At 52.2% G+C, this 57,671-nt stretch carries 51 protein-coding genes and 4 tRNA genes (2 of these 55 only partly in view); 8 read left to right on the plus strand and 47 right to left on the minus strand.

Annotation, left to right across the window (positions count from 1 at the left end):
• From JFC11_RS01560 to guaB, 5 genes are all read right to left on the minus strand, one after another.
• Nucleotides 1-38 carry the start of a Fic family protein gene (locus JFC11_RS01560; RefSeq protein WP_198348571.1) on the minus strand. Its footprint begins 1,096 nt before the window's first position, so the window shows 38 of its 1,134 coding nt (coding positions 1-38); it begins with the start codon at nt 36-38; the stop codon falls past the left edge of the window.
• 199 nt (nt 39-237) lie between these two features.
• The gene (locus JFC11_RS01565) at nt 238-1,962 is read right to left on the minus strand and encodes a synaptonemal complex protein 1 (RefSeq protein WP_198348572.1); all 1,725 of its coding nucleotides are present in this window, start codon (nt 1,960-1,962) and stop codon (nt 238-240) included.
• Between the two features lie 48 nt (nt 1,963-2,010).
• Nucleotides 2,011-3,087 carry a DUF4297 domain-containing protein gene (locus tag JFC11_RS01570; RefSeq protein WP_198348573.1) on the minus strand — a complete coding sequence of 359 codons (1,077 nt, stop codon included), beginning with the start codon at nt 3,085-3,087 and terminating at the stop codon, nt 2,011-2,013.
• Between the two features lie 623 nt (nt 3,088-3,710).
• On the minus strand, nt 3,711-5,288 hold the full coding sequence (guaA, locus tag JFC11_RS01575; protein WP_120387289.1) for a glutamine-hydrolyzing GMP synthase: 1,578 nt from the start codon (nt 5,286-5,288) through the stop codon (nt 3,711-3,713).
• Nucleotides 5,289-5,384: 96 nt separating this feature from the next.
• The gene (guaB, locus tag JFC11_RS01580) at nt 5,385-6,854 is read right to left on the minus strand and encodes an IMP dehydrogenase (protein ID WP_198348574.1); all 1,470 of its coding nucleotides are present in this window, start codon (nt 6,852-6,854) and stop codon (nt 5,385-5,387) included.
• 175 nt (nt 6,855-7,029) lie between these two features.
• On the opposite strand from guaB, the gene xseA reads away from it, so the two are divergent.
• Nucleotides 7,030-8,370 carry an exodeoxyribonuclease VII large subunit gene (gene xseA / locus JFC11_RS01585; protein ID WP_198348575.1) on the plus strand — a complete coding sequence of 447 codons (1,341 nt, stop codon included), beginning with the start codon at nt 7,030-7,032 and terminating at the stop codon, nt 8,368-8,370.
• Nucleotides 8,371-8,402: 32 nt separating this feature from the next.
• On the opposite strand, the gene JFC11_RS01590 is transcribed toward xseA, so the two are convergent.
• The 9 genes from JFC11_RS01590 to JFC11_RS01630 all read right to left on the minus strand — a co-directional run bounded on the left by JFC11_RS01590 (nt 8,403) and on the right by JFC11_RS01630 (nt 16,546).
• Complete coding sequence (locus tag JFC11_RS01590; protein WP_167457092.1) at nt 8,403-8,561, minus strand: hypothetical protein; 159 nt, start codon at nt 8,559-8,561, stop codon at nt 8,403-8,405.
• 179 nt (nt 8,562-8,740) lie between these two features.
• The gene (locus JFC11_RS01595; protein WP_198348576.1) at nt 8,741-9,694 is read right to left on the minus strand and encodes a MurR/RpiR family transcriptional regulator; all 954 of its coding nucleotides are present in this window, start codon (nt 9,692-9,694) and stop codon (nt 8,741-8,743) included.
• Entirely contained in the window at nt 9,666-10,697 is a 1,032-nt protein-coding gene (locus tag JFC11_RS01600; RefSeq protein WP_198348577.1) for a C45 family autoproteolytic acyltransferase/hydrolase, read from the minus strand. The genes JFC11_RS01595 and JFC11_RS01600 overlap by 29 nt, the downstream gene beginning before the upstream one ends.
• A complete protein-coding gene (glnQ, locus tag JFC11_RS01605; RefSeq protein WP_038481777.1) occupies nt 10,690-11,418 on the minus strand; it encodes a glutamine ABC transporter ATP-binding protein GlnQ in 729 nt (242 codons plus the stop codon). The genes JFC11_RS01600 and glnQ overlap by 8 nt, the downstream gene beginning before the upstream one ends.
• Entirely contained in the window at nt 11,415-12,071 is a 657-nt protein-coding gene (gene glnP, locus JFC11_RS01610; RefSeq protein ID WP_095602626.1) for a glutamine ABC transporter permease GlnP, read from the minus strand. Before glnP ends, glnQ begins: the two co-directional genes overlap by 4 nt.
• 67 nt (nt 12,072-12,138) lie before the next feature.
• Nucleotides 12,139-12,876 (minus strand): glutamine ABC transporter substrate-binding protein GlnH, encoded by a 738-nt coding sequence (gene glnH / locus JFC11_RS01615; protein WP_095602627.1) that lies wholly within the window; start codon nt 12,874-12,876, stop codon nt 12,139-12,141.
• Nucleotides 12,877-13,130: 254 nt separating this feature from the next.
• Nucleotides 13,131-14,444, minus strand: a complete 1,314-nt coding sequence (gene argA / locus JFC11_RS01620) for an amino-acid N-acetyltransferase (RefSeq protein ID WP_038481768.1) — start codon at nt 14,442-14,444, stop codon at nt 13,131-13,133.
• A gap of 146 nt (nt 14,445-14,590) precedes the next feature.
• Nucleotides 14,591-15,856, minus strand: a complete 1,266-nt coding sequence (locus JFC11_RS01625; RefSeq protein WP_038481765.1) for an inorganic phosphate transporter — start codon at nt 15,854-15,856, stop codon at nt 14,591-14,593.
• Nucleotides 15,857-15,865: 9 nt separating this feature from the next.
• Nucleotides 15,866-16,546: a TIGR00153 family protein gene (locus tag JFC11_RS01630; protein WP_038481762.1), complete on the minus strand. Its 681-nt coding sequence runs from the start codon at nt 16,544-16,546 to the stop codon at nt 15,866-15,868.
• Nucleotides 16,547-16,681: 135 nt separating this feature from the next.
• On the opposite strand from JFC11_RS01630, the gene JFC11_RS01635 reads away from it, so the two are divergent.
• Nucleotides 16,682-17,590 (plus strand): CYTH domain-containing protein, encoded by a 909-nt coding sequence (locus JFC11_RS01635; RefSeq protein ID WP_198348578.1) that lies wholly within the window; start codon nt 16,682-16,684, stop codon nt 17,588-17,590.
• A gap of 29 nt (nt 17,591-17,619) precedes the next feature.
• Complete coding sequence (locus tag JFC11_RS01640; protein WP_038481757.1) at nt 17,620-18,537, plus strand: ion transporter; 918 nt, start codon at nt 17,620-17,622, stop codon at nt 18,535-18,537.
• Nucleotides 18,538-18,612: 75 nt separating this feature from the next.
• On the opposite strand, the gene JFC11_RS01645 is transcribed toward JFC11_RS01640, so the two are convergent.
• The 4 genes from JFC11_RS01645 to JFC11_RS01660 all read right to left on the minus strand — a co-directional run bounded on the left by JFC11_RS01645 (nt 18,613) and on the right by JFC11_RS01660 (nt 23,087).
• Nucleotides 18,613-20,037: an esterase-like activity of phytase family protein gene (locus JFC11_RS01645; RefSeq protein WP_198348579.1), complete on the minus strand. Its 1,425-nt coding sequence runs from the start codon at nt 20,035-20,037 to the stop codon at nt 18,613-18,615.
• Nucleotides 20,038-20,403: 366 nt separating this feature from the next.
• Entirely contained in the window at nt 20,404-21,180 is a 777-nt protein-coding gene (locus tag JFC11_RS01650) for a 5'-nucleotidase, lipoprotein e(P4) family (protein ID WP_198348580.1), read from the minus strand.
• 272 nt (nt 21,181-21,452) lie between these two features.
• A complete protein-coding gene (locus JFC11_RS01655) occupies nt 21,453-22,076 on the minus strand; it encodes an L-threonylcarbamoyladenylate synthase (protein ID WP_038481748.1) in 624 nt (207 codons plus the stop codon).
• A 63-nt stretch (nt 22,077-22,139) separates the two neighbouring features.
• The gene (locus JFC11_RS01660; RefSeq protein WP_198348581.1) at nt 22,140-23,087 is read right to left on the minus strand and encodes a PHP domain-containing protein; all 948 of its coding nucleotides are present in this window, start codon (nt 23,085-23,087) and stop codon (nt 22,140-22,142) included.
• A 164-nt stretch (nt 23,088-23,251) separates the two neighbouring features.
• On the opposite strand from JFC11_RS01660, the gene JFC11_RS01665 reads away from it, so the two are divergent.
• A complete protein-coding gene (locus JFC11_RS01665) occupies nt 23,252-23,551 on the plus strand; it encodes a YciI family protein (RefSeq protein WP_038481742.1) in 300 nt (99 codons plus the stop codon).
• Between the two features lie 171 nt (nt 23,552-23,722).
• Entirely contained in the window at nt 23,723-25,735 is a 2,013-nt protein-coding gene (gene mnmC, locus JFC11_RS01670) for a bifunctional tRNA (5-methylaminomethyl-2-thiouridine)(34)-methyltransferase MnmC2/FAD-dependent 5-carboxymethylaminomethyl-2-thiouridine(34) oxidoreductase MnmC1 (RefSeq protein WP_198348582.1), read from the plus strand.
• Here mnmC and JFC11_RS01675 read toward each other — a convergent pair.
• The 13 genes from JFC11_RS01675 to ccmA all read right to left on the minus strand — a co-directional run bounded on the left by JFC11_RS01675 (nt 25,729) and on the right by ccmA (nt 41,666).
• On the minus strand, nt 25,729-26,001 hold the full coding sequence (locus JFC11_RS01675) for a YheU family protein (protein ID WP_038481736.1): 273 nt from the start codon (nt 25,999-26,001) through the stop codon (nt 25,729-25,731). The two genes, mnmC and JFC11_RS01675, sit on opposite strands and share 7 nt — an antisense overlap.
• Entirely contained in the window at nt 25,998-28,061 is a 2,064-nt protein-coding gene (gene ligA / locus JFC11_RS01680; RefSeq protein ID WP_038481733.1) for an NAD-dependent DNA ligase LigA, read from the minus strand. Before ligA ends, JFC11_RS01675 begins: the two co-directional genes overlap by 4 nt.
• A gap of 89 nt (nt 28,062-28,150) precedes the next feature.
• Entirely contained in the window at nt 28,151-30,070 is a 1,920-nt protein-coding gene (gene zipA / locus JFC11_RS01685; RefSeq protein ID WP_198348583.1) for a cell division protein ZipA, read from the minus strand.
• A gap of 916 nt (nt 30,071-30,986) precedes the next feature.
• The gene (gene smc, locus JFC11_RS01690) at nt 30,987-34,478 is read right to left on the minus strand and encodes a chromosome segregation protein SMC (RefSeq protein WP_038481727.1); all 3,492 of its coding nucleotides are present in this window, start codon (nt 34,476-34,478) and stop codon (nt 30,987-30,989) included.
• Between the two features lie 33 nt (nt 34,479-34,511).
• Nucleotides 34,512-35,759 (minus strand): c-type cytochrome biogenesis protein CcmI, encoded by a 1,248-nt coding sequence (gene ccmI / locus JFC11_RS01695; RefSeq protein ID WP_198348584.1) that lies wholly within the window; start codon nt 35,757-35,759, stop codon nt 34,512-34,514.
• On the minus strand, nt 35,756-36,226 hold the full coding sequence (locus JFC11_RS01700) for a cytochrome c-type biogenesis protein (RefSeq protein WP_038481721.1): 471 nt from the start codon (nt 36,224-36,226) through the stop codon (nt 35,756-35,758). Before JFC11_RS01700 ends, ccmI begins: the two co-directional genes overlap by 4 nt.
• Nucleotides 36,217-36,744, minus strand: coding sequence for a DsbE family thiol:disulfide interchange protein (locus tag JFC11_RS01705; protein WP_038481718.1), 528 nt, complete (start codon nt 36,742-36,744; stop codon nt 36,217-36,219). Before JFC11_RS01705 ends, JFC11_RS01700 begins: the two co-directional genes overlap by 10 nt.
• Entirely contained in the window at nt 36,741-38,759 is a 2,019-nt protein-coding gene (locus tag JFC11_RS01710; protein ID WP_038481715.1) for a heme lyase CcmF/NrfE family subunit, read from the minus strand. The genes JFC11_RS01705 and JFC11_RS01710 overlap by 4 nt, the downstream gene beginning before the upstream one ends.
• Before the next feature lie 52 nt (nt 38,760-38,811).
• Entirely contained in the window at nt 38,812-39,321 is a 510-nt protein-coding gene (gene ccmE, locus JFC11_RS01715; protein WP_038481712.1) for a cytochrome c maturation protein CcmE, read from the minus strand.
• Entirely contained in the window at nt 39,311-39,544 is a 234-nt protein-coding gene (gene ccmD, locus JFC11_RS01720; RefSeq protein ID WP_198348585.1) for a heme exporter protein CcmD, read from the minus strand. Before ccmD ends, ccmE begins: the two co-directional genes overlap by 11 nt.
• Nucleotides 39,544-40,284 (minus strand): heme ABC transporter permease, encoded by a 741-nt coding sequence (locus tag JFC11_RS01725; RefSeq protein WP_038481706.1) that lies wholly within the window; start codon nt 40,282-40,284, stop codon nt 39,544-39,546. Before JFC11_RS01725 ends, ccmD begins: the two co-directional genes overlap by 1 nt.
• A 14-nt stretch (nt 40,285-40,298) precedes the next feature.
• A complete protein-coding gene (gene ccmB / locus JFC11_RS01730) occupies nt 40,299-40,997 on the minus strand; it encodes a heme exporter protein CcmB (protein ID WP_172422509.1) in 699 nt (232 codons plus the stop codon).
• Between the two features lie 48 nt (nt 40,998-41,045).
• The gene (gene ccmA, locus JFC11_RS01735) at nt 41,046-41,666 is read right to left on the minus strand and encodes a cytochrome c biogenesis heme-transporting ATPase CcmA (protein ID WP_038481699.1); all 621 of its coding nucleotides are present in this window, start codon (nt 41,664-41,666) and stop codon (nt 41,046-41,048) included.
• 260 nt (nt 41,667-41,926) lie between these two features.
• Here ccmA and JFC11_RS01740 point away from each other — a divergent pair, with 260 nt between their 5' ends.
• Nucleotides 41,927-42,325 (plus strand): LexA family protein, encoded by a 399-nt coding sequence (locus tag JFC11_RS01740; protein WP_038481696.1) that lies wholly within the window; start codon nt 41,927-41,929, stop codon nt 42,323-42,325.
• A gap of 27 nt (nt 42,326-42,352) precedes the next feature.
• Entirely contained in the window at nt 42,353-42,979 is a 627-nt protein-coding gene (locus JFC11_RS01745; RefSeq protein ID WP_038481693.1) for an IMPACT family protein, read from the plus strand.
• A 117-nt stretch (nt 42,980-43,096) separates the two neighbouring features.
• Here JFC11_RS01745 and JFC11_RS01750 read toward each other — a convergent pair whose 3' ends face one another.
• From JFC11_RS01750 to JFC11_RS01760, 3 genes are all read right to left on the minus strand, one after another.
• The gene (locus JFC11_RS01750; protein ID WP_038481690.1) at nt 43,097-44,419 is read right to left on the minus strand and encodes a sodium ion-translocating decarboxylase subunit beta; all 1,323 of its coding nucleotides are present in this window, start codon (nt 44,417-44,419) and stop codon (nt 43,097-43,099) included.
• A 12-nt stretch (nt 44,420-44,431) separates the two neighbouring features.
• Nucleotides 44,432-46,246, minus strand: coding sequence for a sodium-extruding oxaloacetate decarboxylase subunit alpha (gene oadA / locus JFC11_RS01755; RefSeq protein WP_038481687.1), 1,815 nt, complete (start codon nt 46,244-46,246; stop codon nt 44,432-44,434).
• Between the two features lie 93 nt (nt 46,247-46,339).
• Nucleotides 46,340-46,597 carry an OadG family protein gene (locus tag JFC11_RS01760; RefSeq protein ID WP_038481684.1) on the minus strand — a complete coding sequence of 86 codons (258 nt, stop codon included), beginning with the start codon at nt 46,595-46,597 and terminating at the stop codon, nt 46,340-46,342.
• A gap of 127 nt (nt 46,598-46,724) precedes the next feature.
• Here JFC11_RS01760 and JFC11_RS01765 point away from each other — a divergent pair, with 127 nt between their 5' ends.
• Nucleotides 46,725-47,723: a tRNA dihydrouridine synthase gene (locus JFC11_RS01765; RefSeq protein WP_231657289.1), complete on the plus strand. Its 999-nt coding sequence runs from the start codon at nt 46,725-46,727 to the stop codon at nt 47,721-47,723.
• Between the two features lie 153 nt (nt 47,724-47,876).
• On the opposite strand, the gene JFC11_RS01770 is transcribed toward JFC11_RS01765, so the two are convergent.
• The 13 genes from JFC11_RS01770 to JFC11_RS01830 form a co-directional block, all read right to left on the minus strand.
• A tRNA-Arg gene (locus JFC11_RS01770) sits at nt 47,877-47,953 on the minus strand.
• Between the two features lie 67 nt (nt 47,954-48,020).
• Nucleotides 48,021-48,097 (minus strand) — tRNA-Arg (locus JFC11_RS01775).
• A 67-nt stretch (nt 48,098-48,164) separates the two neighbouring features.
• Nucleotides 48,165-48,241: transfer RNA gene (locus tag JFC11_RS01780), tRNA-Arg, on the minus strand.
• Between the two features lie 29 nt (nt 48,242-48,270).
• Nucleotides 48,271-48,363: transfer RNA gene (locus JFC11_RS01785), tRNA-Ser, on the minus strand.
• A 124-nt stretch (nt 48,364-48,487) separates the two neighbouring features.
• Nucleotides 48,488-48,676 carry a carbon storage regulator CsrA gene (csrA, locus tag JFC11_RS01790; RefSeq protein ID WP_009722197.1) on the minus strand — a complete coding sequence of 63 codons (189 nt, stop codon included), beginning with the start codon at nt 48,674-48,676 and terminating at the stop codon, nt 48,488-48,490.
• Nucleotides 48,677-48,868: 192 nt separating this feature from the next.
• Nucleotides 48,869-50,119 (minus strand): aspartate kinase, encoded by a 1,251-nt coding sequence (locus JFC11_RS01795; RefSeq protein ID WP_083001390.1) that lies wholly within the window; start codon nt 50,117-50,119, stop codon nt 48,869-48,871.
• 97 nt (nt 50,120-50,216) lie between these two features.
• Nucleotides 50,217-52,826, minus strand: coding sequence for an alanine--tRNA ligase (alaS, locus tag JFC11_RS01800; RefSeq protein ID WP_038481675.1), 2,610 nt, complete (start codon nt 52,824-52,826; stop codon nt 50,217-50,219).
• A 169-nt stretch (nt 52,827-52,995) separates the two neighbouring features.
• Nucleotides 52,996-53,457, minus strand: a complete 462-nt coding sequence (locus tag JFC11_RS01805; RefSeq protein WP_038481672.1) for a regulatory protein RecX — start codon at nt 53,455-53,457, stop codon at nt 52,996-52,998.
• A 16-nt stretch (nt 53,458-53,473) separates the two neighbouring features.
• Nucleotides 53,474-54,022 carry a dTDP-4-dehydrorhamnose 3,5-epimerase gene (rfbC, locus tag JFC11_RS01810; RefSeq protein WP_038481670.1) on the minus strand — a complete coding sequence of 183 codons (549 nt, stop codon included), beginning with the start codon at nt 54,020-54,022 and terminating at the stop codon, nt 53,474-53,476.
• Between the two features lie 3 nt (nt 54,023-54,025).
• Nucleotides 54,026-55,372 (minus strand): NAD(P)H-dependent oxidoreductase, encoded by a 1,347-nt coding sequence (locus JFC11_RS01815; protein WP_198348586.1) that lies wholly within the window; start codon nt 55,370-55,372, stop codon nt 54,026-54,028.
• Between the two features lie 7 nt (nt 55,373-55,379).
• Nucleotides 55,380-56,156 (minus strand): glucose-1-phosphate cytidylyltransferase, encoded by a 777-nt coding sequence (gene rfbF, locus JFC11_RS01820; protein WP_198348587.1) that lies wholly within the window; start codon nt 56,154-56,156, stop codon nt 55,380-55,382.
• Entirely contained in the window at nt 56,153-57,271 is a 1,119-nt protein-coding gene (locus JFC11_RS01825) for an NAD-dependent epimerase/dehydratase family protein (protein ID WP_231657287.1), read from the minus strand. Before JFC11_RS01825 ends, rfbF begins: the two co-directional genes overlap by 4 nt.
• A 48-nt stretch (nt 57,272-57,319) precedes the next feature.
• Nucleotides 57,320-57,671, minus strand: partial view of a glycosyltransferase family 2 protein gene (locus JFC11_RS01830; protein WP_084183659.1) — the 3' end only. It continues 683 nt past the right edge of the window; the window shows 352 of its 1,035 coding nt (coding positions 684-1,035); its start codon lies beyond the right edge, outside the window; its stop codon occupies nt 57,320-57,322.

Here is a 57,671-nt window from a genome sequence, read left to right on the forward strand (position 1 = left end):
TCAAAGTGCGGCCAGTTGCGCTGTTCCCAGATATACATGAGCCGATTGCCCCACCTATTCAGATCATATTATGAGCCGATTATGATTTATATTCGGCTCATGGGCTAGTGATGGCTAACTGCGAGCGAGGAGACATTAAAGGATGGCTGGTCAACTGGATCACAAATTCCAACCGAAGCTGACCACATAGCACTTTCTATCAACGAAGAAAGGATGCCAAAGAGTAAATAATAGATATTACCTGCTAGTGGCTAAGACTATTTCTTCGTATTCATAGCGAAGGGTTTCGTAATACTTGCTTTGCAATAAGCGCTTACCATCCAACTCAATAACATGAGCATCTTTTTTGTACGAGGACAAAACATCACTATCCATAGCACACAGTATCACTTGGTATCCATTTGGAACATTTTCTTTAATTACCTCAAGGACTTTCTTATATCTGTGCTCTGCTTGCTCCTGTTGATTAGGAGTATCTATTACAAAAGGTGCTAATTCACAATGTCCGGCATATTCAATTTGGCGCAATATCGCGAGTTGGTATGCTAATGTACCACGAGTTCCTTCAGCCGCTCCTCCTCCAAGGATTTTTTTGTAGTCTACGGGAGACTTTACACCGTGGAGGTTCACACCTTTAGCAGATATTTTTTCGATATTTTCTATTAAATTACCCATAAAAAGTTCGTTCAAATCATCTTTATCTTTCTTTTTTAGAAGCTTCCGCTGATCTGCTTTGAGTCCCTTCTGTTGCTCTTGGGCTAGCTTAGATTTTAATTGATAGCTTTCTTTATTTTTAGCGACGTTTTGACTCACTTTCTTTTGAGATACAGCGTAAAAAGCTTGCTCAAAATCTACTTTATCACCATTTTCTACATCATCATATTGAGATAAGTATTTAGCATTTATTCTCTCAATCTCATACGATACGGAATTAAGCTTTTCAACCAACAACTCTCTACATTCATACTTATCTTTTAAAATATCTTTAATATCATTTGCTTGTTGCTCAAGAGCTTCTTTATCAGCTAGAAGCCCTGCTCGACTTATAAGAGAGTTGTCATGTTGGACTCCACACAGAGGACACTCTAAAAAATCAGAAGCAACATTTTCTACAGCAAATATATAGTCTTTATTTAGCTCTTGTGATGACGTAACCGTGATAAGATGTTGCTGCTCTAAGTCGTGTATTTCATTAGCCAATAAAGACTGCTGCTCGTATAGGTTAAATTGTTGGATTGTGAACTCTTTAAGCTCACTTTCAATCTCTAACTGAATTATTTCAAATTCCGACTGAGTGATCGCAATCGTTTTTGTGGGTGCAACCTCCGCAAGAATTTCTATTGCAGCGCCGATACGGCTAACCTTCTGATTGGCAGCATCCTCTTGAGCCTTTTGCTCATAGACTTCCTCTTCAATTTCAAAATATTTAGGAGATAAGTAACCACAAAAGTATTTGATAAGATTTCTTCGAAAACCACTGTATTGAGAAAGATTTTCAAATCCATTCCAGGGTTCATTCCAGCTTTTTTTCTGATCAATATAGAAAGCTAGAAAGTAAAAAGCAGGAGGGGGACAATCTAGACCAGCTTGTTTGTTTGCCAGAAGCAGGTCAAAGCCTGTAACTTTTGCAAAATCTTGAGAAAATTCTCCAGTAATTTTAGAATATTTTTTTAATGGCTCGCCTAGCTCTCCAAAAAATATGGTATTTTGATAGCGGCTAACGATATAATTGAAATTATTAATTTTAAAATAAAGAATGGCCTTTACATCATTTGATTTCCACTCTTGATCAAAGTGTGGATCACAGCCAATTGCCCAAAATAAGCTCTTAACAAGCGTAGATTTACCAATGCTATTATCGTTTCCGGTAACGAGATTGAATCTCTTCGGAAATTCGAACTGATTCGCAAGTCTTTTCGAATCTGACAATAGAACTAGTCGTTGAAATTGCAAGCCTTTCATTTTTTTGACCCCTAAGATTTCTAATCAAGAGCTTATAATTATTTTTCATTACTCAGCCTTTAATAAGCAGTAGATAACCTCAATTAGAAGTTCATCTTGATCTTTAACGTTTTTCAGCAGACCATCTTTAATGGCCTGCTGCACTAAAGCATCAACGAACTCCGCATCACTACAAAAGTCATCTTCATTGACTTTGCCATGAGAAACTAAAAATGAATTAGCAACATCAATATCTAATGCACTCATGAAACCTGCTCTTCGAAGAGCTAATAGTGACAATCTTCGTTTAATATTACGTTTCCTATTAGACCTCCAACCCAGATCATTAACCAAGTCATCGAAGTCATTTTTAATATCATCAACACACGGATGATTCGAATGCAGCGTAATAACTTGATGTATACTTGTCGAAGTTAAAGATTTTTTTTCGATGAGCCTAGCCCAGTCTTTGTAGTCATACTCCAAACGGCCAATTCGGCCCATTTCGTCAACTACTGCCCGATAGATTGAAACTGCATTACACAATGCTCCCGGAAAAAGCTTATCTACGAGTCGTGCAAAATTTGATAGCACATAGTCTTCTTGATTTTTTAGTTGTATTTCGGGAATAATAAACTGCAAATGCTCTGGCAGTACAACTATACCCAACTCATTATGAATATTCTGAGTCAGCACTGCTAATTCATCTTCAGCAATATCCCCCATCTTGATAACATCTAGCTTTAATTCTTTTTCCAAATTAAAACTAAATCCGCCAGATGAAACCAAGCCAATTGTTGTGATACGATCTTCATATTGTTTATTAAGACAAGAACCAAGCAGTTTCCCTAGAACCGAGCTCTTTAGTGCTTTTTTAGCGCCTTTTTTGCGTTTAGTTAATGAATCCGCTGTAAACGTTGCTGATTGGTTTTTCACCTGATAAAACTCAAATGTCGCTTTATCAGCTTCTAGGGTATTCGCAATCACTACATCCTCATGATACTCGATGAGAATAGCGTACTCTTTCTGCTGCTCATGCTTTTTGATTACTTCGCATAAAGCCCAATGGAATTGAAAATTGTATTTTCCGAAGGTGCTAGCGCCTGCGGACTCACGCTGCGCATCTGCAAGAGGATTATCTACCATGTGCCTTATTCCAACTAAAGATGAGTTTACTTATCAACATATGTCGAGTACGTAGATTATTTTTATAGATTGACTCATAAATGCGCATTTGCACTGGCCTCTGCACTTTTCCAAGGAGTCTGCAATATAAGCCAATTTCTCATTCTTTAGCTAACAACGTGTTGTGCTCTTGAGTAGTTAATATAAATATTTTATTCTATGGAAAAGTGAACTAAAACTTCATCATCAAGCTTGTTTATAGCGCATATTGGGCCTTTACTGTTCCATATGAGAGACCTATTTTTATCCTCTATAATTTGGTTATTCTCGTAGTCAAGCCTTATACTTTAGGATGACCATCCTAAAAATAACTAGTTATTGACGATAGCACATAGAACTCTTGCCTGCTAGCTTCAGCCTCTTAAACATAAAAAATATGTGACAGATTCAGCGACTCATAAATCTAACATGCGGCTATTCCCTGAGCTACTCTTGCTACTAAACATGAATTGAAAGTGAATTTTGAATAAACAATTGAATCAACAAATTAATCTGCCAAAGTAGCCATATATCAACCAAACAGTTTGATGATAAAAAAAACCCGTCTTTCGACGGGTTTTGCAAACAAAGCTCTCAAGAAAGCCTCACTCCCACTCAATAGTAGCAGGCGGCTTGCTGCTAACATCATAAGTCACCCGAGAAACCCCTTCCAACTCATTGATAATCCGGTTGGAGACCTTCTCCAGCAGCTCGTAGGGCAGGTGCGCCCAGCGGGCGGTCATGAAGTCGATGGTTTCGACCGCGCGTAGCGCGATGACCCATTCGTAGCGGCGGCCGTCGCCAACGACACCTACCGATTTCACCGGTAGGAACACGGCGAAGGCTTGGCTGGTTTTTTCGTACCAACCGGCGGCGCGCAGTTCTTCGATGTAGATGGCATCGGCATCACGCAGGATGTCGGCGTACTCTTTCTTCACTTCACCCAGAATGCGCACGCCTAGGCCGGGGCCAGGGAACGGGTGGCGGTAGACCATATCGTAAGGCAGGCCGAGTTCGAGGCCGAGTTTGCGCACTTCGTCTTTAAACAGTTCGCGCAGCGGCTCGACCAGCTTGAGCTTCATGGTTTCCGGCAGGCCACCAACGTTGTGGTGGGATTTGATCACGTGCGCTTTGCCGGTTTTAGAGGCGGCGGATTCGATCACGTCCGGGTAGATGGTGCCCTGGGCCAGGAAGTCGACGCCGTCGATTTTGCTGGCTTCTTCATCGAACACGTCGATAAAGGTGTTGCCGATAATCTTGCGCTTGGCTTCCGGGTCATTTTCGCCCTTCAGCTTGCCCAGGAACAGCTCTTCGGCGTCGACACGGATCACCTTCACGCCCATGTGCTTGGCGAAGGTTTCCATCACTTGGTCGCCTTCGTTTTTGCGCAGCAGGCCGTTATCGACGAATACGCAGGTCAACTGGTCGCCAATGGCTTTGTGCAGCAGCGCTGCTACAACTGAGGAGTCGACACCACCGGAAAGACCGAGTAGTACATGGCGGTCGCCCACTTGCTCGCGTACGCGCTGTACTTGGTCTTCGATGATTTGTGCAGGCGTCCAGAGTTTTTCAGCGCCGCAAATATCCAGTACGAAGTGCTCAAGAATGCGCTGGCCTTGCAGAGTGTGGGTCACTTCCGGGTGGAACTGTACGCCGTAGAACTGCTTCTCTTCCCAGGCCATGGCGGCAATCGGGCAGCTCGGTGTGGAAGCGGTCACGGTGAAGGTGTCAGGTACCTGGGAGACCTTGTCGCCGTGGCTCATCCATACGTCTAGCAGGCCTTTGCCGCTATCGGTATCGATGTGGTCCTTGATGTCTTTGAACAGCGGGGTGTCGCCGTCGATTTGAATCTGGGCGTAGCCAAATTCGCGCTGGTTAGAGCCTTCAACTTTGCCGCCAAGCTGCTCGGCCATGGTCTGCATGCCGTAGCAGATACCAAACACCGGCAGGCCCATTTCGAACACGCACGCCGGTGCTCGCGGGGAATCCAACTCGGTCACCGATTCCGGGCCACCAGCCAGGATGATGCCATTAGGGTTGTATTCGCGAATTTCTTCTTCGGTGATGTCGAAGGCGCGGATTTCGGAGAATACACCGATCTCACGCACACGGCGGGCGATCAGCTGGGTGTACTGGGAGCCGAAGTCGAGAATCAGGATCTTATGGGCGTGAATGTCACTCATGGCGGGGTCTCGGTTAAGCGGTGTGGGTGCCGCTGTTAAGGCCAAAAAGCAAGCGGCGGGGCAATGCCCGCCGCGCCATTTAACTAAACGTGCTGGTTAGCTCACCCGGTAGTTGGGAGCTTCTTTGGTGATCTGCACGTTGTGAACGTGGGATTCGTTAAAGCCAGCGCTGGTAATTTGTACAAATTCCGGCTTGGTACGCATTTCTTCAATACTGCGGCAGCCGGTGTAACCCATGGAGGCGCGCAGGCCGCCCATCAGCTGGTGAACGATAGCGCCCATCATGCCTTTATAGGGTACGCGGCCTTCAATGCCTTCCGGCACCAGCTTCTCGGCACCTTCGCTCTTGTCTTGGAAGTAGCGGTCGGCGCTGCCCTGGCTCTGAGACATGGCACCCATGGAGCCCATGCCGCGGTAGGCTTTGTAGGTACGGCCTTGGTAAAGCTCAACTTCACCCGGCGCTTCTTCGGTACCGGCCAGCAGGCCACCGACCATTACGGCGCTTGCGCCAGCGGCGATGGCTTTGGCTAAGTCACCCGAGAAGCGAATGCCGCCGTCGGCGATCAGCGGAATATCGAACTCTTTCAGCGCTTCCGCCACGTTAGACACCGCGGTGATTTGCGGAACGCCAACGCCTGCCACAATACGCGTGGTGCAGATAGAACCGGGGCCAATGCCCACTTTAACGGCGTCTGCGCCCGCTTCAGCCAGCGCTTTGGCGGCAGCGCCGGTGGCAATGTTGCCGCCAATCACTTGAATGTTGGGGAAGTTCTCTTTGATCCAGCGTACGCGGTCGATAACACCTTTAGAGTGACCGTGGGCAGTATCAACAATGATCACATCGACACCGGCTTCGGCCAGCGCAGCAACGCGATCAGGCGTTTCCGGGCCAGTGCCCACGGCAGCACCTACCAGCAAGCGGCCGTCGCTGTCTTTGGCAGCCATCGGGTAAGTGCGGGCTTTTTCGATGTCTTGGAAAGTTACCAAACCGCGCAGATGAAACTCGTCATCCACAATCAGCATTTTCTCGATGCGGTGTTCGCGCATTTTGGCTTTGCTGGTTTCAAGGTCGGTGCCTTCCTTGACGGTAACCAACCGCTCGCGGGGGGTCATGATGTCCGCTACGCTGTCGCCGTGGTTGGGCTGGAAGCGCATATCACGCTCGGTCACAATACCCACCAGGGTTTCGCCTTCTACGACGGGAAAGCCTGAGAAGCCGTTCTCACGCGCCATCGCCAGCAGGTCATCCAGCTTCGCCTTAGGGCTAACGGTGACCGGATCTTTTACAATCACGCTTTCGTGCTTTTTAACCTTACGCACTTCAGCAGCTTGCTGACTCATGGTCATGCTCTTATGGATAATGCCGATGCCGCCTTCCTGAGCCATCGCAATTGCTAGACGCGCTTCGGTAACGGTATCCATTGCAGCGGAAAGCAGCGGGATATTGAGTGAAATATTGCGGGTCAGGCGGGTTTTGAGGCTGACATCCTTGGGCAGAATATCGGAGAAGCCGGGAACGAGGAGTACGTCATCGAACGTAAGTGCTTCTTGGGCCATACGTAGCATAGCGGCAACACCCTGATAGAAGAGGAAGTGGGGCGTGGAAAGTTAATCCCCTATTATAGCGTTTTGAGGGCCTTTCCAGCAATGTGAAGAAGGTTTTCAATCCAGACCAATGGCTAATAAGCTAGGATTCTTGCGAAAGCTACCCGCTCGCTCATTCTCTTTTTAAGGTTGCTCTATGCCCGATACACCACAAGCGCTTTCTGTTAGTCAGTTGAATCAGCGCGCCAAACAGACCCTTGAGCGCGATGTGGGCGAAGTGTGGGTAGAAGGCGAGCTTTCCAATGTTTCCCGCCCGGCGTCTGGGCATATTTACTTCACCTTGAAAGATGACCGTGCACAAATTCGCTGTGCGCTGTTTCGCCAGCGGGCGCGTTTTGTGGCGGCACCAATGCGTGATGGCGATCAGGTAAAACTGCGCGGTAGGGTCTCGCTGTTCGAACCGCGCGGCGACTATCAGTTGATTGCCGACGCCGTACAGGCGGCGGGCTTGGGGGAACTGCTGGCGGCATTTGAGCGCCTCAAAGCGCAGTTGGAAGGCGAAGGCGTGTTTGCCAATACGCGCCCCCTGCCCTTTCCTCCCCGCAAAATTCTGATTTTAAGCTCCGCCAGCGGCGCAGCCATTCGCGATGTGCTGGCGGTACTGGCGGCGCGCTGGCCACTGGCAGATGTCACGCTGATCCCAGTGCCTGTACAAGGCGCCGAGGCCGCCCCTGCGATGATTTCGGCGCTGGGGTTACTGAACCGACAGGCGCGCTTAGACCCTGACCAGGATGTGGTACTGATCACCCGTGGCGGCGGTAGCTTAGAAGACCTTTGGGCGTTTAATAACGAGCATCTGGCACGGGCGATTTTTCACTCCCGCTTGCCAGTGATGTCGGCGGTGGGTCATGAAGTGGATGTCACCCTGGCGGATTTCGCCGCCGATATGCGCGCCCCTACCCCATCAGCAGCGGCCGAGCGTTTAGTGCCTGACCAACATGCACTTAAGCAGCAATTAAAACAGCTAGAAAACCGCTTACAGCGTGCCATGCAGGCACGCTTAGAGCGGGATAGCCAACGGTTGGATACTTTGCGCGCCCGCCTTCGCCACCCAGGCGAGCAGCTTGAGCGTCAACGCCAGCACGTTACCGCCCTTTGCCAACGGCTGCAGCGCGCCATGCAGCAAACCGTTCAGCAGCAGCAAGTGCGGGTCACCCAGTTAAGCAAACGCTTAGCCAGCCAAGACATGGTGCGCCTGCACCGCGCAGAGCAAGAGCGTGTTAGTCAGCTCCAGCGCCGTTTAGCCAACGCTATGCAGCGAGCGATGGAAGTGCGTCAGGCGCGCTTGAGTAGCGCCGCCCGTGAACTAAATGCCATCAGCCCGCTTGCGGTGTTGGGGCGCGGCTATGCCATTGCCCAGGATGAAAAAGGCCATGTCATCCGCCGGGCAGAGGACACCGCGCCAGGCCAGAAGCTCTCGCTAAGGCTAGGCGAAGGCAGGCTAAACGTGGAAGTAAAACGGCGCTACAAACAGTAGCGCCGCAGGAATAACGCATTGTTGAAGGGCGGTTACTCTTTCTTAGAAGGCGAGCTTTTGGAAGACGAGTCGCCGTCGCTATCGGGATTGACATGATGCGTGTCGGGCATCGGATTGGCGTCGTCTTGGTCGTCGTCGCGTTGATCTTTCTTCTGCTCTTTCTTTGCGTCGTCTTTATCGGGCTGCTGCATAGTGCCTCCTAATCCTTGGTGGTCGCCGTAGGAATCACGTCAGCTGCTAACGTGAACAGGCCTCACTCACTATAGTCGCTAGCCGATGACTTACCATGGTGTAAAACTGCTAACACCAGCGCTATCTCACCACTTTGATGCAGATAAAAAACAAAACAATCACTTGGAGGCTTTAGCTCTTAACGCATTTCAATATCTAGCTCGGTGATAAAGCGGTCCCGTCGCGAAATTGCCTTACCTGCTTCATCTCCTGACAGCGTGGCACAGGCATTAATCAGGCACTCCATGGCGGCAAAATAAGCCACCATGCTGTTGGAAATAAAGCTGCTTTCATGGGGCACCAGGATAGATACCTGGGCATACTCGACCAATGCGGAGCTGGCGTAGTCGGTTACGGCCAAGGTTTGAATGCCATGAGCCTGCGCCATCCGGCACACATCCACCACTTGGCGCGTATAGGGCTGGCAACTGGCGGCAATCAGCACGTCACCTTCCGATAACGACGCCAGCCCTTCCGCAACCCCATTGGTGGCGTCGCTAAGCAGCGCTACATCAGGGCGCAGCATGCCTAACCCGTAGGCTGAGAAACTGCATAGCGCATGAAACTGACGTACTCCGTACAACCGAACCCTGGGCGCACTGATCACTGTTTGGGCGAAAGTTTCAATATCATCATGCTTCACCCCTTGCAGAAAGCGGTCGATATTGTGCTTATTTTCAGCGCATAACTGCTCCGCCTGGACATGCAAACTGTGCTTGTCTGCTGCCAACGCGCTGGCAGCATGGTCGCGGTAAAAAGAGGCAGAAGAGGTAAAGTTCGCGCTCAACAGAACTCTTTGTAGATCGCTGAAACGGGCATAACCGAGAGAGCGTGCCAAACGAGAAATACTCGATGGGTTGACCTCTAGCCGACGAGCTGCCGAAGAAATAGACAGCAGCACCTGATCCCCTTGAAGATCGATCAGGCGTGCCAGCACTTCCCGCGACTTGGGGCCAAGCCGTAGCTCGCTCTCGCCCCGGGCAATGCTAAGCGCCAGTTCACGCAGACCATCAACGGTTTCCGGGGGCTGGCACTCAGCTATCGAGTGTTTAGAGGGCGAAGATTCAACTTGCGAAGAAGAGTTTTCCGTCATAAGCCGGTGGCGCTCCAGGGCGATCATAAAGTTGCCATGCTACACCATCCACTTCAAGACGCATGACCGCCGTGACCAGAGTATTCTCGTGATCAGGGTCGTCAGCGCTCAGTCGCAGAATGGGCAGACCGCTGGCTTGTTGATCATGCAAGATGGCCAACGGCGCAGTCTCTCCTTCCGCTAGCAGCTGATCTCCACGCTGCTGTCGGTCTCGTGAGGAGTCAGTAATCCATTGAGATGCCAGACCACTGGGGTGATACAGCGCATGATTAGCATGCACGCTGGGGGCATTGAGTACTAGCTGGGCAGCTTCCCCACCACCAAACTCAATACTCATCACCTCTCGCTGCCCGCATTCGGCCAGCGAAAAATGAAAGCCACCGCACTCATTGTAACGCTGCAACAGTGCCACGACGCCGGCCACATTGGGTTGGCTTAATGCCGCCCGTCCTAACACCATTCTTGGCACCCTGGGCGTAACATTAAGCAAACGCAAATTATTGACCGCCTGCACCCAGCCCTGGCGGGTAAACGCCAGTGTGTGGCCCGGTATCGAGCCGGGGTAGCAGAAAGCGGTAAACCCCTCTCCCATTGCTGATGTCACTTCAGCCATAAAACAGTGGCCACGGAAGAATGGCAGGCCATCCTCATTATGCGCCACCAGCGGTGTTTCTCCGGGGAGAACCAAGGTCGTGCAGCCGTCCGGTGCATGGGCCAACAGGTCACCCCGGCAGTTCCAGGCAAATACCGCTTCAATGGGCAGGTTAAGTCCTTCCGCAAGTCCCTCTAGCTCTTCCCACACTTGAGGGAAATCACGCTGCGTATTGGCGGCCATGGTAGCAACAGCGTTCTGGTGAATTGGGTCGTTAATTTCAGCCCAGATAGCGCTTGGCAGCAAAAAGCGATGCACCGCATCGCGGCCTGCACGCCCAAGGGCAACGCCGATGTCGCGTGGCTGCCCATTGATAATCTGCCAGCCAATAGAGCTCGTTTGTTTAGACATGGCGCAGAAAATCCTTCATCCGGTCATTAGGCGGGTTATCAATGACATCAACAGGGTTGGCATCAACCGCAATTTTACCGTGCTCCATAAAAATCAAGCGCGTGCCAACCTGCTTGGCGAAGGACATCTCATGGGTCACCACCACCATGGTCATCTGCTCTTCTGCCAGTTTCTGCATAACATTCAGTACTTCCTGCTTAAGCTCAGGGTCAAGCGCTGAGGTAGGCTCATCAAACAGCATTACTTTGGGTTTGATCGCCAACGCCCGAGCAATAGCGACCCGCTGCTGCTGCCCACCAGAAAGCTCATGAGGATAGTGTTTCGATTTATCCCCCAGGCCGACTTTTTCCAATAGTTCCTGGGCACTATTATCAGCCGCCTTACGTCCCATTTTGCGCACATGGCGTTGGCCAAAGGCCACATTTTCCAGCGCTGTCATTTGTGGAAATAGGTTGAACTGCTGGAAGACCATGCCCGCTTCCTGGCGAATTTCGCGTAGCGTTTTGTTGCCACCCTTAACGCTCATGCCGTCAACGAGAAGGTCACCCGAAGTGATCATTTCCAGCCCGTTAATACAGCGCAGCAAGGTGGATTTTCCAGAACCGGACGGTCCTATTAGCACGACCACTTCGCCACGATTGATATCCAGGTCAACCTTATCAAGTACCTTAAGCTGGCCAAAGTGCTTGGACACATTCTTGAACTCTATGATGGCGCTCATAAGATCCTCATCCGCTTCTCAATGATACGCAGCAGCAGCGACAACGTGCCGGTCATAATCAGGTAGAACACGGCAACTGCCGTCCATATTTCGACCGCGCGGAAGTTAGCCGCCATGATTTCCTGGCCGGTGCGCGTCAGTTCGCCAACACCGATCACAATAAACAAGGAGGTATCTTTCAGGCTGACAATGCACTGGTTACCCAGCGGCGGAATTAAGCGGCGAAAGGCGAGTGGACCAACGATATAGACCACCACTTTCCAGCGTGGCAAACCAATGGCGCGTCCTGCCTCGGTTAATCCTTTTGAAATTGATAGCACTGCGCCACGTACAATCTCAGCAACGTACGCCCCAGCATTAATGACAATCGCAAGGATTGCTGTCGTCATCGGGTCAATGCGGATATCCACCAGCACCGGCAAGGCGAAGTACAGAAACATCACCTGTACAACAATCGGCGTGCCTCGAATGATTTCGACGTAGATAAACGCCAGTGTATTGAGAATATATCCACCGTAGGCGCGCATCAGGCCAATAACAGCCCCCAGTGCAATACCACCGATCAACCCCGTTACGGTGATATACAGCGTGATTTTTGCGCCATTGAGCAACGCGGGCAAAAATCCTATAACAATCGACCAATCGATATTCATCTAGACTCTCCTGGCAATGCAACGTCAGCGGAGGAAGCCCTCCGCTAGTAAATAAAACTTCAGGAGATTATTTGCTGGGCGCTTCGCCGAACCACTTCGCATAAATTTCGTCGTAGCGGCCATCTTCCCGCATAGCCGCTAATGCTTGGTTAACTGGCTCGACCAGCTCGCTTCCCTTGGGGAACGCAATGCCATACTCGTGCGCCATCATCTGTTCACCCACGGCTTTTACCTGGCCGTCACCAGCGGTGGCAATGTAGTAGAGAACATTGGGCGTATCATGCATCGCGGCATCAACGCGGCCGGTGCGTAACTCCAGGTAGGCATTGTCGATATTGGGGAACTGGCGTAGCTCGGTGTCGGTGAAGTTTTCCCGTGCATAGTCAGCAGCAGAGGTGCCGGTGCGAACGGCCAGCATTTTACCTGCTAAGTCTTCTGCACTTTCGATATCACTATCAATTGGCACCATGATGCGGAAGCCGCTTTCGTAGTAGCCATCCGAAAAATCAATCACCTCAGCACGGTCTTCACGGATAGTAATCCCCGCCAGGGCAACATCTAACTGGCCAGTCTGCAGGCCGGGAATAATGCCATTGAAATCCATTGGCCTTAGTTCGAAATCCAGCTCAAGCTCTTCGGCAATCATTGTCCACATATCGATATCAAAACCGACATATTCACCGTCTTGAGCAAACTCAAAGGGCACAAAGGCAGTATCAGTGGCAACCACTAGCTTGTCTGCGGCGGCAGTCGCTGCAGTGAGAGAAAATGCAGTAGCAGCCATTAACGTGGTTAGTGTTTTCATGGAGAAATCCTCGTGACGTCGATGTTATTGGTTATGTGTGAGTGACGTAGCGTGTAGATAACGGTGTTGTTATTGGTTTGGTTTAGATGGGCTTGGATTGGCTTTGCCGAGTTTATCTACAAGCGCATCTGCAAATATAATTGCACAAATTAATAAAATGACCAAATATTTGCATTTATTTTTTACACGCATGCGAAACCGGGTGTCGCAAAGACACCCGGCTCATCTAGATATTTCTCTTTAAGTAAGCGTTTTTAGGCTAGATTTTTCACCAACACCTTGGATTTTCGGGCGTGGTTGTAGGCTTCGCGTTTTAACGGCGGCAGGTCATCTAGGCTAGCGGGACGGAAGCCGTGTTCGACAAACCAATGGGCCGTGTGGGTAGTTAACACAAACATTTCGGAAAGCCCACGCTGCCGGGCGCGGCGTTCTAATGCTTCCACTAAGCGCTCGCCGCGCTCACCGCCGCGATAGTTACCGTGCACCGCGACACAGGCCATTTCCCCCACCGTGGTGTCTGGAAAAACATGCAATGCTGCACAGCCAATCACCATGCCGTCACGTTCGATGACCATGTAGTCGTCGATTTCGTGCTCTAGTCGTTCCCGCGAACGAGCCACCAACATGCCACGTCGCTCCAGCGGCTCCAGCAGCTCTAGTAGGCCAGCGACGTCATTCAACGTGGCTGGGCGCAGTTGCTCGTAGCGGTGCTGGGTGATCATGGTGCCAACGCCGTCACGGGTGAATAACTCCCCTAGCAGTGCATCATGGTTACGCCAGGAAAGCAGGTGGGTGCGCGCTACCCCTTCCCTGGCGGCGGTGCAGGCGGCGTTCAAGTGGCGTGCCAACTCACTGCCCGGTAACGCCTGTTGCAGGCGCGGCTCGGCCTCTGCCGGGGAAAGCTGGCGCAATAGCGCGCCCTGCTCGTCTTCAAGCCCTTCCGATTCGCCTAATAGAATCAGCTTATCCGCTTTCAGCGCGACGGCAGCATGTTGTGCGACTTCCGAGGCATCTAAATCAAACACTTCACCTGTGCTGGAGAAACCCAGCGGCGGCAGCAGCACTAGCGAGCCTTTTTCCAACAGCCCTTCAATGGCGCTCGAGCGCACTCGGCGTACTTCACCACTGTGATCAAAATCGACGCCTTCGCGCACTCCTAATGGCTTAGCGGTCACCAAGTTGCCGGAAATCACGCTAAGCTCTACACCGTGTAGTGGCGTGCTAGGCAGCCCCAAGGAAAGACGAGCTTCTAGCCATAAGCGCTGGTGCGCGGCCACCTGTTCCACGTGGGTCATCACCGCTCGGTCAGCTACCCAACGGCCATCCACCCGTGTTGGCTCGACACCGGCAGCCGTCAATGCGTCATGCACTTGTGGGCGAATACCAAACACCACAACTAGCCGCACCCCCAGAGTGTGTAGCAGCGCTAAATCTTGAATCAGCTGCTCTCCTCGGCCAGACGCCATGGCTTCGCCCTCAATTAAGATGACAAAGGTTCGTCCCCGGTGCGCGTTAATGTAAGGGGAAGCATTACGAAACCAATCAACAAAAGGGAAGCGTGTGTCCAAGGGCCGCTCTCCGGCAGCAGGTGAATGAAAGTATCAGCGTTTACTTTAACAGAGCATAAAAAACAGCGGCACCTTCTTGTGAAAAAGAAGATGCCGCTGTGCGTTTGGCCAAGCAGTAACGTATTGGGCGGGGTTACCCCTTGCTGTTAACCAAACATGCCTTTGAACATAAAGAAGAACAGAATAGCCAAACCAGCCCCGGCAGGTAGCGTAATCAGCCATGACATGGCGATGGTGCCAATGACACGCAGGTTAAGTGCCGCCATACCCCGAGCAAGCCCTACACCTAATACCGCCCCTACCAGTGTATGGGTGGTTGAAATCGGCAGACCCGTACCGGAAGCTAATACCACCGTGGTCGCTGCTGCCAGTGTGGCAGCAAAGCCACGGCTGGGAGTGAGTTCAGTAATACCGGTTCCCACGGTGGCAATGACTTTGTGGCCGTAAGTTACTAAGCCCACCACGATGCCACCACCGCCCAGTACCAATACCCACCAGGGCACTAGCGCAGAGCCTTCAATTTGGCCGCCAGTTTGTACCACGCTAATGACCGCCGCAAGCGGACCAACCGCGTTCGCAACGTCGTTAGAGCCGTGAGCAAACGCCATGGCACATGCAGTAAAGATCATTAATACGCCGAAGACGCGCTCAACGTTGGCGTATCCAAAGTGGTCGTTGGCATTTTTCTCGAACTTGATACGACGCTGCATCAACAGGCCAATACCCATGATCACAAGCCCTAACAAGATCGATAGCAGCAGGCTTTGACTAAAGGTCAGGTCCAGCCCAACGTGAGATAGGCCTTTGGTTAGCGTGACCATCGCCACAATAAAACCAACCAAAAATACGTAGCCCGGTACATAGCGTTTGGCAGCAGCAAATGGATTATCATTTTCAAAAATCAGGTGATGCACTGATTTAAACAGCACAAAACCGATAGTACCTGCCAACAGAGGAGAAACGACCCAGCTTGCCGCAATGGTGCCAACAGCGCCCCAATCCACCGTAGAAGCACCCAATCCCGCTACGGCAAAGCCCACAATGGCACCTACAATGGAATGCGTCGTGGAAACCGGCCAACCTTTCATCGATGCTGCCAGTAGCCAAGTACCCGCTGCCAGCAACGCTGCCAGCATACCGTACACCAGTAACTGCGGGTCTTCCTGGAGCAACTCTGGGTCGATAATGCCTTTACGAATGGTGTTGGTCACTTCACCACCCGCCAGCCAAGCACCTAAAAACTCAAAGACAACCGCAATTATAATGGCTTGTTTGATGGTGATCGCTTTTGACCCCACCGAGGTTCCCATCGCATTGGCAACATCATTCGCACCAACGCCCCAAGCCATAAAAAAGCCAAACAAACAGGCCAGAATGATAAAAATTTCACCGTGCTGGGCAATAATCTGCATAGGTATCCCTTAGCGTGCGGTCAAAATCTGTAGGCGGCTGCCCACGCGTTCAGCGCGATCAGAAACTTCACCGACCCACTCAATGATTTTGTAAAGGAAAATCACATCAACAGGAGGAAGTTGGCTTTCAAGCTCAAACAGCTGGCGACGTATCGCGATCTGCTGGCTGTCAGCTTGGTGCTCAAGTGTGTGCAGCTCACGGATCATATTCTGCATAACATCGGAAACATTGCGTCCAAAACCGGACTCAAGCAGCTCTTTCAGCTCTTCAAGCGCTTGGCGAGCCTGGGCCACACACGCCACGCTGGTACGCATATAATCGCGCATGGGATCGGCCAGCTCATCGGGTACGCGCATTTTACGCCCCAGCATAATGCCGGTAATGTCGCGCACCTTGTTGGCGATCTTATCCTGCACGCTGATAAGGTCGAGCAAGTCGGACCGCGAGACGGGAAGAAACATCGTATTGGGCAGGTTAAGCCGAAGCTCTGTTTTCAACGTGTCGGCGTCATGCTCTAAGCGGGTAACGTTTTCACGCAGTACAGCTGCGGTATCCCAATCACCGGCAAGCGATGCCTCGAAGAACGGCAACAGTTGGTCGGCACATTCATTGGCCTTGACGATGTGGGCCAGCAGCGGCTGGAATGGCGAGCGGCCAAACATCGCGGAAAAAGGGTTGGAGGTAACCATATAGCCTTTAGCCTGTTTTCGGGGAGCCTGGAAATGGCGGCGCCAGTATAAAGAGTGCGCTCGCCGCCGTCATGAAAAGTTCACAATGTCATGCAAAATTAATTGAAATGTCACAATATAAAGGTGGCTAATGTCATGAAAAATTCAACATCTACTTCTGATTCTGTTTCAGCGCCTACCGAAATAGAGCTTAAACTCGCCCTTGCGCCAGCTCAACTAAACACGCTGCTGTGCCACGCGGCACTAGCCGAAACACCCCAACGGCAACATTTGTCGAACACCTATTTCGATACCCCTGCGGGCGATATGGCGAATGCACGGATTGCCGTGCGCTTACGCCAAGTTGATGATCGCGTGCTACAAACGGTGAAAACCGCCGGCCATGGTGGTGGCGGCCTTTCTACCCGACAAGAGTGGGAGTGGCAAGTTCCTAGCCCACAGCTTGACCAGCATGGCTTGGCTACCCTACCGCCGTTCAAAGGTTCACTAGGCACCGTCATTTCCGCGCTACGCCCTGCGCTGCGCACCGACTTTACCCGGCGCAGCTGGCAAATCGACTGGCAGGGCAGCCATATCGAACTAGTGTTGGACGAAGGAGAGATTGTCAGCTGTGGTGCTCAAGCGGCTATTTGCGAGGTCGAGCTGGAACTCAAAGCGGGTGAACCAGAGGCGCTTTGGGCGCTAGCATTAACGCTCGCGGAAAGCGTACCGCTGCGCCCTTCTGATACCAGCAAAGCCGCTCGCGGAAATGCGTTAGGCGTGCAGCAGTGGGTACTACCTGGAGCTGACGCACCGGCTGAGTGGCTACACAGAGCCACAGTGGCGCTGGACGCCTACCACGACAGTGGCCTTGCGGAACACTTAACCATCGCACAGCAGGCGTTAGCCACACTGGCGACCCACCCACAGTTGGATGAAAGCTCCCGCCGCGATGCTCAAACACTGACCACAGCACTGACTGGAAATGGCCATCCAACGTCCGCTTATGGCGCTGCTGCGTTAACTCTGGCGCATCGCTTCGCCTATCAAACCACGTTACGCTAGAAACATTCAGCCCACTTCAGGATGTCGCGATGAGTTTTCAATTAACTCCCGGTGCGGAAGGACTGCGCACACGGCTTTTCCATATTATCTTCGAGTCTGATACGCCGGGAGCCAAAGGGTTTGATATTGCGCTGATTATCGCCATTCTAATCAGCGTGGCGGTCATTTTGCTGGACAGCGTAGATAGTTATTCCGAACGCTACGGGCACATTTTCTACTATGCAGAATGGCTATTTACGCTACTTTTCAGCATTGAACTGGCGGTGCGGATTTACTGTTTAGAGCGCCCAACGATTTACCTCAAAAGCTTCTACGGCATTGTCGATGTGATTGCGATTATCCCTGCTTGGTTAGTACTGCTGGTACCCGGTGCGCACGGACTCGTCATCGTTAGGATACTGCGGGTACTACGCATCTTTCGGATTCTGAGATTGATGGCGTTTATCGGCGAGGGGCGTTTACTGCTCGATGCGCTTAAACGCAGTCTTCGTCAAATCCTGCTGTTTTTTAGCAGCATCATGATGGTCGTCATGCTGTTTGCGGCGCTGATGTACACCATCGAGTCGCCTGAAGCCGGCTTTACCAGCATTCCTATGTCGATGTATTGGGCGATCGTTAGTATGACCACAGTGGGCTACGGCGATATTGTCCCAGCCACGTCGTTAGGCAAAGCGATCACGATGATCCTGATGCTGTTGGGGTATTCGATTATCGCTGTGCCTACCGGGGTATTTTCCGCCCAGGTTATCCGCTCTATTCGCGAAGACCGTTATTCAGAAGAAGCCTGCCCCGGCTGTGGCCATGACCGCCACGAAAAGCGCGCTCGTTACTGCCTGCGCTGTGGCACCTGGCTGGATGAAGACAGCGAAGACCCGCGTAAGAAAGAAGCAAACAAAAAAGATAGCCACGAGGGAGACGAAGACACAAACACGCCCCAGGACAGCTAAACAAAATAGCCAAACCTAGGGCGCGCAGCATTCATTTAGAAGGGAGTTGCGTGGTTAGCTAGGCCGCTACGTTGATCAATCGGTGCTCAGGTCGGCCTCGATAATAAACAGGCGGCCGCCATCCACAGTGTTGGCGTCCAGCATTTTCTGCTCGAGTTGACCCTCAGTAGACCAGGTGGCGAAGTCATCGTCGTTTAGTACCCCCAAGCGTTGGTCATCAATCACCCATAGACCTTCCATTTTATCGTGGGGATAGTTGACTTCCGCCACCATATCCACCACCAGAGACTTGCTCACTGGCTCAATTCCAGCGCTGGCCAGAGCGCTCCAGCCCTGCTCTAGAACCACCTCTTCCAAGGTTTTGCCAGCCAACGTTAGCCCCAACTCGGCGTCCTGTTTCAGGTCACCGTTGGTTGAGACCGTTTCAAGATTGGTGCCCGAGGTAAGGTCAATGCGATAAACCTGCTTCTGAGCATCGGGTGTCGCTGCCTCAGTGCCATCAGGACCACCGTTCAGAAAACGGCCATCTCGTTCAAGCACCAAAAACTCAGTGGCGCTCAGGGCAACAAGCTCTGAGTTGGAATTCTGGTTTTGCTCTTGGCGGTAGAGATACTGTCCAGTCTCGCCCGAGTCCATGTCCACTGTGACGATGCGGGTGATATCCAGGTCTTTCACCGTGCTGCCCGGGTTGTACAGAGTGGACTGCATAATACCTACCAGCGTTTCCTCATTCGGCGTGATAGCCAGCCCTTCCATACCTCGGTTAGCACGCCGGTTGGCAAACTCTGCTGGCAGGTTCATCTCGACCCGGTCGTCGTCGGCAAAGGGGTTGATACGGCCGATTTCACGACCTTCAGCATCGAAGTGGACCATGTGCGGGCCATACTCATCGCTAACCCAGAAGGTGCCGTCCGAGAGTGCCACCAGCCCCTCGCCATCCAGACCATAATCATCCAAGCGGATCGGATTAGTAACTTCATTATAGGGCTGGCTATCGTCCACCAAGATCGGTTGACCATTGGCATGGTAAGGAGTTTCACCCGTTCCGCCGAGTGCCAAACTGTTAGGCAGGCCACTGATCTCGGTTCCATCGGGGCGCTTGAGCAGAATGGTAGTAACCTGTTCGATCACACCGTTCGCTTGAACCTCAAACAAGCCGATACGGGGCGTATAGTCCGGTGTCGGAAATATTTTTCCCTTGCCATAGTCACCAACAAAATTGGCATTGGGGCCGCGGTCAGTCAATACATAGAAGCGCGTTGAATCCGTGGGATGAGCCGTCATTGCCGACCCAAAGCCACCATTACGGATCTCAAAAGCCTGCTGAGATTTGCCATCTAGTAGATCATCCCGTAATACGCTGTGGGGAAGAAACACACCAGCGGCGGGGAAGTTGTCGAACACGGAGGCATTGGTATCATCAGCGTTAGCGTTATCACCGCAGCCCACCAGCAGAGAGGACGTCAGTAAGGATGCCATAAAAAGCTTATGACGGTTCATTGGTTGGTTTCCTTATTGAATACAGGTTGACGCCCGTTGGCGTCTCAGCCGCCTCCACAGGCACAATTTCCACCGTGACCCAGGGCAAGGCAAGTTAAGAAAAGTCTAGTGGCAGGAATATCCAATGGGGGTGGAGCCGTCACGGTTGTCTTAATGAAACGCGCTCACACCGACAAGGTTCGATTTGTTATGGCATATCGCTATGTTCACGGCCACCAAGATAATTTAGTGACAACCAATGACAGGTGAATGACATGTTAGTGACTAGCGGCACGGGGACAACTTGCGGGGCTAATAAGGAAAACGCCCTGGCTATTAACCAGGGCGTCTCCTATATAGTAACGGCACGATGGAAGTGGTTACATTTTATTCGCTTTCAAACGGAGCTTCCCACGCGTTAAGCTCCGCGTCGCTCCAGCTTCCGTAACTGGCATTGGGGAAAACAATCCAGTCTTGACCAAAACGCTCAGCGTGGTCGTTAACCAGGTCGCGCTGCTCTTCAAGGCTTGCGCCGACAAAATCACCCGAGAAGTCATGCAGCGTATCGCCCAACTGCATCACTAATGTATGACTGTCTTCGACGATAGCGCGGCGCTCGGTCTTCGGTGGGCCAAGTAGCATGACGCGTTCGTCAGATACCTGGGGAAGCTCTAATGCTTCCATAGTGGCCAGCGTGTCCGCTTTATTTTCTTGGTAGCGATCCGACACATAGTAGATCGACACACCTTGCTCATCGGCAAATTCGAGAAAGTCTTTTGCCCCTGGGATCAAACGTGGCTCGCCCTCGCGCTCCCAATGCAACCAAGTATCCCAAGTAGTGAAGTCGTGGCAGGCCTGCATATCGCGCACTAGCAAAGCGCTGTTATCGATGAGCGTCTCATCCACATCGGTAATGATGGCCAAATCGGCACCCTCACCATGCGCCTCAATCTGTTTTTCCAAGCGATAGGTCGCCAGTTCAAAGCCTTGGCGCTGTAAAGCAGTTATTTCTGCGGATTGCTGTTGGTAACGAAGCCCCATGGCGTACTCAACTTGATCACAAGCGCTAGCGTCGTCGGCTACTGCGTTCCCTGATAAAGGAAGTAGCGCCAAGCTTGCAAATGCGGTTGCAGTAGCAGCGTTGCGGTATCGAGATATCATCATTAAGCAATCTCCTGTCAGTGATGGTTATTAGGTTAAGAGGGGAATCCCACACCATCCATCATTATTAATTATCAATAGTAAGCATAATCATCATAATTTATTTTTATTGATCATTCAAATAAGAAAGATAGCGCGCTAAATGAATAAGTTGATACGCATATCATGTTTAATGTTTTTTGTGGATTTTGGGTGATGGAGAGACAGGCGGGACGACAGCAACCCCCTCGAGACTTTTCACCAAGGGGGTTACCAATACCAACTAGAGAATGGTGTTAACTCGTAAACGGCGTAATATCGCCGCGGCCTTCCCGCACAATTTTGGGCGGCAGCTCGCGTAGGTCAATCACACTCGTGGGGTCAAGATGGCAGGCACCGCCGTCGATAATGGCATCAAGGTGTGCCCCGAAGCGGTCGCGAATCTCCTCAGGATCGCTCATTGGCAGGGTCTCTCCTACCGGAATTAACGTGACGCTCATCAACGGCTCACCTAACGCATCAAGCAGCGCGTGGGTAATGTGGTGATCAGGCACACGCACGCCAATGGAGCGGCGCTTCGGATGCAGCAACAGGCGCGGCACCTCTGTGGTAGCATCCAAAATAAAGGTGTATGGGCCAGGGGTATGAGCCTTCAGCAGCCGAAACACTGCGTTATCCACTTTCGCGTAAGTGCCAATCTCGGAAAGATCCGAACACATCAGCGTGAAATTGTGTTTATCGTCTAACGAGCGCAGCCATTTGATCTTCTCAATGGCTTTCTTTTCACCTAAGTGACAACCCAGTGCATAGCCCGAGTCCGTCGGATACGCGACCACACCACCTTTGCGGATAATATCTATCGCTTGATCAATCAAGCGTTTCTGCGGGTTTTCGGGGTGAATCTGAAAATATTGACTCATCGCTTGCTCCTGCCCTTGGGCATATCGTTGTCCATTTAGTTTCTAGGTTAGCCGATATGCGGTTTAAGACCCAGGACCTAACATACCACTGGGCGCATCGCGCAAATGAACTAAGCGCGGATGCTGCCAAATCGGCGGCGCAGCAGTGCGCGGTATTAAGCTCATACTGCCGGGGGCGGCGTGGCTGCCAGGAAAATGAAAATCGCTGCCCATGGAGGCGTATAAGTCACGCTCCACTAATTGCCGAGCGAGATCGCGAGTGCTGTCTGGATTCTGCTGACCACTCACCAGCTCAACGCTCTGCCCACCGGCGGCTTGAAAGGTATCCATCAGCAAACCTCGCTTGCGCCGGGTAAGCCCATAGCGCAGCGGGTGCGCCAGCACTGCCACACCACCTGAGGCCACCACCCAGGCTACTGCATCACTGATTTCCGGCCAATGAGCTTTTACATCGCCTTTTTTACCACTGCCTAAATAGCGCTTAAACGCGCCTGCCCAGTCATCAACCACTCCTTCAGCGACCAGCGCGCGGGCAAAGTCAGGCCTGCCTAAGGGGCGGTCGCTGCCTGCCTGGGCGCGTGCCTTTTCGAGCGCATCAGGTAAGCCCATTTTTTCCAACCGCTCGGCGATCACTTCAGCACGTTTGATCCGTGCTTCGCGCTGCAGTGCAAGCCCTTCGACCAGAGGCCCTTGCAAGCCGCCGGGCATAAGCGCCACTACATGGATATTAATTCCCTGCCAGCGCGTGGATAACTCACAGCCAGGCACCAGGCAAAGCCCAGCTTGCTGAGCCGCGATGCCCGCTTCTTCAATACCTTCCATGGTGTCGTGGTCTGTCAGCGACATGTGGGTAAGACCACGTGCAGCGCACAGTTTTACCAACTCGGTAGGGGTCAGCGCGCCATCTGACGCGGTAGAGTGCATGTGTAAATCCACCGTATAACGCTGGTCGGCATCAAACACGCGGGGCAGATGGTTTACAGGAAGATAGTTCGCAGGAAGTAGGGGCATAAGCATGACGCCGTGTGGCGAGTTTGTCAGAATAGGGTGGTGTGAATAAAACAGGCACCCTGTTTTCCCTTAACGGTATACAGGCGCTCACCATGGTGCGCGCTTACAGGGGCGCGGTCAATTCAGTACGGAACAACCGCCCTAGCATTCAAGGAGTTATCCCCATGCTTTACGCTATTATCAGTGAAGATGTATCCAACAGCTTGGAGCGCCGTCTAGCGGCACGCCCGGATCACCTTGGTCGCCTGGAAAAGCTGCGTGATGAAGGCCGTTTGGTTCTGGCTGGCCCCCACCCCGCTATTGATACCGATAACCCAGGCGATGCAGGCTTTAGCGGCAGCTTAGTCGTTGCCGAATTTGACAGCCTTGAGGACGCGCAAGCCTGGGCTGACGCCGACCCATACATCATTGCTGGGGTCTATGCCAAGGTAATTGTTAAGCCATTTAAAAAAGTAATGCCTTGACCGATAGAGGCGAGTGTGAAGAGTCCGCCTTCTTTTTCACAGAGCCTGTGGAAAACTCTGTGAAAACTCGGCGGACGCTTTCCCCAAAGCTAGAGCTGATGCCCTTATCAACAAGTTGATCAATTTTTAACCTATCTTTAACACAAACTTCATCAGTACGGGGATACCCGCGTGACTCAACGCTCTACTGCCCTGCCCCCGCTCGCGGCGTTAACGGCTCCTTTACTCACTTGGAACGAGGCATCCCCCCATTCAGAGGCCTTCGACGATGTGTATTTTTCCAGGGAAGATGGCCGGGCTGAAACCGAGCACGTTTTTCTGGGGGCGAATCACCTTCCTAAGCGCTTTGCGGACTGGCGACACAGCCGCGCTTTTGTGATTGGCGAAACAGGCTTTGGCACCGGGCTTAATATGCTGTGCGCGTGGGACTGTTTTGAACAACACGCACCGAGTACTGCACGTCTTCATCTGTTATCCACCGAGAAATTTCCGCTTGACCGAGTATCTCTTGAGCGCGCGCTAAGCGCCTGGCCTTCATTAGCACACTATGCACAAGTGCTATGCGCCCAATGGCCTGAAGCCGTCAGCGGCATTCACCGCCTTCATCTCAACGAGCGAGTGACTCTCGATCTGCACTTTGGCGACACCACCGAACGACTGAACCTACTCGACGGTCAAGTCGATGCATGGTTCCTAGATGGCTTTGCTCCTGCTAAAAACCCCGAAATGTGGCAGCCTGAGCTGTTCGAAGCCATGGCAGCACGCTCTCGCCCTGGGGCAACATTTGCCACGTTTACCTGTGCCGGCGTCGTTAAACGAGGGTTAAAAGCAGCAGGGTTTAACTGGCAGAAGGTGCCTGGGTTTGGGCGCAAGCGGGAAATGTTAGCAGGCTATATCGACGCACCGCCCAAAGACAATCGCCGCCAGTCAACACCATGGTTCACGCCGCCTGCGGCAAGGCCAGCTAACCATGTGGCCGTCATTGGAGCAGGCATGGCCGGTTGCAGCGTGGCCGCAGCGTTAGCCAAGCGTGGGGTTCAGGTAACGGTCATTGAACGCGATACCCCTGGTGCCGGTGGCTCCGGTAATCGTCAGGGAGCGCTGTATGTAAAATTAGCTGCGGAAACGAACAACCAGAGCCGGTTCTATTTATCAGGCCTTCTCTACAGCCAGCGCTGGCTTAGCCAGCGGGCTTCAGCAACACCACGGGAAGCGCCGCTGTGGCAACCATGTGGCGTGGTACAACTGGCGTTAAGCGACAAGGAGGCTGTTCGCCAACAGCGCTTTATGGCACGCCACCCGCTGCCAGAAGCGGTGGTGTCCGCTCAAACCGAGACGCTTGGCGAGCTGGTGGGTGTTCCGATCACAGCGAGTCACGGACTGTTTTATCCCCAGGCAGGCTGGGTGCACCCCAAATTACTCTGCGAACAGCTACTACAGCACGCGAATATCACCTTGCACCAGGGGGAAGTAACAACCCTTCAGCCCGACGGTAAAGCTTGGCAGATCGTGTTGGCCAACGGAGAAACGCTGACCGCTGATCACGTTGTGGTAGCCAATGCGTCTCTGGCTAACCGCTTTGAACAAACTGCAGCGCTACCGCTACAGCAGGTTCGCGGCCAGGTGAGTGAAGTGAAGCTGCCCGAGGGAGTTCAAGGCCCGCAACGTGTGGTATGCGCTGGTGGCTATGTGTCGCCGCCAGTGGAGGGCGTACTGACGTTTGGAGCCAGCTTTGTGCCTAATAACGCCACGAACGACGTTACGACAGCAGACCATCAGCGCAATATTGATGAACTACGCCAAACACTGCCTGAATGGGTCGCCACCCTTGAAACGGCGGGCGTAACGCTAAGCCCCGACACGCTAGCAGGTCGTGCTGCGGTAAGGGCAGCCAGCCCTGACAAAAGCCCCTACGCGGGGCCTGTGCCCAATGCCGACGCATGGCAGCAGGATTACGCGGTGCTGCAAAAAGATGCTTCGAACGTGCCAGATACCCTAGGAGAGCACCATGCAGGGCTGTGGATATCTAGCGCGCACGGCTCTAGGGGCCTTTCCAGCGCTCCGCTCTGCGCCGAAATCATTGCCTCGCGAATGTGTGATGAGCCGATGCCGCTAGAGCTATCGTTAGTGGATCATTTACACCCTGGGCGACGGATTATTAGTGCGCTAGTACGCGCTCAGTAATCGCCCTCTTCCTCATCATCGGCAAGATCTCGCCCAAAGGAACGCCATTGGGCGAGCGTCATCACCTCGGTCATTTCTAACTCAAGATCGTGGGCAATAATCAGCTCGTGACGCTCAAGCTGCTGTTTAAGCTCGACTACCCAGCCGCTCATACCTGCGCCGGTATCGGTTGTATCGTATCCTTGGCGTGTCACAAATGCTTCAAGCAAAGCATCCAGCGTTTCCGGCGGCAGCATGCGTGCTGGCACTTCAATAAAACGGCTCATTCACTCTGCTCCCAGGCAGCTAGACGCTCAATAAAGGTGGCTTCATCGATCACTTCAACGCCCAGTTGCTCTGCTTTGGTTAATTTACTGCCTGCGGCCTCGCCCGCTACCAAGCAGGTGGTTTTCTTGGAAACACTACCCGCCACTTTAGCGCCTAGCGCTTGCAGCCGCGCCTTACCTTCATCGCGGGTCATGGTGTCCATCGTGCCGGTAAGCACCCAGGTCTGTCCCTCTAAGGGCGTCGGGCCTTGCGTCACTTCACTCTCTTGCCACGTGATGCCAGCATCAAGCAGTGCTTTCAGCGTTGCCAGATTATGGGGTTGACGGAAAAAAGTGTGAACATGGGCGGCGACAATCGGACCAACATCATTCACCGCTTCCAGCGCCGCTTGATCAGCTTCTTGCAAGGCCTGAAGTGTACCGAAGTAGCTGGCTAAATTTGCCGCTGTGGCTTCGCCTACTTCGCGAATACCCAAGGCGTAAATAAAACGAGCCAACGTGGTGTGCTTAGCCTTATCCAGGGCATTTACCAAGTTGGTCGAGGACTTTTCCCCCATGCGTGGCAGCGTCTGAAGCTGCTCAGCTGTGAGATGAAATAAGTCTGCTGGCGTTTTCACCCAGTCCAGGTCCACCAACTGCTCAATCAGCTTCTCACCCAGCCCATCGACATCTAGCGCTTTACGGCTGGCGAAATGCTTCAGCGCCTCTTTACGCTGCGCGGCACAATAAAGCCCGCCTGAGCAACGAGCGACCGCCTCGCCTTCCAGCCGTTCAATATCCGAACCACACACCGGGCAGTGCTCGGGAAAGGTAATCACGCGCGCCTGGGCAGGACGCTTGTCGATATCCACTCGTACCACTTGGGGAATCACGTCGCCTGCCCGACGAATGGCCACCGTATCACCAATCATCACACCTAAGCGGGTGATCTCATCTGCGTTATGCAGCGTAGCATTTGATACCGTCACACCAGCAACGGTGACAGGCTCTAGCCTAGCAACTGGGGTAATCGCGCCAGTACGGCCTACCTGAAACTCTACATCGTTAAGGGTCGTGACTTCTTCCTGAGCAGGAAATTTAAATGCTACCGCCCAGCGTGGCGCCCGTGCCACAAAGCCAAGCTCTCGCTGGTGGCGCAGATCGTTTACTTTAATCACGACGCCATCGATGTCGTAACCCAATTGGTCTCGCTTTTCACCCAATTGCTCGCAGTAATCAGCCACCAGCTCAGGGCCATTGACAGTGCGGAGCTCCGTGCTTGAGCGAAAGCCCCATGCTTTGAGCCTTGCCATTTGCTGACTATGAGTTGTCATTGGGCTACTGCTAAGTGCGCCGTCGCCAAGGTTCGTCATATCGAGCCGGGCAACTTGATAAGCATGAAACTCTAATGGGCGCGTTGCGGTAACCCGCGGATCGAGCTGTCGTAGGCTGCCAGCCGCCGCATTACGTGGGTTAGCAAATACCTTGCTGCCTTCTTCTCTAGCTCGATCATTGAGCGCTTCAAAGCCCGCGTGGCGCATAATGACTTCGCCGCGTACTTCTAATAACGCTGGAATGTTGTCGCCCATTAGCTTTAACGGAACAGACCGCAAGGTGCGCAAATTCGATGTAATGCCTTCTCCGGTACGGCCATCGCCACGGGTTGCGCCACTAACCAATACGCCCTGCTCGTACACTAAAGAGACTGCAGCACCGTCGAGCTTTGGCTCACAGCTAAACTCAACGCTACTCGCCTGACACTCCAAACGTTCAGCGACACGCTCAGCAAAGGCGGTAATATCATCACGGCTAAATGCGTTATCCAAGGAGAGCATGGGAATCGCATGAGCAACTTCAGGGAACCCTTCCGCTGGCGCGGCCCCTACCCGCTGGGTAGGGGAATCCGGTGAGACTAAATCGGGGTATTCGGACTCCAATTGCTTCAACCGCTGCAGTTTGCGGTCGTAATCTGCGTCGGTCAGCTTAGGCTCATCTAATATATAGTAGCGGTAGTTTGCATCATCAAGATCGGCGCGCAGTTGGCTAATCTCTTCCAGAAGTTTTTTCTCAGGCTGACTCATTCAGATGTTCCGGCATACAAAAAAACAGGTGTTTAGTAACAAAAACACCCGCCTTCTTTGGGAAGGCGGGTGTTAACGAAACGCGACGCTTAACGCGCTTGCAGTTGGCGATGCAAGCGATGGCGACGTTCAAAGTCATGAACGCGCTGCCTTGCAAACTCAATGGTTTGCGCCGTCATTACGCTACGGTTTTCATCTTTAAGCTCACCGCCCATATGGCGTACGACAACCATCGCCGTTTCGACCATCGCTTCAAACGCTGCTGAACTATCTTCAGCGCCGGGCAGCGGCATCAGGAACGTAATACCAGGGGTCACAAACTCATCCATTTCTTCAATGGGGAACGTACCAGGCTTAAGTACATTCACCATTGAAAATTGCAGTTCGCTATCGAAGCTTTCTGTTTCAAAACGGTGAAAGACACCCATTTCACGGCTATATCGAAGACCGCAGGCCATGATTAGCTCAAGCAATTTACCGCCATCAAAACCTTCAGGCTCCCGCGAAAGCACACTGATCACGACCATTTCAGAAGCGTCGGTGAGCGCATCTCTAGCCCGCTCACTATTAACATCGTGGCGTAACGCTTTTTCTAACGTGGGGTGTGTACGTACAACGTTATCCCTATGTCCCGTTTCAGGCACATAATCATCGTAGTCATCAACATCGTGATAACTCTCATCGTGCGCAGAAATCGTCGGCTCATTATATTGCGCAGCCTCTCGCTCCGCGGCAGCGGTCATTGCAGCGGCCTCACGCGCTTCGGCTTGCTCTTGAGCAATACGCGCTTTTTCAGCGTCGGCTGCCTCTTTTGCTTCACGGCGCTGCTGCGCCTCAAGCGCTTTACGCTCGGCTTCAAGTGCTTTACGTTCTGCTTTTTGCTTGGCTAGTGCTTCCGCACGTTTCGCCTTCTCTGCTTTCTTACGCTCTTTCTCTTTACGACGCTCAATCAAGCGACGTTTAAAGGAACGCCCAATGCCTTCGAAGTCGACCAAGCGGTATTCATCAACCTCATCGTCATCTAGCTCTCTGTCTCCACCGGCGGTATCAGAACGCAATTGACGCCGCCTGGGCGTGTCAGCTGCATGTTGTACTGCATCTTCAGGTTCAACTCTTAGCGTCGGCTCTGCTTCTGCAGTCGGCTCAGCTGCAGCACTGGGTTCTTCTGACGCTTTTTCGATTGAAGCCTTTACGGTTGATGCAATTTGTTCATCAGTTCCAACTGATACCGCCTCTAGGCGGCTGTTAGCTTCAAGATTAGCAGCGTCTTCGTGTTGAGCCGTTGGCTGTTCTTTCTCAACATCAACTTGCTGACCGCTAACGCCTGACTCGTAATGCTCGGTGGGTTCAGGTACTGACTGTGAATCGTGGCTGTCAGGGCGACGGGCTTCAGTTGTAGAGGCAGGCTTGCTACTCGTCATTTGGTGAGTAGCGTCTGTGTGCTGAGTTTCATTGCTAACTGTATTGCTGGGATTCTCATCAGCCATAAATATGCTAGGCTCCCGGCGCTCGGGTTCAGGAATTGCAGACATGCCTAACGTGTGCTCGGCTGAAGCAGTATCTGGCTGAACGGATGTATAGCTCGTCGACGTGGGATGCCCGACAGCAGAAGACTGTTCATGTTTTCGAGGCTCATTTTTACGAGACCACGAAAAATGTGCATTGGCTTTTGACTTGGCCGAACTGGCAGAGTTGGAAAAAGAACGTCGAAAATCAGACAGTACTTTGGAAGGCCCTGGGTGCTCTTGGCGTTCCAACTTAGGTTTTTGACCAAGGTTGCTGTAGTCAGCAGGCTTGACGACCCGGGCACCACCGTTAGGCAGTTCCCAGTTTATTTCCGCTTCTTTGACTTCATCATTAAATTCTTCGAATTTAGCGGCTGGCAAGTCTTTAACTGCTTGATCCAGACGGGGCACACGGCGTTGGCGCTGAAGCCTTCGCACACCGTCAACTACGATGAGCGAAACCAGTGCCAGTCCTAGAATGATTAACCACTCTCTTAATTCCATGTCGAGCATTCCATGGGTCAATATACCGGTTGCAAAGGCGCAATGCCTAATGACGTAACATATCCGAAATTAGCTAATTATCATCAAGCATAGCGCGGTTGCTACGAAAAGGGCCACTTTTTGCAGATTTTCACGCTTTAACACTCCTACAAGGTGGTTTTAGGCCAAATCTTTGACTATATCAACCAAGAAAAGTGCCATTTTAGCGCTAATTTATCCCGACAGGACACATCGTCACATCATCGTCTGCTTTCTATAGGGAGAAATTTCGCTCCCTTGGCTCGCCTTCTCACACCGTAACATGACAAGCCCACATTCAAACTTACGTAACGAAACGCCACTGCTCTTCTGCCAAATTGCCCAGCCAACTGCTGTTCGATCAAAAGCTATTCTGTTACAAACCTATCTGTTACAAACATATCTATTACAAACCTATCTATTACAAACCTACGTCACCAAAAATTCCGTCGTAACGAATAGTATTTAATAGCTAATGAAATCATAGCATATATGTTTTAAACCCTTAACTAACGCTATACAAAGGTAATGAAAGTTCACATTTCAGATTTGTCAATTTTAGATAGATGAACATGCTTAACTGCACGATACGCTTTAGCAGGAGCAGCCCTCAGCGCCCATGATCAAAGCAGTTAATCAGAAACCTAGAATAAATATAAATCATTGATAAAAAAGGAATTTTATAATAAAAAAATGAAGAAATAAACGCTATCAATAGCCACTAATGAACCTAATCTGGGATAGCTAAGCAAAAGCAGAAGGACTCACTATCGGTTCAGCACACAACCCGTCACAGGCTTGCTCTACCGCAATTTTTGCATATTTCATAAGGCTTTTAATGGGTGAAAACTCGTTTAGTTTGCCACCATTGAAGGCACCGCATTTGCCGATAAAGCACTTAATCGACCAGTGCTGCAGCCTCATCAATACCTACCGAAACAAGCCTAGACACACCAGGCTCCTGCATGGTGACACCCATCAAGCGCTCAGCAGCCTCCATAGCAATTTTGTTATGGGTGATATAGATAAACTGAACGCTTTCCGACATTTCTTTAACAAGTTTGGCGTAGCGGCCTACGTTGGCATCATCCAGCGGGGCATCGACTTCGTCCAACATACAGAAAGGCGCAGGGTTCAACTGGAAAATTGCGAAAACCAACGACAGTGCAGTTAACGCCTTTTCTCCCCCTGAGAGTAGGTGAATAGTACTGTTTTTCTTACCTGGCGGCCGCGCCATAATTGCCACACCAGTTTCCAGCAAATCATCCCCGGTAAGGGTTAGCCAAGCAGCTCCCCCACCGAAAACCCGTGGAAATAGCGTTTGTAGACCCGTATTAACCTGGTCAAATGTTTCTCGAAAGCGAACGCGCGTTTCCTGATCGATACGTTTAATCGCACGCTCTAACGTTTCCAATGCTTCCGTAAGCTCTGCATGCTGAGCTTCCAAGTAGTTACGCCGTTCGGCTTGCTGATCGTACTCTTCGATCGCGGCAAGGTTAATGGCGCCTAAACGGCGAATCTTATCTGTGGTGTTTTCCAACCGCTCCTGCCAAGCAGCTTCACTGGCGTCGCTAGGCAGGTGCTCTGCTAAAGCATCGGGATCATGGCCTAGTTCTGCTAATTGCTCATCTTGGGTTGCCGCTTTCAGCGCCAGTGCTTGTACATCCATACGGCGCTGTTGTAACTGTTCACGGCTTTGCTCCAAGTTGCGCTCGTGCTGCTGGCGAGCCAGCTCGTCGTTGCGCAGCTGCTCTGCCAATGCCTGAGCCTGCTGACGGGTATCATTCAGGCGCCGCTCCTGCTGCTCGCGCTGGTGTAGCAACTCCTCTAATTCTTCAGCAGCCAGTTCGTCTGGCTCTACCAGCATTTCCCTGGACTCTTCTAACTCAGCAATACGTAGCGAAAGGCGCTCTTCACTATCGCTACTACGGCTTTGTTGGGCTTGCAGGCTATTCCGCTCAGCATTCAATCGCTCTCGCTCTAGCGCCAACGCCTGCTGACGCGCCTTCATGGGAGCATGCTGTTGATTTAACTGGTCACGCTGCTCACGTTGGCGACTGCGATGTTCAGCGCTGGTTTCACGGGCTTCGGCAGCAGCTTCTAGCTGTTCCATAGCAGCATGCCATCGAGCACGCTGCTCTTCTAAAGTGAGCGTTAACTCCGCCTCATCCTGTTGTAGTTGGGCGAGCTCATCATCCAACTCGGTGGCGCGGCTCTCTAAATGTTCCAGGCGTTGAGCTAGTCGCTGCTCTTTCACCGCAAGCTGTTGGAGCGAAGCAGCGTGGGCACGCTCTTGCTCGGCCTGCTGCTCACGGGTTTGCTCTAGCACTTCAATGGCTTCGCTAGCGGCTTCGCACTGCTCATTCAGCAACGCTAACGCGTCTTCATCCTGGGTAAGACGGGCGTCTAATTCGTCAAACCGACGGCGTGTCACCAACAGTGCATCAACACCTTCACCATTGGCCTGTTGGTGCAGCCAGCCGCGTCCACGCCATACGCCTTCCCGGCTGACAACACTCTCTCCAGGCGCCAAATTACCTAGTAGCGTCTCAGCATCTTCGTTCGTTTCTGCGAAGTGAATACTTGCTAACCATTCGCCTAACGCACCTGCCCCAGACACCAGCGAATCCAAGCGCTGCGCGGATGTCGCTGGCCGCTCAGCTTGGTCAATTAAGCACCAATCAGTGGCTAGGGCATTAGGTAGCGCGTTTAGCTGGTTCGCTGACACTAAACGGGCGTTTAACCACGGCGCAAGCAGCCAGGAAATCACTCGCTCCCAGCCAGATGCAACACTAATCGCTTCACCAAGACGTAGCGCATCGGCTAAGCCGTGAGCCGCTAATGCATCGCTCAGATCTGGGTCGTGATCAGCCAAGGCGGCATCAATTAACGCCTTCAATGACGCGAGTTCGCCTTGATGTTGACTTAGTTCAGCACGCTGCTGATCACGCGCCTGGGTGGCCTGCTGATAAGCGGCTTTGGCATCGCTATAGCGCTGCTGCCAAAGGTCACGTTCGGTTTGAAAGGCTTCAGCACGCTGCTCAGCCTCTTCCCGCTGGGCTTGGCATTCGGCGTGTTCATTGCGCAGTTCAGTGACATCGGCAAGTTCGCCACGCTGCTGACGGCGGCGCTGGTTCTCCGCCTGCATGCGCGCAATACGCTGCTCTAAATCGCGTAATTGGTCTTGGCTACGGTCCGCTTCCCGACTAGCATCGCGCCAGTGATTTTCTGCATCGGCCCACTGCTGTTCGGCAGCTTCAAGAGCGGGGGTCGCATCCGCTAAGGTTTGCTCAAGCGTCTCTAGCTGCTCTTCAAGGGCTTCATGCTCTGGAAGCAAGTCCTCTAAACGAGTCTCTATCGCGACAAGTCGCTCTTGATCGCCTTCGCTGACTCGGCGCTGCTCATCAAGGTCGCGGCGCGCCGTTGCTATATCGCTCGCCAATTGAGCTTCACGACTGCGGCGGTGCGCTTGATCCTGCTCCAGGCGGGCAATACGGGTGGTGGTTTCAAAGAACTGTTGCTGGTGGCGTTCTAGCACATCGGCAAGTTCATCGTGCTGTTCACGCGCTTGTTCCAGGCGCGTTTCACACTGACGTACGCCAAATACGTCTTTCTCAACCGCAATTTCCAGCTCGCGCACTCGGCTTTCTTGGTGAGATTGCTCAGCACGCAATGCGCGTCCGCGTACTAACGCCAGCTCACCTTTTAGCCGGTACTCCTGCTGCTTTAACTCTTGGTAGCGCTTGGCTGCTTCTGCCTGACGCTTAAGGCGTTCGAGCTGTTTGTCCAACTCTTCACGGATATCATCCAGGCGTTCCAAATTCTCCTGGGTGCGGCGCATACGGTTTTCGGTTTCTCGGCGGCGCTCTTTATATTTTGAAATACCCGCGGCCTCTTCCAGCGTGGCACGCAGGTCATCGGGGCGTGCTTCGATTAGCCGTGAAATCATCCCCTGGCCGATAATGGCGTAAGAACGCGGGCCTAAACCAGTGCCCATAAACAGATCAGCGATATCTCGCCGACGGCACTTTTGACCATTAAAGAAGTAATTGGATTGGCCGTCGCGGGTGACTAAGCGCTTTACCGCAATTTCTGAGTACTGCGCGTAAACGCCCCCCATGCCTCCATCGCGGTTATCGAACTTGAGCTCGATAGAGGCTTGGCTGATCGGCTTACGACCGGTGGAGCCGTTGAAGATAACATCGGCCATCGATTCACCGCGCAGGGTTTTAGCTGAGGATTCCCCCATTACCCAGCGCACCGCATCGATGATATTAGATTTGCCACAACCGTTTGGCCCAACGATGGCGGTCATATTGCCATCGAAGGGCACCGTTACTGGATCGACAAAAGACTTGAACCCAACAAGACGAATAGAGGTTAAGCGCATTACGACCCTTAGCTGCGGTTGTTTGCGTGGACGTTATTCAAAAACGCGGTCAATAACAACATTTGCCGCATCATCCTCACTAATAGGTCCAACGCTTACGCTCTCTAGATCGCCAAACAGATCACCAGGCTGAGGGGTTGCCTGACCAGATTGCGAAACGCGAACAACTAAGCGTGCTTCGCGCACCTGGGAGATTTGCGCTTGGGGTGACATAGCCGCGTTGTCATCCAGCACAACAGTCATGGGAAGCTCTGACACTTGGGCACGAATAACAGCCAACGGCGGCAGCTCGCCTTTCATGTCTCGAGCAGTGATAAACACGCTAGCATCGTCACTGACGTTATCCATCAGTGCTTCGTCTAATGAGACAGTCACACGCACGCCCTGGCTTTGGGCGGCCTCAACCGCCGCTGCTTCAGGCTCTACCCCTAAACGCTCTTGAGCAACGCGAATACCTTCGCGCAAGGAAGATGCCGTTTCGGGATCTTCTATGTTTGCGACAGCACGACGCCAGCGGTCAATCGCTGTTTCATAGTCCCCATTATCAAACGCATGGATACCAAGCAAACCGAGCACTGTGGGCTGGCGTGGGTCTTGCGCTAGCGTCTCATCCACTAGCGACTGTACTTCGGGAGTCAGTTCGCGTTCCGCCATAAAAAAGCGCAGTTGAGCAAGTTGCGCTAACAGCGGAGGAATCCGCCCTTCAATAGCAATCAACCGCTCTAACGCATCGACAGCCTTGTCGGACTGACCAGTTTCACGGTAAAGCGGAAACAGTGAACTCCACACATTGGGGTTATTCGGCTGACGCTCGGCTTCTGCTTCCATGCGTTCTAAATACATGGCCAGTGAGCCATCGGGATCGTTTTGCACTTCTTGCTGAATAGCGTAAAGCGTTAAATCGCCTTCCGCGCCGTTTTGCTGATACCAAAACGTACTCGCCCCCACCACGGCTACCATAACCAAGGGAATAGCAAGCCTGCCCGCCGTCGCCGTTTTTAAGGGACGCTTAGTACGGCTGGCAGTGTCTTCCAACAGGCTACGCTCTAGCTCCAGACGGTCTTCTTTAAACCGCTCCTCATCCATATCGCCACGTTCGTGAGCAGCTTCCAACGAGGCCAAACGACGCTTAAAAATCGCCACGTTTTGCTCATCAGCGGTATCGTTAGCTTCGAAGTGATCTAGCTTGTCGCGTAGCGTGCGGGCATCGCGCATCGGCGCTATCAATAACCAAAGCGCGGGGAGTAATAGTAAAGCAATCGCAATCCACAGCGGTGTCATGAAGACCTCTCGCGGTTAATCAGGGCATCCAGGCGGGCACGTTCTTCGGCGCTAAGCGCTTTCGCTGAGGCATTACGACGAGCGCGAACCATCATCACGACGACCACTACACCGAGCAGCACTAACCCTATCGGTAATCCCCACAACAGGTAAGTACGGTTTTCTAAACGCGGGTTATAGAGAATGTACTCTCCAAACCGCTGCACCATATGGTTAACAATCTCGATATCCGATTGACCATCCTGGAGCAATTGATAGACACGCTCACGCATATCAGCGGAAATTGGCGCATCAGAATCATCGATTGCTTGGTTCTCACATAAAGGGCAGCGCATCGAGGCAGTGAGATCATGGTAACGCTGCTCCATAACAGGATCGTCGAACTCACGTATCTCAATACCGCCGGCCAACGCGCCGCTAGTCAGTGTCAGCAGCGCGACGGTAAGCATTAAGCGTATTAGCGCCATTTTTCCACCTCCGGCAGAATGCGTTCACGAACGTCTTCCGGCGACACGTAACCTTTGTGGTGGTAGCGAATGACACCGTCAGCATCAACCAAGAAGGTTTCCGGTGCACCGTAAACCCCCAGATCAAAGCCAAGGCTACCGTCTGGATCAAACACATTAACTTCGAAGGGATCACCAAACTCGCTCAAGAACTCCAGCCCTTTTTCGCGAGTATCTCGATAGTTAATGCCGACCATGCGAATGCCCTGATCAGCCAACTCCAGCAACTGCGGCATTTCCTGCTTACAAGCGGGGCACCATTCGCCCCATACATTTACCAGGGTGACATCGCCAGTTAACAGGGTTTGATCAACTTGGCGATTTTCATCGCGCAGTGTCGTGGCTTCAAACGTAGGAAACTGCCTGGCCATTAGCGCCGAGTCGCGGTGCGAAGGGTCGCGCCCTAGCCCTTGATAAAGGAATAAGGCAATCCCCAGAAAGCCAATCGGTAGTAGTAAAAGCAATAGACGACGTGTCATACCATAGCTTCCTTCGACGTTGCAGACTCAGACGTTGCAGAAGCCGGGCTAGCAGGCGCTTTGCGCGATACGACACGACGGTACCGCTTATCAACTATCGCCAGAATGCCACCGAAAGCCATCAACAACCCACCGAGCCATAACCAGCGTACAAACGGTTTGTATTGAACACGCATCGCGTAGCTACCATCGCCAAGGTCTTCCCCCATGGCGACATAGAGGTCGCGGAAAAGCCCGGGACGAAGCGCCACCTGGGTCATGGGCATTCTGGTAGCGAGATAGAGGCGCTTTTCTGGGCGCATCACAAAACTGCGTCCGGAGTCGCCGCGCTGCACTTGAATGATGGACGTGTCCGCCAGGAAGTTCGGGCCGCGGCGATTGGTCAGTTCCGTCATGGTGAATTGATACCCCGCCACTTCAACAGTCGTGCCCGGTGACATCCGCACGTTGCGTTCGATGTTGTAATTGGAAACAACCGCCACGCCAACAATGGTAACCGCAATGCCCACATGACCAAGCACCATGCCCCAATACGCTAACGACAGCTTGCGCAGCCCAGCCAAAAAGGAGCTGGCATGGCGGACTTTATCGAGCACGTCACGCACGATAGGCAGTACGATCCAGAGCGCCGAAATAATGCCTAAAGAGACCCACAGATTCCATTCGCCGCCATATAGCAACGGCATAGCACTTCCCAGGACCAGCGCAGCAGCGCCTGACAGCCAAAGCTTACGCCACAGTTCACTGGCATTCATGCTTTTCCAGCGAGCGATCGGACCAAGTCCCATAAACATGCACATCACCACCGTTAGCGGTACAAAAAGTGCATTAAAGTACGGAGGCCCTACGCTGATTTTACCTAACCCAAGGGAGTCCAAAATTAGCGGGTAGACCGTCCCTAACAGTACGGTGACCGTCATAATGACCAGTAGAATATTATTGACCAGCAACAACGAATCACGGGATAACCAATTAAAGCCGACTTTGTGGCTCACACGGGGCGCGCGCAGCGCAAATACCAGCAGCGAAAGCGTTACGGTAATCGCCAACAGCATTAAGATAAAGAAGCCGCGGGAAGGGTCGTTAGCAAACGCGTGCACTGAGGTCAGGACGCCTGAGCGCACCAGAAACGTGCCCATTAATGACAGCGAGAAGGTTGAAATAGCCAGCAGTACTGTCCAGCTTTTAAACGAACCGCGCTTTTCAGTGACCGCCAACGAGTGCACCAGCGCCGTTCCTGTTAGCCAGGGCAGCAGTGAGGCGTTTTCAACCGGATCCCAGAACCACCAGCCGCCCCAGCCCAGCTCGTAATAAGCCCACCAACTACCTAGCGCGATGCCTACGGTTAGAAATGCCCAGGCCACATTAGTCCAGGGACGTGCCCAACGGGTCCAGGCAGCGTCTAAACGCCCACCTAGCAACGCAGCAATGGCAAATGCAAATACCACCGAGAAACCGACATACCCCATATACAGCATCGGGGGATGCACAACCAACCCGAAGTCCTGCAGCAGTGGATTAAGATCAGCCCCGTCTTGAGGCATATTCGGCAGTAGCCGCTCAAATGGATTGGAGGTCATCAAGATAAATAGTAGGAAGCCAACGCAGACCATCCCCATGACGCCTTGCACTCGCGCTACCATATCGCGAGGCAAATCACCGGAAAATACCGAAGCGGCATACCCCCAACCAGCCAGCATTAAGCTCCACAATAAGACCGAGCCTTCATGATTTCCCCACACGGCACTAAACTTGTAGTACCAGGGCAGTAGCGAGTTAGAATTGTTGGCGACGTTAGCAACGCTGAAGTCATCCAGCAGGTAACTGGCCGTTAGGCACAAATAGGCAATGGCAATAAAGAAGAACTGCCCTGTTGCCATGGGCTTGCCATAAGCCATCCATAGTGGACGCCGAGTAGCTGCCCCCGCCAGCGGCATCACAGCTTGTATCACGGCCATTAAAAGGGCAATGACCAGAGCAAAGTGGCCGATTTCAGGAATCATTTTGATGAACATGCGCGCTCCGAATTAGCAGTGGGCATAACCGCCTGCTTGACACGATAAGACATTAATAATCGCTTGCTTGGGGGGTGCCTTCCTGCTCCAAACGCTTACCCACCTCAGCCGCTTTTGCCTGATAATCTGCCGGGGAGTAACCTGCCTCTTCTAATGCTTGCGCCACTTCGGGCGGCATATAATTTTCATCGTGGCGGGCTAGGACTTTATCGGCATATAAGCGCCCATCTGTCTGAAGTTCTCCTACCACGACCACCCCCTGCCCTTCACGGAAAAGATCCGGCAGAATCCCGCTGTAGTAGACCTCCAAATCATCGACGTAATCCGTCACGGTAAACTCAACATCAAGGCTTTCAGGATCACGCGACACTGACCCCTCTTTAACCATTCCGCCCGCGCGAATCTGGCGTTCCATGGGTGCGTCGCCCTGAGCAATTTGCACCGGGCTAAAAAATAAATTGATGTTGGAGCGCAGCGCATAAAGTGTCAGCCCCACCGCTATCGCGGTTAATGAAACCAACCCTAAAATAACGAACAGCTTCTGTTTACGTTTAGGCGTCATTACGAACGTCCCTTTGAGCAGAGTTAACCGGTGCTTGCGCGGCCTGGGGATGGGCATTTTGGCGGCGCACACGGCGCTTCACGCCTTTCAGCAGTTGGCTGCGCTCGAGGCGCGCATGCCAAACTATCACCAGCATCAACAACGCAGTAATGCCCCAAGCAGCCCACACATAAAGCCCGTGGCCACCCATGGCAAAAAATTCATTAAGTGAGGAAAAAGCCATTATCTCACCTCCTCTACTAGCTCTTGCACCCAGCGCTTATTGGTTTCACGGCGCAGTATTTCACTGCGCGTACGCATCAGGGTTAACGCTATAAAAAAGCAGTAGAAACCGAGTACCATAATGAGCAGCGGTGCCCACATTTCCATGGGCATTGCCGAACGTCCGGTAATCGTAAACGAGGCAGGCTGGTGCAGGGTGTACCACCAGTCCACCGAATATTTGATGATCGGAATATTAATCACGCCCACCATCGCCAGCACTGAGGCTGCACGAGATCCGCTATCGCGACTACTGAAAGCGCCGCGCAGTGCAATGACACCTAAATACAAAAACAGCAAAATCAGCATGGACGTTAAACGCGCGTCCCACATCCACCAGGTTCCCCAGGTAGGCACGCCCCATACTGCGCCTGAAAAAAGTGCTACAAAGGTCATCGCCGCACCTAATGGCGCCATCACGGTGGCAGCCATATCGGCTACTTTGATTTTCCAGACCATAAATACCAAGCCTGAAATTGCCATTGAGACAAAAATGGATTGTGCTAGGAAAGCGGCAGGAACGTGGACATAGATAATCCGAAAGCTATTGCCCTGCTGATAATCCGCGGGAGCAAATACCAGCCCCCAAACGCTTCCCAGCAGTAACAGGAGCACCGCCGCTGCCCAGAACCAGGGCTGAAGCTTGGCGCTAATCGCGTAGAACCACTTGGGTGATCTCAGTTTATTTATAAAGGCCCACATGGTGTTTTCGTCCTTTAACCGTTGATGCTGATGCGTAGCGAGGCGGCAATAGCCCAAGGTGCTAGCATTAACGAAATCGCTAAAAGTGCGCCCAAAATAGCCAGATGCGCCGCGATACCATCGCCTAAAATAGCGGCCTGCACGGCGCCAGCACCAAAAATAAGCACTGGAATATAGAGCGGCAGCACCAGCAGTGACAGCAATACACCGCCGCGAGCTAATCCGACGGTCAGCGCGGCGCCAATCGCACCAATCAAGCTGAGGCTTGCGGTTCCTAATGCCAGCGATAGCGCTAAAACCATGTAACTACCGGCAGGAAGTGCCAACATGATACCTAAAATCGGCGCCATAAGTGCCAAAGGCAGTCCTGTCAGCAGCCAGTGAACAGCAACTTTGGCAAGGCTAAGCGCCGCCAGCGGCTGAGGGGCTAACAGTAGCTGCTCCAAACTGCCGTCGTCGTAGTCGCTCCGGAACAGACTATCCAGAGAAAGCAATGCCGCTAGCAATGCCGCCACCCACAGCAACCCAGGCGCTATTTCTGCCAGTAACTGGGGATCAGGTGAAATGCCGATCGGAAAGAGCGTAATCACTAAGGCAAAAAACACCAATGGGTTAAGCACTTCACCACGACGACGTAGCAACAGCGTTAGATCTCGCTTAAAGGTGGCACTAATGGCAACCATGAGCCCACCGGAGGGCGCATGCATCGACATTTCTGGGATGCCTGTCGTGGCGTGTGAGCTTGGCAACACTGTCTCCTTCTACCCCAGTTGAACGCGCCTAAGCACGGATGATGCGGTTAACTCATGATGTGTCGTCACTAACACACAGCCTCCCGCGTTGGCATGCGCAACAAGCTGCGCTTCTAGTGCTGCCACTCCGTGGCGATCAATTGCTGTAAAAGGTTCATCCAGGACCCACAATGCCCGCTTAGTAAGCGTCAGTCTCGCAAGGGCAATTCGCCGCTGCTGTCCAGCAGAAAGCTGCCCTGCGGGTACATCCTCAAAGCCACTCAGCCCAACCTGTTCCAGCGCTTTTTCACGCTGACAATCGTCGCCTTTTTCGCCGCTAAGCGCTTGGTACCACGCTAAGTTTTCCAGCGGAGAAAGACCCGCTTTTATGCCAGGGGCATGTCCTAAATAGAGTAGATTGGCGAGAAAATGTTCACGCACCTTGCGCATTGAGTCGCCATTCCAATAAATGTCGCCATGGTAGTCGCTCAACTGGCCTGAGAGAATTTTCAACAGTGTCGTTTTTCCGCTCCCGTTAGGGCCTTCGATGCGCACTATTTCGCCACGTTGAATATCAAGATCTAGCCCCTCAAACAGCCAACGATCATCGCGTTCACAGGCTAGCTGTCGGGCTTGTAGGCAGAGGCTCAAGGATATCTCCAGGCACGTAGATTTTGCGTCGAACTCTACACGGAAAGCCCCTTTCTCGCCAGTCGCTCTCTGCGGTCTGGGGTCGCATCACATTTCAACCAATCTTCGCTTAAGAACAATAGACAATGCAGAGCACTAGCACTGTATGCAAAAACAGGTCTATACTACAAACACTGTATGAAAAAACACTACCGATTATAAACACAGCAATCTGCTCAATTACACGCCTAGGGAGCGGGCGCTGCATTGGAGAAAACTGCATGACGATGACAATGCCAACACCCTTGAACATAACTCAACATGCGCTATCTCAAACAGCGTCGAATACAGGTCGCCCTATTTATTCGGCACCTCGTGTAACGCGGCGCAACACGTATGCGCTTCGCGTGCGTGGCAACAGAATGCGTGAATGCAATCTATTCGACGGCGATGTCATCATTATTCGCCGTTATCAGCACGGTAGCCATCAAGAAACCGCTATCGCGACGATTAACCAGCGAGAAGTTGCCCTAAAGCAACTTTCAATTAGTCGACTTGGCGTTCACTTATGGCCCGAAGATGCAGCCATGCCTGCCGTCTTCCTGCATAATTGTGATATTCAAGTGCTGGGAATGGTGATGGGCGTCGAGCATGGCGCTAACAACACTCGGCACCACTAATTCGCCACCCGCTTTAGGGAGCATCGATTGCGTTACCGAGTTCCAGACCTAGCACCCGCCACATGGCATACCGCTGAAATTGAGGTTGAAAAAAGTCGTTTCCTCACGTGGATATGCCATGCACCCAGCACAGCTGACTATTATGCAATGCTGCAGGCAGCAAAAACCGCTCATCCCAACGCAAGTCATCACTGCACGGCCTTTATTGCGGGCCCGCCAGGAGAGCAAACGCACATAGGGTTCTCTGATGATGGTGAACCCGGCGGCACAGCAGGCAGACCCATGTATCAAGCCTTGCTCGGTAGCCAGATGGGTGAAATAGGCTGCGTGGTGATTCGTTACTTTGGCGGCACCAAGTTGGGCACTGGTGGTCTTGCCCGGGCTTACGCACAGTCGGTTAACGCTGGGATTGAAACATTACCTACACGCGAAGTCGTCGAACGGGATAACTACCAACTGCGTGTCAACTTTGCCCATGAAGCAGTCGCGCGCGCTTGGTGTGACGAGCAGAAAATCCCCATCCAACAGGCAGAGTACGATGGCAGCGGCGTATGCCTCACGATTGGCTGGCCAAGAGATGAGGCCTTAAATTTCGCTACGCTTGAAAATCGCCTAAAGACAGCACTCGATATTCAAAAAGTGCCGCCACAATAAGATCATTGGTATCTCTGACAAAAAAACGCGACTTACGCGAGCAATTGCTCGGTAAGCCGCGTTTTAGTCGCTAACCATCACGTAACAATAACTGCGCAATGGCACTGCTAGCGGGTTCTAACCTAAATATTTAATCATCACACCCGCCGCAACGGCAGAACCGATAACACCTGCCACATTAGGGCCCATGGCATGCATCAGCAGGAAGTTATGCGGGTTCGACTCCAAGCCAACCTTATTAGCCACTCGCGCGGCCATCGGCACTGCCGAAACACCTGCGGCACCAATCAGCGGATTAATCGGCATTTTGCTGACCAGGTTCATCAGCTTCGCCATCAACACGCCTGCGGCCGTGCCAATACCAAACGCCACAATACCCAAGCCCAAGATACCCAGCGTTTCGAATGCCAGAAAGCTATCTGCCATCAGCTTGGAACCAACCGATAGTCCTAAGATAATCGTCACGATATTGATCAGAGCGTTTTGCGCTGTATCCGATAAGCGCTCAACCACACCGCACTCTCGCATCAAATTACCAAAGCAGAACATCCCTAATAGCGGCGCTGCATCAGGCAGGAAAAGCGCGACGGCAATCAATAACATCAGCGGGAAAACGATCTTTTCCAGCTTGGATACCGGACGCAGTTGCGTCATCTTAATTTGACGCTCTTTCTGGGTGGTCAGCAGACGCATAATCGGGGGTTGAATCAGCGGCACCAACGCCATGTAGGCGTACGCCGCCACTGCGATAGCACCCAGCAACTCAGGAGCCAATACGCTTGATACATAAATAGACGTTGGACCATCAGCACCGCCGATAATACCAATGGCAGCCGCTTGATTAAGCGAAAAGTCCATCACCCCCAGCGAGGTCAGCATCACAGCACCAAACAGTGTGGCAAAAATGCCAAACTGAGCAGCCGCTCCTAAAAAGAGCGTCCGCGGGTTAGCCAACAACGGGCCGAAGTCGGTCATGGCCCCCACGCCCATAAAGATAATCAGTGGCGCAATACCAGAGGCAATCGCTACTTTGTAGAAGTTATAGAGCATCCCATCGCTATAACCTACGCCAACCGCAATATCCTTTGCCGCACGTAATTGATCGGGAGCCGCTGCGTCGTGGGCAATCGCTTTAAGCGACTCTCGCCAAGCTTCCACACCACTTAATGGATCAAGGGTAGCGCCCAGTACGGAAGCTATCTGCTGCAGCACAGCAGGTTTTGCCACCTCAATCGCTTGGTCGAGCGCTGAGATTGCCAAGCCCGCCTCAGGGATATTGGCAAGAATGCCGCCAAACCCAATTGGCACCAGCAGCAACGGCTCAAACTTCTTGTGAATGGCAAGATAGAGCAGCCCAAGCCCTACCAAAATCATGGCCGCCTGACCAAGCTCAAGGTTATAAAGCCCCGAGCCCTCCCATAAGGTAATTAGTTTTTCCATTGCCAAATGCCCTTAAAGCTCGATCAGCGAATCGCCAACGGCGACGCTGTCACCCTCGCTGACGTTAACTTTCGATACGGTACCGGCACTACTGGCGCGCACTTCGGTTTCCATTTTCATGGCTTCCAAAATAATCACCACATCGCCATCCGCTACTTGGTCACCAGGGCGTACATTGACCTTGAAGATATTGCCAGCAAGCGGTGCATCAATGCTTTCTCCACTAGGTGCAGACGTTTCCTCTTTGGGTGCGTTAGTACTCACTGCCGCCTGTTCCTGCACCGCGCCTATCTCGCCACCTTCAGACACTTCCACTACAAACGCTTTGCCATTGAGCTTAACGGTGTACGTTTCCGGGCCACTCGAGACCACTGGCGCTTTGCTTTCGGCTTTTGCTGGTACGTTAGTGCTTTTCGCTTCAGCCACTTGGGGGGCAGGTTCGAAGGCATCCGGGTTGTCACGGTTTTTAAGGAATTTCAGACCAATTTGCGGGAACAGTGCGTAGGTCAGCACGTCGTCTACTGTCTGCTCGCCGCTGGCAATACGAATGCTGTCTGCGCTCGCCTTCTCTTTAAGCTCGGTCGCTAGTCGGTCCATTTCTGGTGACAGGTTATCTGCCGGGCGACAGGTGATCGGTTCACCACCTTCGAGCACGCGTTTTTGCAGCTCTGCATTAAACGGCGCGGGCGCGGAGCCGTACTCACCTTTTAGCAGCGCCTGAACTTCTTTGGAGATGGACTTGTAACGCTCACCCATCATCACGTTCATCACTGCTTGGGTACCCACAATCTGGGAAGTTGGCGTCACCAGCGGAATAAAGCCAAGGTCTTCGCGTACGCGGGGGATTTCATTCAACACATCGTCAAGCTTATCGCCGGCGCCCTGCTCTTTAAGCTGGCCTTCCATGTTGGTGAGCATGCCGCCAGGCACCTGGGCAATCAAAATGCGTGAGTCAATACCGCGCAACGAACCTTCAAACGCCGCATACTTTTTGCGCACTTCACGGAAATAGCTGGCGATATCTTCCAACAACTCCAGGTCAAGACCGGTATCGCGATCGGTATCTTTGAGCATGGCCACGACAGATTCAGTCGGACTATGGCCATACGTCATGGACATGGAAGAGATCGCAGTATCGACATTATCGATCCCCGCCTCGACGGCTTTCAAAATTGTCGAGGTCGACAACCCAGTAGTAGCATGACAATGCAAGTGAACGGGAATAGACAGCTCTTTTTTCAACCGCGTGACAAGGTCATAGGCAATATAAGGCGTCAGAAGCCCCGCCATATCCTTGATAGCCAGCGAGTCAGCACCCATTGCGGCAATGGTTTTAGCAAGCTCTACCCAGCTATCCAGGGTATGTACCGGGCTAACCGTATAAGAGATAGTGCCTTGCGCATGTCCACCTACTTGGCGAACCGCTTTGATGGCACGCTCAAGATTGCGCGGGTCATTCATCGCGTCAAATACGCGGAACACATCAACCCCGTTGGTCTTGGCGCGCTCGACAAACTTATCAACCACGTCATCGGCGTAGTGGCGATAGCCTAATAAGTTTTGGCCACGCAACAACATCGCTTGAGGTGTATTCGGCATAGCTTCTTTAAGTGCCCGAATACGCTCCCAAGGGTCTTCACCCAAATAGCGAATGCATGAATCAAACGTTGCTCCACCCCAAGTCTCTAATGACCAATAGCCAACATTGTCGAGTTTTTCGGCAATCGGTAGCATGTCATCAAGACGCAAACGGGTGGCAAACAGCGATTGATGGGCATCGCGAAGAACAACATCAGTGATCCCCAGAGGACGTTTTGTTTCATTCATGGTCGTGGCTCACAATTTTTACGTTATGGATTTGTAGTAAATTTAACAAAATAATTAGCAATTGAGCGGTAGGATAGCTACAAAACTAGGGCCTTACTTGCGGCGCGAAGAACGATAACGGTGCACTGCAGCACTAATCACTGCCATGACTTCATCATCCTGGCCTTTCGGTGCAGATGGTTTTGCATTATTTCGGCCGCTTGGCGCTGCTACAGGAGCAGGCTGGAAACGGCTAATCAACTTCGACATTAGCGTAACGCTAATTACCAAAACCGTAAGAAAAACAAACACAAAACCCATACCCAACCCCATAAGGGCAAGCCCTTCCTGGAGCAACTCTGACTCTTGCATACCGCACTCCCCCTCTTTCAAATGCTTTTCGGCACACCAATAGCCTCTAAAGGCGCTTGGCGCAGTGAGGCTAATACACTAACCTGCCACATCCAGGATAGATTGCAATCGCGCCATAGTGGAAGTCATGGTTGTTAATTTACTACATAAAGGCAGGATAGGCCTAGCGCCTATGGAAGGTGTCATCGACGCCTTAACGCGTGATTTACTGACTCAGCAGGCAGGTTTTGACTGGGCAGTGACTGAGTTTGTCAGGGTGGTCGACGCACGACTCCCACCTCGCGTGTTCTATAAACATTGCCCCGAACTGTCAGCAGGCAGCGTCGCCACCCCTAGCGGCGTTCCTGTGCATTTACAGCTTTTGGGATCAGACCCTGTGGCACTAGCCAGCAATGCGCAACAGGCACTCTCGCTGGGCGCTATCAGCATTGACCTTAACTTTGGCTGCCCCGCCAAACTGGTCAATCGTCATGATGGTGGTGCATCACTACTTCGCCAGCCAGATCGCGTTTATCGCGCCGTAAAAGCGGTCGCTGAAGCATTAGACGGCGAAATTCCAGTGACGGCTAAAATCCGCCTTGGCTTTTCTGATCGTCGCTTAGCAGTCGCTTGTGCCCAGGCCACAGAAGCTGGCGGCGCTGCACAGCTTGTTGTCCACGGCCGCACACGAGATGAAGGCTATCGCCCGCCTGCGCACTGGGAGTGGATTGGCAAAGTTCGCCATCAAGTATCGATCCCTGTCGTTGCGAACGGCGATATTTGGACATTAGAGGACTACTGGAAGGCTCGCACTCTATCAGGTTGCGAGGATGTTATGCTTGGCCGTAGCGCCCTCTCGGACCCATGGCTTGCAGCTCGCATACGCCACTGGCAGCGCACAGGAGAGCGCCTCCCTGACACTACCTGGACAATGCGCGCCAACGTTCTAAAGCGATACGCCGACTTACAGCGGCGACAACTGCCAGATCGAGTAGTCGTGTCACTCGTCAAGCAGTGGCTAGCACAAATGCGCCAAGGCAATAGCGAAGCGAACCAACACTTTCATCGCCTGAAACGCCTTACGGATCTCGACACGCTGCTTAACAACCTGATTCCCAGCACATCACTTTGCTGCGAGCCCGCATAAGTCGTTTTCGGCATTAGGTTAGTAGCACAAAAAAAAAGCGCCCGGCCGCTGTGCGGGGACGCTTTAAACGATCTCAAGACCAAAGCACGAGCTACTATGGTCAGGCTAGAAATAAGAAAACCCGCTTTCTGTTGAAAGCGGGTTTTTCGAATTTGGCGCGCCCGGGAGGATTCGAACCTCCGACCCCCTGATTCGTAGTCAGGTACTCTATCCAGCTGAGCTACGGGCGCTTAACAGTTTTTAACATCACTTACGTGAGCAAAAACATAGTAACATCAATAACTTCTAAATTCAAGCTGGCGCGCCCGGGAGGATTCGAACCTCCGACCCCCTGATTCGTAGTCAGGTACTCTATCCAGCTGAGCTACGGGCGCTTAACAGTTTTTAACATCACTTACGTGAGCAAAAACATAGTAACATCAATAACTTCTAAATTCAAGCTGGCGCGCCCGGGAGGATTCGAACCTCCGACCCCCTGATTCGTAGTCAGGTACTCTATCCAGCTGAGCTACGGGCGCTTATCCAAATTGATGTTGCTTTATGCAGTTGGCGGAGAGAGAGGGATTCGAACCCTCGATAGGGCTATAAACCCTATACTCCCTTAGCAGGGGAGCGCCTTCAGCCACTCGGCCACCTCTCCTCAACGGCACGGCGCGAATATTACCGATTTTGATGACTGCTGTCCAGTCTTATGCCGATTTTTTTCGCACCGCCCCGCAGTTACCGCTTAAGCGCCCTGTAATGAGCGCAGCACAAACGGCCATTTACTCAGATTCGCTTTCGCTGTTGCGTTCACGCTGAATGCGCTGGTAAATCTCTTCGCGGTGAACCGCCACGTCTTTTGGTGCGTTAACACCAATGCGCACTTGATTACCTTTCACACCTAGCACTGTAACGGTGATTTCATCACCTATCATCAGTGTTTCGCCGACACGGCGGGTTAGGATGAGCATGGCTGATCTCCTTCTCAGACGTTTTATACAACGGGATGTGTCCGCTCAAAGCGGCACCACGCTATTATGCGGCATGGTGCCGCCACCACCAATGGCTCAAGCCCCTATGACACCTTAACCTCCCGTTGAAAGGAAGCTCACCACCACACGGCAGCAAGTCCTCTTCAGCGTAGAAGGTTTAGCGCATAATTGTTATTCAGATTCGATATCAGACTTATCTAAACCGAATGCTTTGTGCAAGGCGTTAACCGCAAGCTCCATATGCTTTTCATCAATGACAACGGAAATTTTAATTTCCGAGGTTGAAACCATACGGATATTGACGTTTTCATCTGCCAAAACACGAAACATTTTAGAAGCAACACCGGCATGAGAGCGCATACCAACCCCTACAAGCGATACTTTTGCAATGTTGTCATCGCCACGTAGTTCGCCGCCGCCCAAGTCAGGAATTACTGTCTCTTCAAGCAATTTCTTCGTTGCTTTGTAATCGCCTTTGGCTACCGTAAAGGTGAAGTCAGTGTAATCACCAGCAGGTGCTACGTTTTGCACAATCATATCGACTTCGATATTGGCATCGGCGATAGGACCAAGAATACGCGACGCTACACCTGGCACATCAGGCGTATTCAACAGGGTTAATTTAGCTTCATTTTTAGTAAAAGCGATACCGGAGATTAGCGGTTCTTCCATAGCGTCCTCGTCTTGGTCTGCGTCTGCAACAATTAGGGTGCCGGGGCCATCTTCAAAGCTCGACAGCACGCGAAGTGGTACGTTGTACTTACCAGCAAATTCGACGGCGCGAATCTGTAGAACTTTGGAGCCTAGGCTTGCGAGCTCAAGCATTTCTTCGACGGTAATGCTCTCAAGGCGCTGAGCCTTGGAACACACGCGAGGGTCAGTGGTGTAAACACCATCAACATCGGTGTATATCTGGCACTCATCAGCACCAAGCGCTGCAGCAAGCGCAACACCCGTGGTATCTGAACCACCACGTCCAAGCGTCGTAATGTTGCCGTCTTCATCAACACCTTGGAAACCAGCCACCACAACTACTTTCCCGTCATCAAGATCAGATTTCAGGTCATCAGTTTCAATGCGCTGAATACGCGCTTTGGTGTAGGCGCTATCGGTATGAATGCCGACTTGGGCACCCGTATGGGAAGTGGCAGAAACTCCAATTTGCTGAAGCGCCATTGCCAACAGCGAAATAGTTACCTGCTCACCGGTAGAGAGCAGCATATCCATTTCGCGTGGTGCTGGGTCTTCATTGATTGCGTTTGCCATATCGGTCAGGCGATTGGTCTCTCCGCTCATCGCGGACACCACCACTACAACTTGGTGGCCTTGGTCGCGAAAGCCTTTAACCTTTTCCGCCACGGCCTTGATACGGTCGACAGAGCCCACCGAGGTGCCGCCGAACTTCTGTACGTATAATGCCATATGCCGTTTTTTCCTATAGGTTCGGGAATGGAGAGTGAGTATTGTTATTACTATTTAACAAAAAGCCGGTAGCAAATAGTGCCACCGGCCTTTGTAATTAGCTAAGCGTATTTTCCAACCAAGCCGGTACGCTGCTTAATGCCGCAGGCAAGGCATCAGGTAAACTTCCACCCGCTTGAGCCATATCTGGGCGGCCACCACCTTTACCGCCTACTTGCGAAGCGACATGATTAACTAGCTCACCTGCCTTAACGCGACCCACTAAGTCTTGGGTAACCCCGGCAATCAAGCTCACTTTACCTGCCGCAGTATCCGCAACCCCAAGCAAGATGACGCCAGAGCCAAGCTTGTTTTTCAGCTGATCAAGTACGCCACGCAACTCTTTACCGGAAACACCCTCAAGTTGGGTGACTAGTAAATTAATACCGTTAATTTCTTGCACCTGGCTAAGCATGTCACTGCCCGCAGCGCTTGCCAGCTTCGCTTTCAGTTGCTCAAGTTCTTTTTCCAGCGCACGGTTACGCTCAACCAGTGATTCAACCCGAGCTTCCACTTGCTCGGGTTTGGTTTTCAGTCGCTCACCTAACCGCTGAACACGCGCCTCCTGCTCACGGAAATAAGCCAGCGCATTTTCACCGGTAATCGCCTCAATACGACGCACGCCAGAAGCGATACCCACTTCGCTCACCACATGGCAACAACCAATATCGCCGCTTCGGTTCACGTGAGTACCACCGCACAGCTCGATAGAGAAGTCGTCAGCACCAATGGTCAATACCCGCACGTTATCAGCATACTTTGCTTCAAACAGCGCGGCAGCCCCTTTGGCTTTTGCTTCTGCGAGGCTCATCTGCTCTGTCTTGGTCGGTGCATTCGCTAAGATCTGCTCATTTACCAGACGCTCAACTTCCGCTAATTGCTCTACGGTCATCGGCTCGAAGTGGCTAAAGTCAAAGCGCAGGCGCTCTGCGTTTACCAGTGAGCCTTTTTGCTGAACATGGTCACCCAGCACCATACGCAGTGCTTTATGCAGCAAGTGAGTCGCCGAGTGATTACGGATGGTCGCGCTACGCAAGCTGGCATCCACCTCGCCTCGCACGTTAGCGCCGACGCTCAGCGCGCCATCGACCATAATCCCCTGGTGAAGGTGGTGGCCACTCTGTTTCTGCGTGTCGGTTACCTGAAAGCGACCGCCATCAACATATAAGTAACCGGTGTCGCCCACCTGGCCGCCCGATTCTCCATAGAATGGCGTACGGTCCAGCACAACGGTGCCTTTCTGGCCAGCTTCCAGAGCCGCTAACGCATTACCTTCGCTATCCACGATGGCAGTAACTGTCGCTTGGTCGGCCAGGTGTTCGTAACCGGTAAACTGGGTTTCCCCCTCCAGGTCAATAGCAGCGCTGTAGTCAGCGCCAAACTGGCTGGCCGCCCGCGCACGTTCACGTTGCGCTTCTAACTCGCGCTGAAAACCGGCTTCATCCAGTGTGACTTCACGCTCACGGCATACATCCGCCGTCAGGTCGAAGGGGAAACCGTAAGTATCGTAAAGCTTGAAGACGGTTTCGCCAGGTAGCACGTCACCCTGTAGCTCTTCAAGCGCCGCATTCAATAGCCCCATGCCGTGGTCCAGCGTGCGAGCAAACTGCTCTTCTTCTTTAAGCAGCACGCGGGTAATTTGTTCACTCGCTTCACGCAATTCAGGATAGGCGTCGCCCATCTCAGCATCTAGTGCGGTTACCAGCTTGTGGAAAAACGGCTCGGAAGCACCCAGTTTATGCCCATGGCGAATCGCCCGGCGAATAATCCGACGTAGCACATAGCCGCGCCCTTCGTTGGAAGGCAGAACGCCGTCTGTAATCAAGAAGGCACAAGAGCGAATATGGTCGGCAATCACGCGTAACGAAGGCGTCGTGGTGTCACCATGGCCTGTCGCTTCAGCAGCAGCTTTCAGCAGGTTTTGGAACAGGTCGATCTCGTAGTTGGAGTGAACGCCCTGCATTACAGCAGCCACCCGCTCCAAGCCCATTCCCGTATCGATGGAAGGCTTAGGCAGCGGATTCAATGTTCCAGCGGCATCACGATCGAACTGCATGAACACTAGGTTCCAGATTTCGATGTAGCGATCGCCATCTTCTTCAGGGCTGCCAGGCGGGCCGCCCCATACTTCCGGACCATGATCAAAAAAGATTTCAGAGCTGGGGCCACAAGGACCGGTGTCGCCCATTTGCCAGAAATTATCTTCATCAAGCTTTGAGAAACGCTCAGGGTCAATGCCGATATCATCTTTCCAGATACGCTCTGCTTCGTCGTCACTGATATGCACCGTTACCCAGAGCTTCTCTTTGGGCAGGCCCAGCGTTTCCGTCAGAAATGTCCAGGCAAAGCGAATGGCATCACGCTTAAAGTAGTCACCAAAGCTGAAGTTACCCAACATTTCAAAAAACGTGTGGTGACGCGCCGTGTAGCCAACGTTATCTAGATCGTTATGCTTACCGCCAGCACGCACGCAGCGCTGGGCTGACGTGGCGCGCACATAGGGTCGCGGGTCACGGCCAAGAAAAACATCTTTGAAGGGCACCATGCCTGCATTGGTGAAGAGCAGCGTCGGGTCATTGCCCGGCACTAGAGAGCTGGTGGGCACAATAGTATGCCCCTGCTTTTCAAAAAAAGATAAAAAGGCCTGTCTGATCTCTGCGCTTTTCATAGGGTATCCGTGACAAGAAAGCATGATGCCCCAGGGCGCTATCGCCGCCACCCGCTGGGGTCGCAAAAGGGGCATTATAACGCAGTTGTCAAACGACTAAAGCCGCAGTTAGTGGCAGAACTAAAACAGTGGGTGAAAAAACACCCGGAGAAGGCTTATATAAGGGGAGCTACAAGCAAGACAACGCGTAGCGGATTTGCTCAAAATTAAAGCCGCGTGTGGCGAGAAAACGTTCGCGTTTAGCACGCTCTTTGGGAGTATCACCTGGCGAGGAAAAGCGCCGAGCCAAGGTATCACGGGCTAGCTCAAACCAATCTACGGCTTCGCGCTCTTCTACTGCGGCAAAAGCCATCGTTGACGTTTCTTGATCTACGCCCCGCTGGCGCAGTTCACCCTTAATGCGAATAACCCCTTGCCCACGAAGAATCCGCGAACGTATAAAGCTTTCAGCAAAACGTTCATCGGACTGTAAATTCTGCTCTTCTAAGCTATTCAGACAGACATCAATCTCATCAGGCTGAAATGATTTTTGCTGCAACTTGCGCGCTAGCTCAGCGCGAGAGTACTCGCGCCGAGACAGCATTTGAATCGCCACTTCACGCGGCGTTAACTCACTACTGGGGGGGAACATACTGTTCTCTCAACGGTTAGAAGAGTGCGTCAATTCGCTCACTGATCAATGGCCAATTGGCGTCCTTTTCGGACACGACTGTGGGCGGGATAGGCCATTCGATCGCGAGACGCTCATCATTATAGCGCAAACCGCTTTCAGCCTCGGGATGATAGGCAGCCGACACCAGATAGCTAACTTCAACATCATCGGTCAGCGTCTGAAAGGAGTGCGCAAAGCCTGGCGGCACATAAAGCTGATACCGATTGGCCTCGGTCAGCTCGAACAGCTGATAGTGCAGGTAGGTTTCTGAGTCTTCACGAATATCCACAATGACGTCAACAATGCTCCCCCGGAGGCAGCGCACCAGCTTGGCTTCAGCGTGCGGCTCTCGCTGGTAATGCAGCCCCCTCAGAGTGCCTCTCTTGGCTGAGAACGAAGTATTCTGCTGTACAAAATCGCCCAGCAAACCATGGCGCTCAAACTCCGCGCGGCACATAGTCCGAGCAAAAAAACCCCGCTCATCACCATGAGCCTCAAGCTCTATCAGCTTGGCATCCTTGAGTTTCGTTTGATGAAATAGCATGGCTTACTCCACAAAAGTAGCGGCGGTGCCAGATAGGGGTTCCAAGGCAAACATGGCTTCTTGTTCAGCATACAGACGATCGATCAAGCGCAATGGTGGAATAACCACATCATCGAAGGTCAGTGCCTTGTCCTTTTCCACACGACCAGCCACCTGACACCCTAGTGCTAGACCGATAGGTAGTAGCCGTTCACGCCTTATCACCTCTATATTTTCAGCCATGCCGTAGACCTCGAATCCGCCGAGCTCTTCGATTTTATCGCCCTCATGCAAGGTCTTCTTGGCCATAGCGATCACACCCACCCTTGAGCCGCCTAAAGGAGATAAAACCGGATCACGGAACAACACTGCTCGCGCAACGGACGTAGGCACTTCAAAATGACAAAGGTGATAAGGCGTTGAAAAGCAGTAATACGGCCCTTCTCCCATTTTATAGAGCTCGAGATAATGCCGCTGACGGGGATTATCGATGGTACCCAGCACGAACACACCCGGCCCAGGCCGTGCTCCCACAACGTAATCCACCAGCCCCGGCCCTGCCGGATCAAGATAGGGCTCAAACGCTGACATCGTCTCCTCGATAGGTACTAAGGGTCCACCAGGCACACCACCGGAAAAATCAGGACCAAGCATGCCGCGTTGAGCGACTCGCATGCCGGTACCATTGGCGACAATCGCCTGTTCAAACGAAATCTTGGTGCCATCGGCAAAAGACGCCACCATCGCCGCCTTCTGTCCCCAGCGTTTAGCAAAACTTTCCTGGGTAGCCGGATTGCGATAAGGGTCATGCAGTCCCTTGATGTTGCCACACAGCACAGGCTTGACACCCAGCCCGGCGACAAAGCGATAGAGATTCATCTGTACGCCTGGTTGGTCACCATCGGCAAAACTATAGATAACGCCTGCAGCATCAGCCTTCACTTTTAAAATAGGGCCGATCGTGCCGTCGAGTTCCGCATTCATTTGAATGACGTCTTTACCACTTTCAAGTGCCGCCAGCACGACATGTGCGGCGAACTCCAACGAACCAGTTACCTCGATGATCGCATCCAATCCTTCCGCGCGAGCCAGAGCCACAGCATTCTCAGTAACTGCCGCTCGCCCCGCTGCAATCGCCATTTCAAGCTCCTGCTGAGTGTCACAGACGATTGGTTCAATATCGGCTTGTTGATAGACCTTGACCGCAGCATCCAGGTGACGATTGGCAATAGCGCAAAGACGCATTCCCGCTGTTGCCGTCATAATCTGTAGGCCGATCCCCCTCGCTTGGAACCCGGCGCCTATCATTCCTACTCGAATGGGATTGCCTTGAGCTTCTCGCTTGGCAAGTGCTGTATCAACGATAATCATCGGAGATTCATTCCTTCCAAAGCTTCCAGGGAGCGCTTTCCGCCCAAGCGGCCTCAAGCACCATCTTGTCCCGCAGAGTATCCATGCTTTGCCAGTATCCGTTGTGATGGAAGTATCCCAACCTGCCCATTTCAATCATTCGCTGCATGGGCTCATTTTCCCATACGGTCTGGCTATCGTTAATCGTCTCGAATACTTCCGGTTCACAGACGAAAAAGCCGCCGTTGATCAGGCCACCATCTATTTCTCCCTTTTCGCGAAAGCCTTCCACCTGATTGTTGCCTTCTTGCAAGCGCAGCGCACCATAGCGGCCCGGCTGCGTTACTGCCGTCAGGGTGCACCAATTTTCTGAGGCCAGATGAGAATCGATCAATGCTGTAATATTTAGGTCGCTCAGTCCATCGCCATAGGTCAAGCAGAAAGGCTCATCCGCCAGTAAATGCATGGCCTTCTTAAGCCGCCCACCTGTCATGGCATCGGCGCCGGTATCCAGCACGGTGACTTTCCAGTCATCGTTCACGCTTTGAAGCCAGGCGACTTTGCCTGTTTTCAGGTCAATGGTGTAGTCGGTTCGGTTACCGCGATAATTGAGAAAGTAGTCGCGAATATACTCAACCTTATAGCCACCCAGCACGACGAATTCCTTCAAGCCGTGATGGGCATACATTTTCATGATATGCCAAAGAATCGGTCGCCCTCCTACTTCCACCATAGGCTTTGGACGAATCGCCGTTTCTTCACTCAAACGCGTGCCAAACCCTCCCGCAAAAATTGCAACTTTCATGGCTTAGCCTCCATTTCAGGCATCGAAGTGACCGAGGAAGAGCCCGGCGAAGCAGTGGGAGTCACTCCATTACGAATTTGCCAACTCAGGTTCTCGGACAGGCGACCCTCGTCGATATGCGCTTGTAGCGCGTGCAGGCGCACATAGCGTGAGGTTCGGAATTGGGCATCAGTAAACTTCATGCCTTTTAGCCCATTAACCACCCCCATTATCGAATCCAAAAGTGTCATTTTTGGCTGATGTTCAGGTGCTAACTTAGCGAATAGACTGAAATCTACTTGGTAGGAACGGCTGTCCGCCGGTGCTTGGGTATTGATACTCAGAGTGGTACCAGGAATTGCCTGGGCAACCGCCGTCGCTAGATCCCGCACCTGATGATTGCGTTCGTTAGAGCCGGTATTGATATTGAGGATGCGCCCCCCATTTTCGGGCTTACGCTGTATCGCCCAACTAATGGCCCTTGCCATGTCGGAGACATCGATCAAGGGTCGCCAGGGTGACCCATCGCTAAGCACGGTAATATGCTGCTGGCTAAGCGCGCAGGCGACAAAATCATTGAGCACTAAATCCAGGCGTAGACGTTCCGACATTCCACAAGCAGTCGCAAAGCGTAAACTAGTAATCACCATGTCCCCCTCGATGCCCGCCAAGGCTTCTTCTGCGGCAATTTTCGAACAGGCGTAGGCGGTAACCGGAGCCACAGCATCTGCTTCACAACGCGGCGCACCGAGAGCAATGCCATAAATACTGCAACTCGAAGCAAACACGAAGTTTTCTACTCCCGCTTGAGCCGCTGCTTTGGCCATGGCCACCGTAGCGTATTGATTGACTTCAGCCGTTACGGCAGCGAAACGGTCTCCCATAGGATCATTGGAGATAGCAGCCAGTTGCACCACGGCCGTGTAGCCTTCAAAAAAACCAGCAGGAATATCCCTAACGTCGCCCAAAAACTGTTGGGCGAGATAACGCTCAGGAAGGAAATCTGCTCCCGTGAGGCAGTGCGCGAAATAGGCATTGTCGTAACCATGAAGAGTGGCAGATGGATAGCGTGCGGCTAACTCTCTTACCAGTACGGAGCCGACGTACCCCATATTGCCCACGATCAAGATTTTCAAAATATCACCCCATCATTTAGCGCCTGAGCGTCATTAAACCAAGTGTTTTTATGACCCTGTCTTAAAGCTGCTTTTATTTTTTATCCTGGTTTTTTTCTTCACGTCAGCTTGCTCTTGGCATAGCTGGTCTAACCTCCACGTGGAAGTTTGCATTTTTTCGATAGGTGTATCTGCAGCTTCAGGCTCAGGATAAAACCACAAACTTTCTAACATTCCATGCAGAACTATCTTGGCCTTACGGATTTCACCTCTAAATAAAAGTATAAAAAACAACCGAGAAACTCGATAAACCTCTGAAATCATAAGGTAGCGATAATTAGGGAAATGGCGATACTTACGAGCGATATAAATTTTATTTCGAATAAAGTACCGGTATAACCTAAAACGCGCTGGATTAGTT

It is taken from the genome of Vreelandella alkaliphila, assembly GCF_016107625.1.
GTDB classification, from domain to species: domain Bacteria; phylum Pseudomonadota; class Gammaproteobacteria; order Pseudomonadales; family Halomonadaceae; genus Vreelandella; species Vreelandella alkaliphila.

Excerpts from the sequence above, each read along its gene's own strand:
- JFC11_RS01565 (WP_198348572.1), bottom strand. The coding sequence starts at position 1,962 with ATGAAAGGCTTGCAATTTCAACGACTAGTTCTATTGTCAGATTCGAAA.
- JFC11_RS01570 (WP_198348573.1), bottom strand. The coding sequence starts at position 3,087 with ATGGTAGATAATCCTCTTGCAGATGCGCAGCGTGAGTCCGCAGGCGCT.
- guaA (WP_120387289.1), bottom strand. The coding sequence starts at position 5,288 with ATGAGTGACATTCACGCCCATAAGATCCTGATTCTCGACTTCGGCTCC.
- guaB (WP_198348574.1), bottom strand. The coding sequence starts at position 6,854 with ATGCTACGTATGGCCCAAGAAGCACTTACGTTCGATGACGTACTCCTC.
- xseA (WP_198348575.1), top strand. The coding sequence starts at position 7,030 with ATGCCCGATACACCACAAGCGCTTTCTGTTAGTCAGTTGAATCAGCGC.
- JFC11_RS01590 (WP_167457092.1), bottom strand. The coding sequence starts at position 8,561 with ATGCAGCAGCCCGATAAAGACGACGCAAAGAAAGAGCAGAAGAAAGAT.
- JFC11_RS01595 (WP_198348576.1), bottom strand. The coding sequence starts at position 9,694 with ATGACGGAAAACTCTTCTTCGCAAGTTGAATCTTCGCCCTCTAAACAC.
- JFC11_RS01600 (WP_198348577.1), bottom strand. The coding sequence starts at position 10,697 with ATGTCTAAACAAACGAGCTCTATTGGCTGGCAGATTATCAATGGGCAG.
- glnQ (WP_038481777.1), bottom strand. The coding sequence starts at position 11,418 with ATGAGCGCCATCATAGAGTTCAAGAATGTGTCCAAGCACTTTGGCCAG.
- glnP (WP_095602626.1), bottom strand. The coding sequence starts at position 12,071 with ATGAATATCGATTGGTCGATTGTTATAGGATTTTTGCCCGCGTTGCTC.
- glnH (WP_095602627.1), bottom strand. The coding sequence starts at position 12,876 with ATGAAAACACTAACCACGTTAATGGCTGCTACTGCATTTTCTCTCACT.
- JFC11_RS01625 (WP_038481765.1), bottom strand. The coding sequence starts at position 15,856 with ATGCAGATTATTGCCCAGCACGGTGAAATTTTTATCATTCTGGCCTGT.
- JFC11_RS01630 (WP_038481762.1), bottom strand. The coding sequence starts at position 16,546 with ATGGTTACCTCCAACCCTTTTTCCGCGATGTTTGGCCGCTCGCCATTC.
- JFC11_RS01635 (WP_198348578.1), top strand. The coding sequence starts at position 16,682 with ATGAAAAATTCAACATCTACTTCTGATTCTGTTTCAGCGCCTACCGAA.
- JFC11_RS01640 (WP_038481757.1), top strand. The coding sequence starts at position 17,620 with ATGAGTTTTCAATTAACTCCCGGTGCGGAAGGACTGCGCACACGGCTT.
- JFC11_RS01645 (WP_198348579.1), bottom strand. The coding sequence starts at position 20,037 with ATGAACCGTCATAAGCTTTTTATGGCATCCTTACTGACGTCCTCTCTG.
- JFC11_RS01650 (WP_198348580.1), bottom strand. The coding sequence starts at position 21,180 with ATGATGATATCTCGATACCGCAACGCTGCTACTGCAACCGCATTTGCA.
- JFC11_RS01655 (WP_038481748.1), bottom strand. The coding sequence starts at position 22,076 with ATGAGTCAATATTTTCAGATTCACCCCGAAAACCCGCAGAAACGCTTG.
- JFC11_RS01660 (WP_198348581.1), bottom strand. The coding sequence starts at position 23,087 with ATGCCCCTACTTCCTGCGAACTATCTTCCTGTAAACCATCTGCCCCGC.
- JFC11_RS01665 (WP_038481742.1), top strand. The coding sequence starts at position 23,252 with ATGCTTTACGCTATTATCAGTGAAGATGTATCCAACAGCTTGGAGCGC.
- JFC11_RS01675 (WP_038481736.1), bottom strand. The coding sequence starts at position 26,001 with ATGAGCCGTTTTATTGAAGTGCCAGCACGCATGCTGCCGCCGGAAACG.
- ligA (WP_038481733.1), bottom strand. The coding sequence starts at position 28,061 with ATGAGTCAGCCTGAGAAAAAACTTCTGGAAGAGATTAGCCAACTGCGC.
- zipA (WP_198348583.1), bottom strand. The coding sequence starts at position 30,070 with ATGGAATTAAGAGAGTGGTTAATCATTCTAGGACTGGCACTGGTTTCG.
- smc (WP_038481727.1), bottom strand. The coding sequence starts at position 34,478 with ATGCGCTTAACCTCTATTCGTCTTGTTGGGTTCAAGTCTTTTGTCGAT.
- ccmI (WP_198348584.1), bottom strand. The coding sequence starts at position 35,759 with ATGACACCGCTGTGGATTGCGATTGCTTTACTATTACTCCCCGCGCTT.
- JFC11_RS01700 (WP_038481721.1), bottom strand. The coding sequence starts at position 36,226 with ATGGCGCTAATACGCTTAATGCTTACCGTCGCGCTGCTGACACTGACT.
- JFC11_RS01705 (WP_038481718.1), bottom strand. The coding sequence starts at position 36,744 with ATGACACGTCGTCTATTGCTTTTACTACTACCGATTGGCTTTCTGGGG.
- JFC11_RS01710 (WP_038481715.1), bottom strand. The coding sequence starts at position 38,759 with ATGTTCATCAAAATGATTCCTGAAATCGGCCACTTTGCTCTGGTCATT.
- ccmE (WP_038481712.1), bottom strand. The coding sequence starts at position 39,321 with ATGACGCCTAAACGTAAACAGAAGCTGTTCGTTATTTTAGGGTTGGTT.
- ccmD (WP_198348585.1), bottom strand. The coding sequence starts at position 39,544 with ATGGCTTTTTCCTCACTTAATGAATTTTTTGCCATGGGTGGCCACGGG.
- JFC11_RS01725 (WP_038481706.1), bottom strand. The coding sequence starts at position 40,284 with ATGTGGGCCTTTATAAATAAACTGAGATCACCCAAGTGGTTCTACGCG.
- ccmB (WP_172422509.1), bottom strand. The coding sequence starts at position 40,997 with ATGTCGATGCATGCGCCCTCCGGTGGGCTCATGGTTGCCATTAGTGCC.
- JFC11_RS01740 (WP_038481696.1), top strand. The coding sequence starts at position 41,927 with ATGACGATGACAATGCCAACACCCTTGAACATAACTCAACATGCGCTA.
- JFC11_RS01750 (WP_038481690.1), bottom strand. The coding sequence starts at position 44,419 with ATGGAAAAACTAATTACCTTATGGGAGGGCTCGGGGCTTTATAACCTT.
- oadA (WP_038481687.1), bottom strand. The coding sequence starts at position 46,246 with ATGAATGAAACAAAACGTCCTCTGGGGATCACTGATGTTGTTCTTCGC.
- JFC11_RS01760 (WP_038481684.1), bottom strand. The coding sequence starts at position 46,597 with ATGCAAGAGTCAGAGTTGCTCCAGGAAGGGCTTGCCCTTATGGGGTTG.
- JFC11_RS01765 (WP_231657289.1), top strand. The coding sequence starts at position 46,725 with ATGGTTGTTAATTTACTACATAAAGGCAGGATAGGCCTAGCGCCTATG.
- csrA (WP_009722197.1), bottom strand. The coding sequence starts at position 48,676 with ATGCTCATCCTAACCCGCCGTGTCGGCGAAACACTGATGATAGGTGAT.
- JFC11_RS01795 (WP_083001390.1), bottom strand. The coding sequence starts at position 50,119 with ATGGCATTATACGTACAGAAGTTCGGCGGCACCTCGGTGGGCTCTGTC.
- alaS (WP_038481675.1), bottom strand. The coding sequence starts at position 52,826 with ATGAAAAGCGCAGAGATCAGACAGGCCTTTTTATCTTTTTTTGAAAAG.
- JFC11_RS01805 (WP_038481672.1), bottom strand. The coding sequence starts at position 53,457 with ATGTTCCCCCCCAGTAGTGAGTTAACGCCGCGTGAAGTGGCGATTCAA.
- rfbC (WP_038481670.1), bottom strand. The coding sequence starts at position 54,022 with ATGCTATTTCATCAAACGAAACTCAAGGATGCCAAGCTGATAGAGCTT.
- JFC11_RS01815 (WP_198348586.1), bottom strand. The coding sequence starts at position 55,372 with ATGATTATCGTTGATACAGCACTTGCCAAGCGAGAAGCTCAAGGCAAT.
- rfbF (WP_198348587.1), bottom strand. The coding sequence starts at position 56,156 with ATGAAAGTTGCAATTTTTGCGGGAGGGTTTGGCACGCGTTTGAGTGAA.